This is a genomic window from Nocardioides sp. ChNu-153 (assembly GCF_030466625.1).
Lineage (GTDB): Bacteria > Actinomycetota > Actinomycetes > Propionibacteriales > Nocardioidaceae > Nocardioides.
In genome coordinates this window covers 1-56,506 of sequence record NZ_JADEVT010000006.1, presented here as the reverse complement: position 1 = coordinate 56,506, position 56,506 = coordinate 1, and the positions used below count along the sequence as shown (strand labels likewise).

Below are 56,506 nucleotides of genomic sequence, written 5' to 3'. Positions count from 1 at the left end.
CCCACAGGTGCTTCGCCAGCACCGCGTGCCCGGCCGCCGCCAGCACGAGCACGACGAGGCGCACCCCCGTGCCGGGGCGGTGCGGCGCGGGGTCGACCCCCACCAGTGCCGCGGTCAGCAGGTAGCCCGCGACGAGGAAGTGCGCCAGCAGCAGGTGGTGCACCACCGGGTCGTGCAGCATCACGCCCGCCAGCGGCGTCGCGTAGAGCACCCACAGCGAGCCGACGTTGAGCACCGCCGCCGCGACCGGGTGGCCGAGGCCCCGCACCACCCGGCCGCCCAGCACACGGGTGAGCCGCCGGGCAGCACCTACGGGCAGCACCCGCAGCGCCAACGTCACCGGCGCCGCCGCGACGAGCAGCAGGGGCGCGACCATCCCCACCAGCAGGTGGGCCGCCATGTGGCCCGTGAAGCCGGCGTGCGACCAGGCCGCGAGCGGGCCGACCAGCGCCGCCGCGACGCACCCGAGACCGAGCGCGGCCAGCCCGACCCGGTACGCCGGCCACCCCCGCCCGCCGCGCCGGCGTACGACGCACGCGGCCCCGACGTACGCGGCGCCGGCAGCGAGCAGCAGCACGAGCCCCGTCCCGGCGAGCAGCGGGCCGAGGAGGTCGCCCGCTCCCCCGTCACCGTGACCCCCGTGCCCGCCGTGGTCCACCACGATCACGCCTCGGAGCGGCGACGGCGTGCCACGCGCACCGTGAGTACGAGGCCCACCGCGAGGGCCAGCAGGCCCGCGCCGATCCAGGCCGCGTCGTACGGCAGCAGGTCGACCCCGTAGCGCACCTGGTGCAGCCGCAGCACCTTGTGGTCGACCACGCCGTCCCAGAGCTGGAAGGCGCCGAGACCCGTCACGAACCCGGCTGCGGCGACCGCGCGGACAGCGAGTCCGCGCCGGCGCGCGTCGGCCAGGAGGAAGCCGCCGGCCACGAGCGCGACGAGCTCGGCCGCGTGCAGCAGGCCGTCGGAGAGCAGCCCGATCCGCAGCGAGGCGGCGTCGTAGAAGTGGTGCCAGCCGAGCATCTGGTGGAAGACGATCTCGTCGAGCGCGGCCATCACGGCGGCGCCGAGCAGGAAGGTGGACCAGTACGTCGGGTCGCGCCCGACCGCGGGTCGTGCGACGTCGTACGGCGCGTCCGTGACCACGGCTCCCCCTCCCGGTCGACGCTGCTCCCGGGGCGCCTGTACCCCGGGCCGGACGGTGCACCCCCGTGCCCTCCGCGGGTGCGTCACCGGCGCCGGGACGCGCCCGGGGAGGGCGGGGTGAGCAGGCGTAGAGTGAAGGGGTGACCCAGACGCCAGCCGCCGACGGACGCAAGCTCCTCCGCCTCGAGGTGCGCAACTCGGAGACCCCGATCGAGCGCAAGCCGGAGTGGATCAAGACCCGGGCGAAGATGGGCCCGGAGTACAAGGCGCTGCAGCACCTCGTGAAGTCCGAGGGCCTGCACACCGTGTGCCAGGAAGCGGGTTGTCCCAACATCTTCGAGTGCTGGGAGGACCGCGAGGCCACGTTCCTCATCGGCGGCGACCAGTGCACCCGCCGCTGCGACTTCTGCCAGATCGACACCGGCAAGCCGCAGGCGCTCGACCGCGACGAGCCGCGCCGCGTCGCGGAGTCCGTGCAGTCGATGCAGCTGCGCTACGCGACCATCACCGGTGTCGCCCGCGACGACCTGCCCGACGGCGGCGCGTGGCTGTACGCCGAGACCGTGCGCGCCATCCACGAGCTCAACCCCGGCACGGGCGTCGAGAACCTCATCCCCGACTTCAACGGCGAGCCCGACCTGCTGGCCGAGGTCTTCGAGTCCCGCCCCGAGGTGCTCGCGCACAACGTCGAGACGGTGCCGCGCATCTTCAAGCGCATCCGTCCCGCGTTCCGCTACGAGCGCTCCCTCGACGTGCTCACCCAGGCCCGCGCGTTCGGCCTGGTCACAAAGTCCAATCTCATCCTCGGCATGGGCGAGACCCGCGAGGAGGTCAGCCAGGCGCTGCGCGACCTGCACGAGGCCGGCTGCGACCTCATCACCATCACGCAGTACCTGCGGCCCTCGCTGCGCCACCACCCCGTGGAGCGCTGGGTCAAGCCCGAGGAGTTCGTCGAGCTGCAGGCCGAGGCGATGGAGATCGGCTTCGCCGGTGCCCTGTCCGGGCCGCTGGTCCGCTCGTCGTACCGCGCCGGTCGCCTGTACCGTCAGGCCGTCGAGGCCCGCGGGGGCGAGGTCACGATCGACGTCGGCGCCGCGCCGGCCGCCGTCTGACCCCCCGCACCGCAGCCCCACCGCAGCCCCGCCCCGACCCGGACCACCTCCGGCCGAACGAGACGAAGAAGGCACCACCGAGATGTCGACCAAGATGCCGGCCCCGCCGAAGAAGAAGCGCCGGGCGCAGATCGCCGAGACCTACCGGATGGCCAAGAAGGGCGATCCGAAGCTCGGTCTGATCCTGCTCGGCGTCTTCGTCGTCGCGGCGGCCGTCGGCTTCGCGCTCTTCTGGTTCCTGCCGGGTCCCGACCTGGTCTTCGCGATCCCCGGGGCGCTGCTCTTCGGCTCGCTCGCGACCCTCATCGTCTTCGGCCGCCGCGCCCAGCACTCGATGTACACCCAGATCGAGGACCAGAAGGGTGCCGCGGCCGCCGCGCTGCAGATGCTGCGCCGCGGCTGGGTCTCGGCCCCCGTCATCGCGTTCAACAAGCAGCAGGACGTCGTGCACCGCGCCGTCGGCCGCCAGGGCATCGTGCTCATCGGCGAGGGCAACCCCAACCGGCTCCGCCCGCTGATGACGTCGGAGCGCCGCAAGCACGAGCGCGTCGCCGCCGGTGCCCCGATCACCGAGGTGATCGTCGGTCGCGGTGAGGGCCAGGTGCCCCTGCCGAAGCTCGTGAAGCACCTGCAGAAGCTGCCGAAGGCGATCCGCCCCGCGGAGATGACCGACGTGGTGAACCGCCTCAAGGCCTTCGACGCGACCCGCTCCGCGGTGCCGCTGCCGAAGGGCCCGGTGCCGACGAACATGAAGGGCATGCGCCAGAACATGCGCGGTCGCTGACCCGCGCTCCCCCACACGAGAGAGGGCCCCGACCGGAGCGATCCGGCCGGGGCCCTCTGTGCGTGGTGCCGGGGTTCGGGTGCCCCAGCAAGTACGGCGGGACTCAGCCGTTCGAGCCGCTCGAGCCGCCCGAGCTGTCGGGGATGCCGCCGCCGAACAGGTCGGCGCCATCCGTCACCGTGCTCGGGTCCGGGGCCTCGACGTCGACCTCGACACCGAAGTTCGAGTAGGTGATCGACTGCGTCAACCCGGGCTGCGCGCCGATCGACGGGATCGTCTGGTCGTAGCGCACGACGTTGCCGTCCTCGTCGAAGCCGACCACGTACGTGAACTCCTCGGGCAGGTCGGACCCGCCCGCCGCGGCGAGGTCGCCCAGGCCGAGGGCCTCGAGCGAGGCGACGGCGTCGATGGTGACCTCGTAGGTGTCGACCGTCGAGCCGTCGACCTCCTCCTCGCCCTGGCTCACGACGCCGGTGGCGGCGGTCTCGAACAGCTCCTGCGCCGACTCGCCGTCGTACGCCGCCTTGAAGGACTGGCCGAGCGGGTTGCCCGCGGCACCGAGGTCGAGCGAGACGTACTGGCTGCCGGTGGCGTCGGCGGGGATGTACATGACGTTGTCCACCAGGATCATGGTGCCGCTCATGCCGGGGGCGAACTCGCCCTCCAGCTCCATCTCCGGGCTCTCGGCGTCGAACGCGACGACGCCCTCGAGGGAGCTGGTCGTGCTGCCGGTGGTGGTCTCCATGGTCACCGCGGCCGTGTCCATCTGGTCGATGGCGTCGCCGTACGCGGCGGCGAACTCCTCGACCGCGACCTCCTCGCCCTCGGCGACGCCGAAGCGCGAGTCGTCGACGGCGTCGCCGGAGTCACCCGAGTCGTCGGAGTCGCCGGAGTCGCCGGACTGGCTGCTGTCGGTGCCGTTGTCGGCGTTGTCGGAGTCGTCGGAGCCGCAGGCGGCCAGGCCGCTGACGGCGAGGACGCTCAGGGACGTGGCGGCGACGGCGCGTCGTACGTTGAGGCGCGACATGGGTTCCTCTCGGGTGGGTGCAGGTACGGCCGGCACGGAGCCGACCGGACGTCACCCTCCCCGGGTGCCGTGCGGCTAAAACGGTTCGACGCGCGCGGTTCTCGTCAGCGTCGCGGCGCGAGCGGTACGACGGCCGACCCGACCGCCAGGTCGTGCAGCCCGCGCCCGTCGGGCCGGAAGACCAGCGGCGGGATCACGAGGGCGATGAGCACGGCGCGCGCCAGCGACCGGAAGGGGTCCAGGGTGCCGGGGCGTCCGTCGTACCGGACCACGCGGAGGCGGGTCGCGAGCTGGCCGAAGGAGCCGCCGGCGAGGCAGACGAGGATGGTCGTCTCGGCAACGAAGAGCAGCAACGTCAGCACCGACGGCGGGATGCCGGTGGTGACGTCGCCCTCGGACGGGAAGTAGCGCGCGGGGCCGACGAACGCGATGACGACGAACATGCAGGTGAACCAGTCGACGATGAGGGCCCCCACACGGCGGGCCCACGAGGCGGTCTCCTGCTGGGTGTGCGGCACGGTCGGCAAGGCTATCGGAGCGGCCCGACAGGCCCCTCGGGCACCACACTGTTACACGCGTGAAACAATCGGGTGACCGTTGCGAAACCGCTCCTGCATACGTTGCAGAGCACTCGCCCGGCCCGCGGTTGCGCCGGGCGGATCACCCGTACGAGCGTGGCGCCCCGGTGCGTCCCGCCAAGGAGGACGAATGTTCGCCAACAGCGAAGAGCTGCTGAAGTACATCAAGGACGAGGGCGTCGAGATGATCGACGTCCGGTTCTGCGACCTGCCCGGCATCATGCAGCACTTCACGGTCCCCGTGTCGTCGTTCGACCAGTCGGTCTTCGACGACGGGCTCGGCTTCGACGGTTCGTCGATCCGTGGCTTCCAGGCCATCAACGAGTCGGACATGTCCCTGTTCCCGGACCCGTCCACGGCGTACATCGACCCGTTCCGCACCGCGAAGACGCTGGTCATCAACTTCTTCATCCACGACCCGATCACGGGCGAGCCCTACTCCCGCGACCCGCGCAACATCGCGAAGAAGGCGCTGGCGTACCTCGAGACGACGGGCATCGCGGACACCGCGTTCTTCGCCCCCGAGGCCGAGTTCTACATCTTCGACAACGTGCGCTACTCCACGGGTGTCAACGAGAGCTACTACCACATCGACTCCGTCGAGGGCTGGTGGAACTCGGGCAAGGAGGGCGACAACCTCGGCTACAAGACCCGCCTCAAGGGTGGCTACTTCCCCGTCGCGCCGTACGACCACTACACGGACCTGCGCGACGACATGGTGAAGAACCTGGAGGGCGTCGGCCTGCAGGTCGAGCGCGCGCACCACGAGGTCGGCACCGCGGGTCAGGCGGAGATCAACTACCGCTTCGACACGCTGCTCAAGGCCGCGGACGACGTGATGAAGTTCAAGTACATCATCAAGAACACCGCGTGGGCCCAGGGCAAGTCGGTCACCTTCATGCCGAAGCCGATCTTCGGTGACAACGGCTCGGGCATGCACGTGCACCAGTCGCTGTGGAAAGACGGCTCGCCGCTCTTCTACGACGAGTCCGGGTACGGCGGTCTCTCCGACCTCGCGCGCTGGTACATCGGCGGCATCCTGAAGCACGCCCCGTCGCTGCTCGCCTTCACGAACCCGACGGTGAACTCGTTCCACCGCCTGGTGCCGGGCTTCGAGGCGCCGATCTCGCTGGTCTACTCCTCGCGCAACCGCTCCGCCTCGGTCCGCATCCCGATCACGGGCAGCAACCCGAAGGCCAAGCGCATCGAGACGCGCTTCCCCGACCCGTCGGCGAACCCGTACCTCGCGTTCTCGGCCCTGATGCTCGCCGGCATCGACGGCATCAAGAACAAGATCGAGCCCGCCGCTCCGATCGACAAGGACATCTACGAGCTGCCGCCGGACGAGATGGCCGAGATCGACCAGGTGCCCACGTCGCTGGGTGCGGTGCTCGACGCCCTCGAGGCCGACAACGAGTACCTGAGCCAGGGCGGCGTCTTCACGCCCGACCTCATCGAGACCTGGGTCGACTACAAGCGCACCCACGAGATCGCCCCCGTGCAGCTGCGCCCGCACCCGCACGAGTTCGAGCTGTACTACGACATCTGAGTTCGCTCCGACGTCTGTCGCGACGCCCCCGGTCACCGCTGCGGTGACCGGGGGCGTGCGTCGTACCGGGCTGCTTCGGCTCCGGTGTCTCGAGGAGCGGGCACGTGCGGAGCCGACTCTCGACCGGATCCCGTACGCCGATCGACCGCGGGCGCCGCGCGGTGCGGCGCCGTTCCGGTCGAGCGTCAGCGGCGGCCTCTTGGCGTCGGCACGTGGTTCGTCGACACGGCGTGGGGCCGGGAGTCCCCACCGTCGAGCCCCCACCCACCGACGACGATAAGCGCGAACTCCGCGGACTTTCCGCTGCGCTCACCTAGTGCCCCACGTCACAAAGACCCCTAGTGTGCTCTCGGGCGCCGCCGACACCTGCGGTAGCGCCCACGAGCCGAGGAGGACGTCGTGCCGGACCGGGAAGTCTTCACCCACGTGGTGGTCGGAGCCGGCAGCGCCGGCGCCGCGCTCGCCGCCCGCCTGACCGAGGACCCGTCGGTCTCGGTCCTCCTGCTCGAGGCCGGCGGCCCCGCCGACGCGGACGAGATCAGCATCCCGGCGGCGTTCCCGAACCTCTTCAAGACGCGGTGGGACTGGAACTACCAGACCAGCGAGCAGAAGCAGCTGGAGGGGCGGCGTGCGTACTGGCCCCGCATGAAGGCCCTCGGCGGCTGCTCGTCGATGAACGCGATGATCTACATCCGCGGCAACCGCGCGGACTTCGACACCTGGCGCGACGCCTACGGGGCGACCGGGTGGGGGTACGACGACGTCCTGCCGTACTTCATCCGCTCGGAGGCCAACACGCGCCTCGGCGGGCCGTACCACGGGCAGGACGGCCCGCTGCACGTCGAGGATCGGCGTTACACCCACCCGCTGACCACCTCCTGGGTCGAGTCGGCCGTGGCCGCCGGGTTCAAGCCCACCGACGACTTCAACGGCGCCGAGCAGGAGGGCGCGGGGCTCTACCAGGTCACCTGCCGCAAGGGGCGGCGCTGGTCCACCGCGAAGGCGTACCTCGAGCCCGCCGCGAGCCGGCCCAACCTCACGATCCGCACCGGCGCGCTCGCCGAGCGGGTCGTCCTGGAGGGTGGCCGGGCCGTGGGCGTCGCCTACCAGCACGGCGCCGGCAGCCGCACGGCGTACGTCGAGGGCGAGGTCGTCCTCGCCGGCGGCGCCATCAACTCGCCCCAGCTGCTCCTGCTCTCCGGCATCGGTCCGGGCACGCACCTGACCGAGATCGGCGTGGATGTCGCCGTCGACCTGCCCGGCGTCGGCCAGAACCTGCACGACCACCCGGCCGTGCCGCTCGTCTTCCACACGCGCGACACCACCGACCTGCTCGACCACAACAACCTGGTGCAGTTCGCGCGCGCCAAGGCGACCGGCACCGGGCCGCTCACCTCGAACGTCGGCGAGGGCGGCGGCTTCTGGCGCACCCGCGACAGCCTGGCCGCGCCCGACCTGCAGGTCCACGTCGCGCCGACCGGCTTCTACGACAACGGGTTCCACGAGGCGACCGCCCGCAGCGTCACCGTCGCGCCGACGCTGGTCTCGGTCGAGAGCCGCGGCGCGCTGCGGCTGCGCTCCACCGACCCGCGCTGGCACCCGGAGATCGACCCGGGCTACTTCGACGACCAGGCCGACCTCGACGCGATGACCGCCGGCGTACGCCGGATGCTCGAGACCGTCGCGACCGGTCCGCTGGCAGAGCACGTGGCCGGGCCCGGGCTGCCGACGATGGAGTCCTGGGGCGACGACCCGACCGACGCGCAGATCGTCGAGCACCTGCGCAGCTACACCCAGACGCTCTACCACCCGGTCGGCACCTGCGCGATGGGCGGTGACGAGCGCTCGGTCGTCGACCCGCAGCTGCGGGTGCGCGGGGTCGACGGGCTGCGCGTCGCCGACGCCAGCGTGATGCCGATGGTGACCCGCGGCAACACCAACGCCGCTTCCATCATGATCGGCGAGCGTGCCGCCGACCTCCTGCGCGGAAAGGCCTGAACGATGACCACCACGACCACTCCCCCGAATCCGGCCGCCGCTGCGAGCGAGCGGCCGACGTTCGAGTCGATCAACCCCGCCACCGGCGACGTGGTGGGCGTCCACCCCGTCCACGACGAGGCCGACGTCCGTGCGGCCGTCGCGCGGGCCCGGGAGTCCGCCGGCTGGTGGGCCGACCTCGGCTTCGCCGGCCGCCGCGAGGTGCTCACCCAGTGGCGGGCCGTCCTCACGCGCCGGCTCGCGCAGCTGTGCGACGCCGTGCACCAGGAGACGGGCAAGCCGCACGGCGACGCCCAGCTCGAGTGCGCCCTCACGATCGACCACCTCGCCTGGGCCGGGTCGCACGCCGAGAAGGTCCTCGGTCGCAAGCGCGTCTCGCCCGGCCTGCTGCTCGCGAACCAGGCGGCGTCGGTGGAGTACCTCCCCCTGGGCGTCGTCGGCGTCATCGGCCCGTGGAACTACCCCGTCTTCACCCCGATGGGATCGATCGCCTACGCGCTGGCCGCGGGCAACACCGTCGTGTTCAAGCCCAGCGAGCTGACCCCCGGCGTCGGTCTGTGGCTCGCCGACAGCCTGCGCGAGGTCGTCCCCGACCACGACCTGCTGCAGGTCGTCACCGGCCTCGGCGAGACCGGGGCCGCGCTGTGCCGGGCCGGCGTCGACAAGGTCGCCTTCACCGGCTCGACCGCCACCGGCAAGCGCGTGATGGCGGCCTGCGCCGAGACGCTCACCCCCGTGGTGGTCGAGGCGGGCGGCAAGGACGCGCTGCTCGTCGACGAGGACGCCGACCTCGACGCCGCTGCGGACGCCGCCGCCTGGGGCGCCTTCGCCAACGCCGGCCAGACCTGCGCCGGCGTCGAGCGCATCTACGTCCACGAGCGGGTGCACGACCGGTTCGTCGCCCTGCTCGCCGAGCGCGCCCGGACCGTCCACGCCGGTGTCGACGTCGACGCCAAGATCGGCCCGATGACCATGCCCGGCCAGCTCGACGTCGTACGCCGCCACGTCGCCGACGCGCTCGCCCGCGGTGGGCGGGCAGTGGTCGGCGGATCCGACGCGGTGGGCGACCGGTTCGTGCAGCCGACCGTCCTCGTCGATGTGCCCGAGGACAGCGAGGCGGTCACCGAGGAGACGTTCGGGCCGACCGTCACCGTGCGCAAGGTGCGCGACATGGACGAGGCGGTCGAGCTGACCAACGCGGGGAAGTACGGGCTCGGCTCGGCGATCTTCACCGGCGGGAACGGGGAGGACCTGGCGCGGCGACTCCGCACGGGGATGACATCGATCAACTCGGTGATCTCGTTCGCCGGCGTCCCCTCCCTGCCGTTCGGCGGTGTCGGCGACTCCGGTTTCGGTCGCATCCACGGGCCGGACGGGCTGCGGGAGTTCACCTACGCCAAGTCGGTGACCCGCACGCGGTTCAAGGCGCCGATCAACCTCACGACCTTCGAGCGCACCGCCGAGCAGGAGACGACGGTGGCCACCCTGCTGCTCGCCCTCCACGGGCGGGCCACGCAGCTGCCGAAGCTGCCGCGCCGTCCGTTGGAGACGATCCGCGGGCGGCGACGCGACTGACGGGCGCGGCCTACGATGGCCACCCGATGAGCCCGACCGACGACACCCCCCGCAAGCTCCTCCTCGTCGTCGACGCGCCGTCGCTGCTGCACCGCAACCACCACGCGCGTGCCCACACCCGGGCGCTCGACCGTGCGGGCCGACCGGTCTGGGCGCTGCACGGGATGCTGCGCCAGATCATCGAGTCCATCGACCGGTTCGCGCCGGACGCGGTGCTCTTCGGCCTGGACGACCGGACCGCGTCCGTGCGGCGCGACGCGTACCCGGCGTACAAGGCCGGCCGTGCCGAGAAGCACCCCGAGCTGATCGGGCAGCTCGAGCGGGCGGGCGCTCTGCTCGACGCGCTCGGCTTGGCGACGCTCACCCCGCCCGGGCTCGAGGCCGACGACGTCAGCGCCTCGGGGGCCGCGTGGGCCGGTCGGCACGGGTGGGACTGCGTCATCATCACGTCCGACCGCGACACGTTCGCCCACATCAGCGACCACACGAAGGTGCTGCGGCTGATCGACGGCGGCATCAACGGCTCGCCGCTGCTCGACCCGCGGCGGCTGCACGCGATGTACGGCGTCGCGGCCGAGAACTACCTCGCGTACGCCGCGCTGCGCGGCGACGCCAGCGACAACCTCCCCGGCGTACCGGGGATCGGCGAGAAGACCGCCGCCATCCTCCTGGAGGCGGCCGGCTCCATGCAGGCCGTGTGGGCCGACGTCGAGCACGGCGACGGCAGCACGGTCGCTGCGGCCCTCGACTCGTGGGCGGTGGACAACGGGAGCCCCCGCCTGGGCACGCGCGTCGTCCGGCACCTCACCGCGTCAGGAGCCCGGGAGCGCTACGACTTCAACGTGTCGATGATGCGCGGCCACGACGACCTCGACCTGGGGCTGACGCCGGACGTGCCCGGTACGCCGGGGCTGCTGCCGCTCGACGTCGATCGGGTCAGCCGTGTGGTGGGGTTCCTCAACGTCGAGGCGACGACGTCGATGGCGGTGCGGGTGCTCACCAGCACGCCGGCGTCGGCGGCGACCCGCTGGGCGTGACCACGCAGGTCAGCCGACGCTGATCTCCACCTGGTTCGGGTAGAACGCGACGTGGCCGGCGATGGGTGCGACGGCGTCGTACGGCGCGTCGTACCCCCAGACCGCGTTCTCCGCGCGGTCGTCACCGTCGACGAGCGAGAAGTAGCCGGCCTCGCCCTTGTAGGGGCAGTACGTCGCGTGGCTCGTCCGCTCGAGGACCGACGCGTCGACGTCGGCGAGCGGGACGTACTGCGCCGCCGGGTAGCTCGCCTCCTGCAGAGTCAGCGCGCTGTCGGTCTCGGCGATGACGCGGCCGTGGCGCGTGACCACGACCCGGCCCTCCGTGGGCGTGACGGTGATGGGGTGGGTCTCGTCGGGGATGAGGTGCGGGCGCTGGGTCATGACGTGGTGAACGCCGCGGCCTGACCGCATCATCCCCACCAGCAGACCCCGCTCGAAAAGGCGGTGGAAGCGCCGGAGCCCGCGCGGACCGGCGGACCTCAACCGGGATGCCCGAACCCACGACCCCTGTCGGCGCACCGCGCTAGGTTCCGTACATGGCGAAGTACCCCCGGATTCGGGAACAACACGTCGCAGTGTTCGGCGAGAGCGGCTCGGGCAAGACAGTGCTCGTCTCTTCCTTCTTCGGGCCCACCCAGGAGGGGTCTTACAAGAACGAGCTCTGGGACCTCATTGCAGACGACACTGGCCAGGGAAACCGGCTCTACCAGAACTACCTCGGCATGCGGGACAACGGGACCGCCCCCATGGCTACTCGTTTTGCCAATACCACCTACTACTTCTCGTTGAAGCTCCGCGGCGCGGACCTGGACACCGCCAAGAAGCGGCCCTTCGACGTCCTCCGGCTGGCGTGGCACGACTACCCAGGTGACTGGTTCCAGGACGAGCCCTCAAGCGACGAGGAGCGGAACCGCCGGACGGACACGTTCCGATCGCTCCTGAAGTCCGACGTGGCCCTCCTGCTCATCGACGGGCAGAAGTTGCTCGACTATCGCGGGCAGGAAGAGCGCTACCTCAAGTCGGTGCTCGGCAACTTCCGACAGAACCTGCTGAGGCTCAAGGACGAGCTGCTGGCCGGCGAGGGGCGACTGGTCGAGTTTCCGCGCATCTGGATCCTCTCCCTGTCCAAGGCCGATCTGCTCCCGGAGATCGACGTGCACGCCTTCCGCGATCTGGTCATCCTCAAGGCGGCCGAAGACGTCGAGAACCTTCGGACGACGCTCCAGCAGTTGATTGACACACCCGACGCACTTGCGATCGGCGATGACTTCATGCTGCTCTCGTCCGCGAAGTTCGAGCTGACGGCCGACGCCGGTTCTCCTGTCGAGATCGACCTCACCCGGCGCGTCGGCGTCGACCTCGTCCTCCCCGTCGCTTCGCTGCTGCCGCTCGAGCGCCGCGTCCAGTGGCAGTCGAGGCTCACCATTCCCATGAAGGTCCTCGACTCGCTCGCCGACGGCGCCGAACTGTTGGCAGCGGGACTGACCGGGGGAAGGTTCGTGCTGGTGGAGAAGGCTCTCGCGAGACTTCCCAAGGCCGGCAGGGCCACGAAGGTTGCCGCCAAGCTCGGCCCGATCCTGGTCGAAGCCGTGGAACTCGCTGGGCCGAAGTTGCGTGAGATGAACGAGCAAGCACGCGCCCAGCACGACTACCTGCGCGCCATGCTCACCCAACTCAAGCTCGACCTCGAGCAGGGTGTCGCAGACAACGTGATCCGGAAGGCAAAGTGAGCGATCAGTCCGCCCACGTCACCCGTCTCATCTGGGCGACGCGGGGACGATCCTGGGTGTTTCGCTTCTTGCTCGACGCCGGTCTGAGCGACCCGCTGCCCATGTACGAACGTACGTTCGGTGCTCTTCGCGATCAGTCTGAGGCGTGGCGTCGCGAGGGAACCAACGTGGCGCTTCGGTTTCCCGACCCCGAGGGCCGGGCCGACACCGCCGGCCGGGTCATCCCCCACGAGTTCATCGTCCTCGGACCTCTCGCGCGACAGATCGAGTCCGTCGAGGACGGTCGAGAGCAACTCTGGCCCGTTGTCAGCGCGGCGTACGCAGCAGTCTGGGACTCGCCTTCTCCGCCGTCGGCCATGTACCTGGATCACGCGGACGGGATGCAGGTCCGCAGCCGTTGAAGTTCGTTCGAACCCGCTGGTCTCGACACGGCTTGGCTGCGGAATATCTGTGACGAGCAAACCCGTACCGGACCGATAACGGGCAGCGCTGCGACGAGCTGTCCTACAGACTCGGGGCCATGAAGCAGAGCAAGATCCGCCGCCGGCTCGAGAGCTCGTTGACCGACGGGCGGATCGCCACGGTGGTCCGAGACGACTTCGAGCTCACCATGACGGACGGGTTCGTCGTCACCCTGACAGACGACTGGGTGGTCCTCCACGAGCTCGCCGACGGCGTGCACCTCGACGACCTCGTGATGCTGCGTCTCAGCGACGTCTCGCGCGTCTGGTTCCGCGACGACGACCCTTACCACCACCGAGCGATCAACGGCCTCGGCTCGACGGTCGCCACGTTCGAGTGCCCGCCCGAGGCCGGGTTGATCGACATGCTCAACGCAGCCGCCTTCAAGGCGGACATCTTCGCCATTCGCATGGAGACGCTGCGCGACGAGCCGCTCGCGATCGGCCGGCTCGTCAAGCTCGGGAAGAAGCGGCTCACGCTGCACTTCGTCGGTCGTGACGGAGTGTGGGCACCCGAGACGGAGCGCTGGCGTCACCGCGACATCACGCGCATCGAGGTCGGCGGACGCTACCTGGACGCGCTCAACCGCTTCGCCGACCCCTATCCCGCCGCCGAACCCGCCTGAACGCACACTGACCCGGACGGCGCGAGAGTCGACCGCACTTACCCACCCACCCCGGTGCGACGATGACCCGGTGCACCGACTCGTGGGCCTGCTGCTGACCGTAACGGTCGGGCTCGTGCTGGCCGACTCGGCGATCGTCACCCTCGCGCTACCCGAGATGCTCGAGCAGCTCGACGCGTCGGTCACCGAGGTCGCGTGGGTGCTCATCTCCTACAACCTCGTGCTGGGGGTGCTCGCCGTACCGGCCGCCCTGCGGCCGTTGCGGGTCCGCCCGCGCATCCTCGCCGCCGCCGGCATCGCCGTCTTCGCCGGCGCCTCGGCGTGGTGCGCCGCCGCCCCCACGATCGAGGTGCTCATCGCGGCCCGCTGCCTGCAGGCGGTCGGCGGGGCGTTCGCGCTCGTCGGGGCGCTGGAGCTGCTCGTCGCCCGCTCCGGCGAGCGCCGCGGCGTGGCGGCTTGGGTCACCGCCGGGGTCGTCGGTACGGCGGCGGGCCCCGTCGCCGGTGGCCTGCTGACCGAGGCCATCTCGTGGCAGGCGATCTTCATCGCCCAGGTGCCGTTCGCGGCGCTCGCGGTGCCGGCGGCGCTCGCCGTACGCACCCGGCACCAGGGCCAGGCCGTCCCGGAGCCGGCCGTCAGCCACCGGCCCGTCATCGGCCACAACGTCACGCTCGCCCTGCTCTCCGCCGCGCTGACCGCCGCGCTCTTCCTGCTCGTGCTGCTGCTGGTGGAGGGGTGGCGCCACTCGCCCGCCACCGCCGCGCTCACTGTGTCCGTCATCCCCGTCGCGGCGCTCGCGGCCCAACCCCTGGCGCGGCTGCTGCGCACCACGCCCGACCTCGAGCTGGCTGCGGGCTGCGTGCTCGTCGCCGGCGGTCTCGTCGGTCTCGCGCTCCCGCCGTCGGCCGACCTGTGGTGGACCGTCGCCCCGCAGGCCCTCGTCGGCCTCGGCCTCGGGCTCAGCGTCGACGAGCTCACCCACCGCGCCATGGAGGACCGGCTCCCTCGCGCCCGGCACGCCGCCTGGACCATCAGCGCCCGCCACCTCGGCGTCGTGGTGGGGCTGGCGGTGCTGACGCCGGTCTTCACCGCCGACCTCCTCGACGCCGAGGAGCCCGCGACCGAGGCCATCGCCGCGCTGGTGCTCGACGCGCCGCTGCAGCCCGACGACAAGATCTCCGTCGCCCGGGCCCTCGGCTCCCACCTCACCGACCAGCGCGGGCAGGTGCCGGAGCTGGACGGGGCGTTCGCCGAGCTCGACGTACGGGCCGAGGACGAGGCCGCGGTCGCCGACCTCGAGCGCGGCCTCGACGACCAGCTCGACCGGTCGGTGTCGCTGGCGTTCCGCGACTCCTACCTCGTCGGCGCGGGCCTCGCGGCGCTGGCGCTGCTCTCCGTCGGGCTCACGGCCGCCGCGGGTGCCGCGCGCCGGTCCCGGGCGCGCAGGAGCCTCGTGTGAGCGCCGGGCTGCGCGCCGGGGTGCTGCCCGGGCTGGCGCTGGCCCTGGTGGCCGGCGTCGTCGGCGCCCAGGTCGCGGCCGGCGGCGGCGACTTCGCGCCGCTGCGCCCGGCCGACGCCTGCGCCGACCGCGCGGTCACCTCGCAGGCCGACGGCATCGAGGGGCTCACCGAGCAGCTCGTGCTGCGCGGCATCGACGACGCGGCGTGCACCCTCGACGTCAGCCGCGAGGCGCTCACCCTCGAGCTCGCCCAGCAGGAGGAGCCCACCGACGCGCAGGTCGACGCGGTCCGCGACGGGCTGCGCGCCGCGGTGGGCGAGCTCGCCGACGAGGACGCGCTGCCCCCGTCCTCCTCGCTGGTCGACGAGGCCCTCGAGGGCTCCGACCTCAACCGGTTCGTGAAAGGCGCGATCCGCCTCGTGCCCGACTCCGTGGTCGACGACGCGCTGCCCACCGAGGACGTCCTGACCCGCGCGGTCGACGAGCTCGACGTACGGGCAGTCCTGTCCGACCTCGACGACGCCGAGGCCCTCAACGAGGCCGTGCAGGACGCGGTCACCCAGGCCGTGCGCGACGAGCTGACCGACCGGGTGCGGAACCTCGTCTGAGGGGTACGGCGGGCGCCGTCACGGGCTGGGTGCGCTGGCAGGCACGAGGTCCTCCGGGCTCCGCCGTCGTTCCCGCGCCGAGGCGACCTTGTCGATCGCGACCCCCGCGCAGAGGCCCAGCACCATCCCGACGCCCATCGCCAGCCAGGGCTGGTCGCTCAGCCCGAACCCGGCCACGGCGCCGACGCCGACCGTGAAGCTCCCCCACAGCAGGCAGGCGCTCAGGGCGAGCGGCAGCCACACCCGATAGCGCAGCGCACCTCCGGCGACGAGGTTGACGCCGATGCGGATCACCGGCAGGAAGCGGGCCGTCACCACGATGCGCGCGCCGCGGCGGGCGAACTGCCGGTCCGCGGCCTCGATGAACTTCGCGAACCGCCGATGCTCCCGCAGGCGTTCGCGGGGCAGCCTGCCCCCGATGGCGAAGCCGATGCTGTCGCCGATCAGCGCGCCGACCACCGCCACCGCCAGCAGCACCAGGAGGGCCCACGGGTCGCCGGAGGCGACGGTCAGCGCCGCGACCGCGATGATCACCTCGTCGCTCGGCACGGCAGGCAGGAAGCAGTCGACGACGACCAGCAGGAGCACCGCCACGTAGAGCCAGGGCGACCCGAGCGACGACCGGGCCAGGTCGAGGACTGCGTCCACCTCGGAACCTCCTCGCTCGGTCGACACCTCAGCCTAGGTGGCCCACCCGACGGCCTCGTACGGCGGTCGCCCGCACCGACCCACGCGTGCCGGGGCCGGCCGCCTCCCTCAGACGCCCTGCTCCCGGAGGAACGCGACGGTGTCGTCCATCGCGGCGTCGAACGCCGGCCCGAAGGCGTGGGCGTCGTCGTACCACCGCAGGCGGGAGTCGACGCCGGCGGCGACCAGCGCGTCCTGCGTCGCGTCCGCCCACCGGGGCGGGCACTGGTCGTCGTGCCGGCCGTGGACCACCAGGACCGGCTCGGTGATCCGGTCGAGGTAGGGGCGCGACGAGTTCTGCTCCCACCACGCCGGGTCGTCCGCAGGGAGCGCCCCTCGGCGAGCCAGCTCCGCCACCTCGGGGTCGTCGGCGGGGGCGTCGCCCCGGAACTGCGCGAAGTTCTCCGCCTCGAGCGACGACACCGACGCCCAGAGCGCCGCGGCCCGCACCAGCCCGGGCTCGGCGACGAGCGCCTTGAGCACCACCCCGCCGCCCATCGAGCGGCCGAGCAGCGCGATCCGGTCGTCCACGACCGGCACGTCGTCGGAGGCCTGCAGGGCCTTGACGGCGTTGACCACGTCTGCGCTGTAGCCGAGGAGCAGCTCGCGGCGGTGGTCCGGGTCGTCGTCGGACTCGGCGTGGCTGCGGTAGTCGACGTGGAGCGCGACGTACCCCTGCGCCGCCAGGCGGCTGCGCTCCCGGGTCATCCCCTGCCCCCGCACGTAGACGTCGGGGTCGATGTAGCCGTGCGCCAGCACCACCGCCGGGAACGGGCCCCCACCCCGCGGCACGTCGAGCACCCCCGAGATCGTGTACCCCTCGACGACGCCACCGGGCGTCGTGCTGCGGCTGCGGTAGGTGACGTCGTACGACGTCGCGTCGGCCGTCCGCTCCCGCACGGCGCCGAGACGCAGCCGGTCGCCCTCGTGCGTCTGCTCCGCCAGGCCGAGGACCGAGGTCCCCGGGGCCGGGGGGCTCACCTCCGCCCCCGGTCCGGCGGCACCGGCCGCCCCACCCGGGGAGTACGACGACGCTTCGGCGCCCGGCGTGCGTCCGGCGCCCGCCGAACCGTCCTGGGCGGAGCAGCCCGCCAGCACGACGACGGCAGCGACCGCCGCCCCCAGCACGGGACGGCGCCTCACGGAACGGCGCCCCAGGGGAGGGCGCCTCACGGGCCCTCCGACCACGAGGCACGTCCGTCGCCGTCGATCGGGATCGCGGGGCCGCCGGTGACCGATGGCCGCCACGTCGCCTCGCCCAGACCGCGGACCCGGGCCAGGGTCTCCCGGACGTGCCGCCCGGCGTCGCCGGCGACGTACCCCTGGACCTCGATCCCCGCCGCGGTGCCGAGGTCGACGGCGCGCACCGCGTAGGTGTCCTGGGTGACGACGACCGCGCTCTCGACGCCGAACACGTCGTGGGCACGCCGCATGGTGTGCCACGTGCTGAACCCGGCGTAGTCGACGAAGACGTCCTCGGCGGGCACGCCCGCCGCCAGCACGGCGTCGCGCATCGCGCGGGCTCGTTGTAGTTCGGCGAGCCGTTGTCCCCCGAGACCAGCACCTTGTCGACCGCACCCGCCTCGTGCAGCGCGACCGCCCCGGCGACGCGCTCCCCCACGACCCGCCCCAGCGAGCCGTCGGGGTGCACGAACGACCCCGGCACGATCGCCACCTGGGCCGGCTCGACGGCGCCGAGCTCCCGGGTCACGTGGTCACTCGCGCGGGCCGCCACCACCACGTTGGCGGTGGCCACGACGACGGTGCAGGCCGCGGCGCCGACCAGTCCGACGCGCAGCAGGCGCCGGGCCCACCGGTCCGTCCCCCGCGCGGGGGAAGCGGTCCTCATGCGGCGACCTCGCCCCTGGCGCGGAAGCGCACGGGCAGGACGACGCGCCTGCCGGTGAGGTCGGGAACGTGGAGGTCGGGCGTGCGGGCCATGGGGTGCTCCTGGGTCGGTGGGTCGGGATCGTGCCGTGGCACCACCGTCCAGCAATCCGCGGGCGGGAGGCAGGGCCCGTCGATCCCCCTCTCCGCACCGACGCGCAGGTCGGCCACGCTGTCAGCGGCGCACCGCCGGTCGCTACGGTGGCGCGGTGGCACCGTCGCCGAGCCCCGCGGACGAGGCTGCCCGCGTGCGGCGTACCCGCGTCGACGAGCCGCACGTGGCTCCGCTCAACGACCTGGCCCGCTCGCTGCGCACCCAGGGCGAGGGCCATCGCTTCGTCCCGTGGTTCGACCCCGACGGGGGTGGCACCACGGCGCACGTCCTGGTGCTCATGGAGACGCCGGGCCCGCGCACGGTCGCGGCGGGCGACCTGGGGTTCAGCACCGAGGACAACACCGACCCCACGGCCGCGGCCCTCCGCGCCGCCCGCGCCGCCTCCGGTCTCGACCGCTCCGCCTACGTCCGCTGGAACGTCGTCCCCTGGCCCCTGCACGACGGCGCCGGCCATCGCCGCCCGCCCCGGGTCCGCGACCTCGACGAGGCCCGGCCGGCACTGGCGGCCCTCCTCGACCTGCTCCCCGCCCTGGAGCTCGTCGTCGCGGTCGGTACGCCGGCACTCACCGGTGTCATGCGCCACCTCACCCTGGACCCCCCGGACCGGGTGCCGCGGGTGCTCGGCGTCCCCCACCCGTCGCCGCGCAACGCCGGCCAGCAGCAGGAGGCCCGGGCGCGGCTGGCCAACGCGCTGCGCGCCGGCGTCAGGCCGCCGGAGCGGCGGTGAGCACCTCCGCCCCGTCGGCGGTGATGACGACGGTGTGCTCGGAGTGGGCCGTGCGGCACCCGGTCGCGCTGCGCAGCGTCCAGCCGTCGGCGTCCGTGACGAGCCGGTCGGTGTCGGCCATGACCCACGGCTCCAGCGCGAGCATCAGGCCGGGGCGCAGGTCGTAGCCCCGGCCGGGCCGTCCGACGTTCGCGACGTGGGGGTCCTGGTGCATCGTCGAGCCGATGCCGTGACCGCCGAACTCGGTGTTGACGGGGTAGCCCGCGTCGGTCAGGACCGTGCCGATCGCGTGGGAGAGGTCACCGGTGCGGGCGCCGGGACGGGCCACGGCGATGGCCGCGGCCAGCGCCCGCTCGGTGACCTCGATCAGCGCGACGCTCTCCGCGGGCCGCGTCGGCCCCACGACGAAGCTGATCGCGGCGTCGGCGGCGACACCGCCCGTCAGCAGGGCGAGGTCGAGGGTCACCAGGTCGCCGTCGGCCAGCGCCCGGTCGTGCGGTCGGCCGTGCAGCACGGCGTCATTGACCGCGGTGCAGACGTGGTGGCCGAACGGGCCCCGGCCGAAGGACGGCGCGTAGTCGACGTAGCAGGACTCCGCCCCGGCGTCGCTGATCATCTCGGCGGCCCAGCGGTCGATCTCGAGGAGGTTCGTGCCGACCGTGGCTCGGCGCCGCAGGGTGTGCAGGATCTCGCCGACCAGGGCGCCCGACACCCGGGCCTGGGCGATCTTCGCGGGGCTGAGGATCTCGATCACGAGCAGGACTCCGTCCGGGATGGGATGACTATCCCGGTAATGTTATCCCGGTACTACTATCGGCCCATGGTCCGGCTCCCGCTCTCCCCCGCCGAGGTCGAGCGCGGTCGACGCCTCGGCGCCCTCATCCGCCGCGCCCGCGGCGAGCGCCCGATGCTCGAGACCGCGCTCAGCGCAGGCGTGTCCCCCGAGACGCTGCGCAAGATCGAGTCGGGCCGGGTGGCGACCCCCGCGTTCCCCACCGTCGCGGCCATCGCGGACGTCCTCGGTCTCTCCCTCGACGAGGTCTGGGCCGAGATCAGCGGTCCCACGGGCGGCCGGCGCCACGTCTCCGCCCCGGCCGAGGACCCCCGCGCCCGCCTGAGCTCCTAGCGCCGGGCCCACCCGCGGCTGCCGTCGGGGCGGAAGACTCCTATTGTTTCGGGCGTGTAACACGTCCTGACCACGACGAGCGCCCCGAGCGCCGTCCCACGGAGGAGCCCCCATGTCGATGCTCGACGAGAAGCTGCAGCCCATGTTCGAGGAGGTGCTGCGCCGCAACCCCGGTGAGGACGAGTTCCACCAGGCCGTGCACGAGGTGCTGGACTCCCTCGGGCCGGTCGTCGCCAAGCACCCGGAGTACGCCGACGCCGCGATCATCCCGCGGCTGTGCGAGCCCGAGCGGCAGATCATCTTCCGCGTCCCGTGGGTCGACGACAGCGGCCAGGTGCAGATCAACCGCGGCTTCCGCGTCGAGTTCAACTCGGCTCTCGGCCCCTACAAGGGCGGCCTGCGCTTCCACCCGACGGTCTACCTGGGCATCGTGAAGTTCCTCGGCTTCGAGCAGATCTTCAAGAACGCGCTGACCGGCCTGCCCATCGGCGGCGGCAAGGGCGGCTCGGACTTCGACCCCAAGGGTCGCTCCGACGCCGAGGTGATGCGCTTCTGCCAGTCGTTCATGACGGAGCTCTACCGCCACATCGGGGAGTACACCGACGTCCCCGCCGGCGACATCGGCGTCGGCGGCCGCGAGATCGGCTACCTCTTCGGGCAGTACAAGCGGATCACCAACCGCTACGAGTCCGGCGTGCTGACCGGCAAGGGCATCGGCTGGGGCGGCTCGCTGGTCCGGACCGAGGCCACCGGCTACGGCACCGTGTTCTTCGTCGACGAGATCCTCCGCAGCCGCGGCGACAGCCTCGACGGCAAGAAGGTGGTCGTCTCCGGCTCGGGCAACGTCGCCATCTACGCGATCGAGAAGCTGCAGCAGCTCGGCGCCGTCGTGGTCGCCTGCTCCGACTCCGGCGGGTACGTCGTGGACCCCGACGGCGTCGACCTCGCGCTGGTCAAGGACATCAAGGAGCGGCGCCGCTCCCGCATCGCCGTGTACGCCGACGAGCGGCCGCGCGCGTCGTACGTCGAGGGCGGCTCGGTGTGGCAGGTGCCGTGCGACGTGGCGCTGCCGTGCGCGACGCAGAACGAGCTGAACGGCAACGACGCCGCGGCTCTCGTCCGCAACGGCTGCCAGGTGGTGGCCGAGGGCGCGAACATGCCGTGCACCCCGGAGGCCGTGCGCACCTTCAGCGACGCCGGCGTCTCCTTCGCGCCCGGCAAGGCCGCCAACGCGGGCGGCGTCGCCACCAGCGCGCTGGAGATGCAGCAGAACGCCTCGCGCGACTCCTGGTCCTTCGAGCACACCGAGGAGCGGCTCGCCGAGATCATGCGCAACATCCACCACCGGTGCCTGACGACCGCCGACGAGTACGGCCAGCCCGGCAACTACTCCGTGGGGGCCAACATCGCCGGCTTCACGCAGGTCGCCGACGCAGTGCTCGCACTCGGCGTCATCTGACCCCCAGCACCGTCCCGGCGCGCCCGACCAGCCGCTCCATCACCGCCCGCACCGCGGGCACGTCCTCCGCGCCGGGACGGTGCACCAACCCGACGTGCCGCTCGCCGAAGGCGGGCGCGCGACGCGCCTCGACCTCGGGATGACGGAACGCCGTCAGCGCGAGCTGCGGCAGCACCGTCACCCCCAAGCCGTGGGCCACGAGGTTCTGCACCACCACGTAGTCGTCGCTCTCGTGGACCAGCCGCGGCTCGAACCCCGCGGCCCGGCACCGCTCGAGCAGGTGGCCGCGGCAGCGCTCGCACCCGGCCACCCAGTCCTGCTCGGCCAGCCATGCCCCCGGTACGGCGGAGCCCTCCCCGCCGGGCGCGCCGGGCGCTGCGGCACCAGGCGGCAGCACGAGGTGCAGCGGCTCGACGCCGAGCGGCACCCAGGCGAGCGCGCCGTCGTCGGCGGGCGGCCCGTCGTACCCGAAGACGAGGGCGACGTCGGCGTCGCCGGCGAGCACGGCGGCCCACGCCTCCGGCGGCTCGGACTCGACCAGCGTGACCCGCAGGCCGGGATGGTCGCCCTGCAGCGCCCGGACGACCGCGGGCACCAGGGTGGCCGCCGCCGAGGGGAAGGCGGCGAGCCGCACGGTCCCGGCTCGCAGGTCGGCGAGCGCCCCGAGCTCCTCCTGCGCCTGGTGCAGGGCGGCGTGGACGGCGTCCGCGCGGGCCAGGAGCGCCGCGCCCGCCTCGGTCGGCGTGGTGCCGCGCGCCGTGCGCACGAGCAGTGCCCCGCCCGCCTCGCGCTCCAGGGCGCGCAACTGCTGGCTGACGGCCGACTGGGTCGTGCCGAGCTCGCGCGCAGCCGCGCTCAAGGAGCCGGCCCGGGCGACGGTGCGGAAGAGCAGGACGCGGCGGGGATCCACCGGGCCATTAGATCCGCTACGAGCAGGTGACGGGAAGTCCCGTCTACCTGGGAACCGAACGGGGCCCGACGATGGGCTGTATGGAGACCATCGGACTGATCGGCGGCATGAGCTGGCACTCGACCGCGACCTACTACCGCACCGTCAACGAGGCGGTGGCCGCCGCCCGCGGGGGGCACGCGTCGGCGCGCATCGCGCTGCAGTCCCTCGACTTCGCCGAGGTGCGGGCCCTCCAGGAGGCCGGGGACTGGGACGGGGCCGCCGCCCTCCTCGTCGAGGCGAGTCGGCGGTGCGTCGCGGCCGGCGCCACGACCGTCGCGATCTGCACGAACCTCATGCATAAGGTCGCGCCGCAGGTGGAGGCCGCCCTCGACGTGCCGCTGCTCCACATCGGGGACGCGGTCGCGGCCGAGTCGGCGCGGCACCGCTGGGGGACCCTCGGTGTGCTCGGCACCCGCTGGGTGATGGAGGAGCCGTTCTACGCCGAGCGGCTGGCCGGCCACGGCATCGCCACGGTCGTCCCCGACGCGGCGGACCGCGCGCTGGTCGACGCCGTGATCTTCGACGAGCTGACGCAGGGGGTCGTGGACCCCGCCTCGCGGGAGCGGTACGTCGAGGTGATCGCCCGCCTCGCGGAGCGCGGCGCCGACGCGGTCGTCCTGGCCTGCACGGAGATCGGCCTGCTGGTCGGTCCCGACGACAGCCCGGTCCCGCTCATCGACAGCGCCGACGTGCACGCCCGGGAGCTGGGACGGGTCGCGGCGGGCACGGTCACCGCGGAGGCGTGAGGCTCAGCGGCCCCGCGCAGGGAACGGGTCGTAGCCGTCGTCGACCCGGCCGCGGTCGGTGACCGGGCGCTCGGCCGCGACCCGGTCGGCCACCGCCTGGTCCACCGCCTCCTCGACGGCGGAACCGGCGCGCCACGGGGCGGCCTCGGCGCGCCGTACCCGCTCCTCGTTGCGACGCTTGCGGATCGAGTTGAAGGTGTGGACGTTCGCGAGGTGCACCACCCCGAGCACGAGGAGCACCACGCCCAGCTTGCCGCTGAGGGTCTCGAGCATGTCGGCGAACCCGCGCACCTCACCGCCCACCCGGACGAGGAGCAGCACGAAGCCGATGTTGAGCAGGTAGAACCCGACCACCATGAGGCGGTTGACCGACCCCGCCAACTGCGCCCGCCCCTCGTAGACGTCGGTGAGGAATGCCGTGCCGTTCACCAGCAGCGTCCTCGCCACCCACACGGTCACGGGCAGCGCGACGGCCAGGTAGACGAGGTGGGTCGTGGCGGTCCAGTCCATGGGTCCTCCGGGGGATCGGCGGCGAGCGCTCACGCACTCCGCCCCCCGGTGCCCAATCGGCGCCGCGTTGACCGTCAGCCGCGCAGGGACCGCACCAGCGTCGCGATGTCGCCCGCGATGCCCCGCACGACCGGCAGGCGGGTCAGGCGCGCCAGCCGGTCCACGAGGGGTACGACGCCCCGCACCAGCGCGCGGGTGCGCTGCTGGTCCTCGGAGGAGTCGTAGACCCAGAACAGCACCACCCCCATCTGCAGGAGCCAGAGCAGCTCGGGCATCTCCTCGCGCAGCGCGGCGGGCAGCTTGAGGTCCGACCCGGCCAGCACCTCGCGCTGGATGCCCACCGACGTCTCGCGCGCCGCCTGCGACTCGGGCGAGAACGGCGAGAGGGGGCTGCGGGGGTCGGCGGCGTTCTTGAAGAAGGTGGCCGCGAACTCGTGGTACGGCGCCGCCAGGTCGATCCAGCGCAGCAGCACACCGGAGTAGCGCTCCACGAACCCCGTCTCGGCGGCGAGCACCTCGGCGACGGCCGCCTCGTGCTCGGCCGACAGCTGGTCGTAGAACCCCTGGACCAGGTGCTCCTTGGAGGCGAAGTAGTAGTACGCGCTGCCCAGCGACATCCCGGCCTCGTCGGCGACCGCACGCATCGTCGTCGCGTCGTACCCGCCCTCGCGGAACAGGCGCATCGCGGCGGCGACGATCGTGGCGCGCGTCGCCTCAGCCTTGGCGGTTCGGGGAGCAGGCGTCGGCACAGCGGCCAGCGTAGTCATCGTCCCGATCCCACCCTGCGCCCCCGCCCGCGCCCGGCGTCGCCCCCGGCCCGGGGCCGAGGAGGTGACGCAGGCCGGCGGCCGAGTACGCCGCGCCCCGCGCCAGTCCCCGCCCGGCGGCCGAGCCGCTCAGCCGGTGGGCGAGCACCCGGTGCCGACTGGTGGCCCAGAGCACGACCACCCAGGCGGCGTCGTGGGTCCACACCTCTCCCCCGTCCCCGACCACCGTCACCGTCGCCCGCGTCGCGGCGTGGTCGAGGCCGGGGAAGCGGGCCCGGGCCTCCGCCGACCCGCACGGCACCAGCTCGAGCGGGACCAGCAGGTCCTGCCGCGCCACCCAGCCTGCGAACGGGACGCACAGACGGCAGTCCGCGTCGTACAGCAGCGTGAGCCGCACGGCCCGTCACCGGCCCGGCGCCGGGAACGGCTGGAGCGCACCAGGGTCGGCCGGGGCGGCCGGGCCGGCGGGGGCCGCGGGGCCCCGGGATCCGGCGCCGAGGACACCCTGCGGCGCCACCGGCGGGCGCTGTCCCTGCTCGTAGTGGTGACGGCGGCGGATGGAGTTGAAGACCAGCACGTTGGCCAGGTGGACGCCGCCCAGCACCAGCATCACGACGCCCAGCTTCACGCTCAGCACCTCGAGCATCCCGCTGGCGTCGAGCACCGGGTCGCCCACCCGCAGGAAGAGGAGGACGAACCCGACGTTGAGCAGGTAGAAGCCGACGACGAGCAACCGGTTCACCGCCGCGGCGAGCTCGTGGCGGCCCTCGAAGACGTCGGTCAGGAAGACGGTGCCGTTGGTGAAGAGCGTGCGGGCGACCCACACGGTGAGCGGGATGGCGATGGCCAGGTAGCCGAGGTAGGTGGTGACGGTCCAGTCCACGAGGATCCTCCGGAGTCAGTGTTGAACGTGTTCAACTTCTTGGTCGTGACCGTACACCATTTCTGAACACGTTCAATACTGCGCTGGCGCGCCCCCGGTCACGACGCGAACGCGTGCCAGCCGACGCCGTCGTCACCCAGCAGCCGCACCGCCTCGCTGCGCGGGAGGTCGGCGACGGCGAGCTCCGGCGAGGTGGGCTGCACGACCTCCTCGGCGCGGATCCCCTGCGGGGTCCAGGCGTCGCCGTCGGCCGCCATCATGCCCACGATCCGCACCCACCGGACGCGTCCGTCGCCGCCCGTGACCTGGGCGACCGACTGCAGCATCACCGTGTCCGGCGCCTCGGCGCTCCCGCTGTGGCCGTAGAGCCGGTAGGCGCCGCCGCGGAAGTCCACGCGCAGGGCGTCGTCGCCGCTGGCGGCGAGGTGCCCGAGGTCGCTCGGCAGCAGCAGGGGGAACGCGGCCCGCGCGACCGACGGGTCGTCGCGGACGTCCTGCGACGACAGCAGCCAGCCCGCGCACTCCACGAAGCGCCCGACCGCGTCGTCCACCGTCACCCCGGGCAGGGGCCCCACCACCGGCGAACGGCCGGGCTCGAAGAGGCCCCCGCGCACCGGGCTCGGCGCGAGGTCCAGCCCGACCCCCCGGCGCGGGGGTTCCGGCACGGGGAGGTCGGCGGACGGTGACGTGGCGGACGAGGTGGCGGACGAGGTGGCGGACGAGGCGGCGGGATCCACCGCGACGTCGTCCTCCCGGCCGGCCTCCTCCCCGCCCATGAGGAGCACCACCAGCACCACCACGACGAGCACCACGAGGGCGACCAGCACGGCCACCACCTGGACGGACCCCTGCGAACGCGACATGTCCCCCACCCCTCGCGGCCGTGCGGTCGACGACCCCTCGTGCAGTCTCGGCGGGGCCGGGCCCCGGCGCGTGAGTGCGCCGACTCAGCTCACGCGAGGACGACGAGCCGCTGCGTCGCCCGGGTCATCGCGACGTAGCGGTCGACGGCCGCCGCGACCGGGTCGCCCGGGTCACCCAGCTCGTCGGGCCGCAGGAGCACGACGAGGTCGAACTCCAGCCCCTTCACGAGCGCCGGGGTGAGCACCCGGACCCGGGGCGAGGCGGGGACGGCGTCCGGGTCGAGCGTGCCCGCGGCCACGACGCACGCGGTGCCCTCGGCGTGCTCCGCGAGCCACGCGTCGAGGAGGGGACGCAGCTCGTCGAGCCCGCCGTGGTGCACCGGCACGCCGGTGCGGCGCACCGAGGTCGGCACGTTGGCGTCCGGGAGCACCGCGCGGATGACCGGCTCGGCCTCGGCCATCACCTCCGCCGGGGTGCGGTAGTTGACGGTCAGCGACGCCACCGTGACCTGGTCGAACCCCACGCGCGCGAGCCGCTCCTCCCACGTGCCGGTGAACCCGTGCCGCGCCTGCGCCCGGTCCCCGACGACCGTGAGGCTGCGGGTCGGGCACCGATGCAGCACCACCTGCCACTCGGCGTCGGTCAGCTCCTGCGCCTCGTCCACCACGACGTGGGCGAACGGCCCGGCGAGCCGGTCGTGCGTCTCCGTGGCGGGAACCGTGCCCGGGTCGGCACCGGGCACCAGCGCGCCCTGGAGGTCGTCGCCCCGCAGCATCGACATGACCGCCATCTCGGTGTCGTCGGTCGCCACGAGGTGGTCGACGACGTGGGCCATCCGCGCGCGCTCGGCGGTCGCCGCGACCGACGCCCGCCGCCGCCGCCGCGACGCCTCAGGGTCGCCGAGCCGCAGCCGGGCCGCGTCGAGCAGCGGCAGGTCGACGACCGTCCACGCCTCGGGGTCGCGGCGCTGCAGGGCGCGGACCTCCTCGGGGGTGAGCCAGGGGGCGCACCGCCGCAGGTAGGCCGGCACCGTCCAGAGATCGCCGACGACGTCCGTCGCCTCGAGCAGCGGCCAGGCCCGGTCGAACGCCTCGCGGAGGGCGCCGTTCGCGGCCAGCGCGCGCCGTACCTGCTCCGGCTCCACCCCCTCGGCGTCGTGGCCGGTGTCGTGCTTGTCGACGAGGATCGCCAGCAGCGCCTCCCAGACCTGGTCGCGGGCGTCGTTGTGCGGCGTGCCGGGGTCGGGCGAGGAGAACGCCTCGGCCCACTCGGCGGCGCTCAGCCAGGTGTCCGCCCACGGCGTCTCGACGTCCATGCCGGTGGTCGGGGGTTCCTCGTAGAGCGCCACGGCGGGCTCGATCGCGTCGACCATCGCAGCGTCGGACTTGAGCCGGGCCACCTGCGGGTCGCGCTCCTCGGCCGCATGGGCCCCCTCGGGCACGAGGTCGCGGAGCGTGCAGGTGCGCACGCCCTCCTCCCCCAGGCTCGGGAGGACGTCGGCGACGTAGGCCAGGTAGGGCTGGTGCGGTCCGACGAACAGCACGCCGCCCCGGCGGTGGTCCAGGCGCGGGTCGGCATGGAGGAGGTACGCCGTGCGGTGCAGCGCCACGACCGTCTTGCCCGTGCCCGGGCCGCCGTCGACGACGAGCACGCCGCGCGACCCCGCGCGGACGATGGCGTCCTGGTCGGCCTGGAGGGTCGCGAGCACGTCGCGCATGCGCGCCGAGCGGCTGCTGCCGAGGCTGGCGACGAACGCGGACTGGTCGTCGAGGGCGGCGTGCCCGGCGTACGCCGCGGGGTCGAAGACCTCGTCCCAGTAGTCGGTGACGCGACCGTCCGTCCAGCGGTAGCGGCGCCGACTGACGAGGCCGCGGGGGTCGGCGTGGGTGGCGCCGAAGAACGGCTCGGCCGCCGGCGAGCGCCAGTCGACGAGCAGGCGCTCGCCGGCGCCGTCGCTGACCCCGACCCTCCCGACGTACGTCGGGGCGGACCCGTCCGCGGGTACCGCGCGGCCCAGGCAGAGGTCGAGGCCGTAGCGGCGCAGGGTGCGCAGCCGGCTCGAGAGCCGGTGCACCTCGAGGTCGCGGTCCATCGCCTCCTGGCCGGTGCCGCCGGCCTCGGCGAGGGTCGCGTCGAGCCGAGCGGAGACGTCGTCGACGGAGCGCTGCAGGGCGTCGGCGAGGCGGGCGAGGAAGCACTCGTCGTCGTCGACGAGGGCGGGTGCGGCCTTGGCCGCGAGGTGGTCCGGCAGGGCGAAGGCGGAGGGGCGTGTGCTCGTCACGGCGGGCGACTCTGGACCACCACGGGGGTCTTGCGGCAAGCCCCCTGGTGCTCTATACCTTGGAGAAGGAGAGGGGCACGCCCCTCTCCTTCGTCGTTCCCGGGGGCTGCCCCCGCACCGCCGGGCCCGTCAACCGCCGCGGCGCACGTGCATCCGCTCGCCCTGCGGCCCGAACAACGCCAGCACCTCGACCGGCTCACGCCCGCGGTTCGCCACGACGTGCGGAGTGCGGGTGTCGAACTCGACGACCTCCCCCGGCCCCAGGTCGATCTCGCGCTCCCCCAGCACGAGGTGCAGCCGGCCCGACAGGACGTAGATCCACTCGTAGCCCTCGTGCACCCGCGGCTCGTACGGCGGGGGCGGATCGTTCGGCGGCACGATCATCTTGAAGGCCTGGAGCCCGCCTGGGCGCCGGGTCAGGGGCACGAAGGTGCGGCCGTGGCGGACGATCGGCTTGGCCCGCACGCGGGGGTCGCCCGTCTCCGGCGCGTCGACCAGGTCGTCGAGGGACTGCCCGTGGGCGCGGGCGAGGGGCAGCAGCAGCTCCAGCGTGGGGCGGCGCTGGCCCGACTCGAGGCGCGAGAGCGTGCTCACCGAGATGCCCGTCTGCTCAGCCAGCTCGGTCAGGGTCGTGCCCCTCGTCAGCCGGAGCGCCCGCAGGCGCGGCCCGACCCCGTCCAGCACCTCGGCGTACTCGTCCACCCGGCCAGTTTGCCGTTTCGGCAACAGAACTTGTCAATCCGGTGTGGTGCGCGGAGCCTGGAGGCACACGCAGTCGTGCGTCGTGATCGCAGGTCCGACGCGCGCCAGGAGGAAGGCACCGCATGAGCGACCACGACCACCAGCACGACCACCGGGACGGTCAGGAACACGGCCACCAGCACGACGAGCGCGAGGACCAGTGGTTCGAGCCCGCGGGCTGGGAGGAGCGCTACACCGGCGAGGAGACGATCTGGAGCGGCCGGCCCAACGCCCAGCTCGTCGCCGAGGCCTCGAAGCTGCCGCCCGGCACCGCGCTCGACGTCGGCTGCGGCGAGGGCGGGGACGTCATCTGGCTCGCCCAGCAGGGGTGGACGGTGACGGGTGCGGACTTCTCCGCCAACGGCCTGGCTCGCGCCGCCCGGCACGCCGAGCAGGTCGGCGTGGCCGAGCGGACCGACTGGTGGCAGGTCGACGCGCGCACGTTCGAGGCGGGCGGGCGTCAGTTCGACCTCGTCACGACCCACTTCCTCCACCCGCCGGACGGGCGCATCGTCGAGGTCGTCGGCCGGCTGGCCGAGGCCGTCGCCCCCGGCGGCCACCTCCTCGTCGTCGGCCACGCGCCCTCGCCACTGTTCACCCAGCTGAGCGAGACCCGCCGCCGCGCCATGTGGGATGCCAACGAGCTCGTGCCCGCCCTGCCCGACGGTTTCGACGCGGTCGTCGTCGAGCAGCGCCCGCGCACGATGGAGCGCGAGGGCGTCACCCACGACGTGCACGACTCGACGTTCCTGGCGCGCCGGCGCGCCTGAGGCCTCGCCCTCGGGTCGGGGGGGGGGGGGGGGGGGAATAAAAAAAACACACCCCCCCCCCCCCCCCCGCGACCCGGTGCGGCCAACCGCGATCACCCGGTACGACGGGTGGCCGGGGCCTTCACCCCGGCTGGGATCAGCCCTTCGGCACCCAGGGACGCAAGTGCTGCACCACGTCGGCGTAGAAGGTGGTCGTGACAGCCTTGACCGAGCCGATCAAGGTGCCAGTGCCGGCTGCGCGCTTGCTGCCGAGCGCCAGGTCGAGGGAGACGGTGAACGCCTTGATCTCCCGCTGCTCCTCCGGGACCAGGCACGACGGGTTCTGGCGGGCGCCGCCCAGCAGCGCGGCGGTCGACGCGCCCCGCGGCCCTGCGAGGTGGGCCTCCACCCGGATCGACTCCTTCGCGTGCTCCGGCAGCTGGCGGAGCAGCCACTGGACCCGGGTCAGCGGGCGCGTGTCGCCGCGCGGAGCGGGGACGGTGATCGACGCCATGGCCTTGTCCGAGCGCAGGTCCGCGCCGACGACCAGCACGTCCACCGCCCCCGGCACCTTGAGGCGGCCGAACAGCAGGCCGGAGTCCGCGAGCTGATGGCGGCGGCTCGCGTGGTCCGGGGTCTCGCGCGGCGGGAGGGACTGCACCTCCACCCCGAGCAGCCCAGTCATGTGGTGCCCCAGGTGCTGGACCAGCTCGTCGAAGCGGGCGCTGACCTCACCCGTGGCCTTGTCGGAGGCGCGCGCCGTCTTGGCCTTGACCGCCTCGCGGACCTTGACCCAGCTCGGCCCCATGTCGCCGAGCCCGCCCATCCCCGAGCGGGCGTGGTTCATGTAGCGGATGAACTCGTCGAGCACCTTCGCCTGCGTCGCGTCCGCGACGCCACGGTGCCGAGCAGCCAGGACGGCCTCGGCCCGGATCTGGTCCCACGACAGGTGGTGCAGCGAGACCTTCCGCAGCTTGCGTCGGTCGATGGCGACCGGGTGCTCGGCGTCCCCGCCGGCGAGCTCGTTGCTGATGGTGATGACCGCGTCGTACCCACGGCTGCGGGCGATCTCGACGTACTTGTCGATCTGCTCGACGTTGAGGCGCCCCGTGGACGTCTTCACCTCGACGAGGGCCGTCCACTCCTTCCGCCCGCGCCGCACCTGGATGACCCCGTCGGGCCGGTACGCCTCCTCGTCCTGGCCGAAGGGCACCTCGATGAAGGTGCTGACGGTGCCGCGGGGTGCACCGCAGCGGGCCGTCAACGCGGCCCCGAACTCCCGCACGGTGCTCATCACCGCCAGCAGCGCCGACGTGGCGCGACGCTCCTGCTCCTCGCCGCTGCCGATGCCCGCGACGGGGAAGAGCCGTGCGGGCTGCCAGTCGTTGCCGTCCTCGGCCGGGATCGAGGCGTCCCAGTCGGCGGGCAGGCGCGGGGCGCGGGTGGGGCGTCGCACCGAGACGGACCGCTTCACCGGGGCCGGCGGTGCTGCGGGGTCATCGTCGGCTGCCGCGGCCGACTCCTCGGCGAGTGTCGGCGGCGCTCCGGCGTCGTCCTCCGCCGCGACGACGGCGGCTGGGTCGAGAGGAGGAGCGGCGGTCTCGACGGTGAAGGTCGGCGAGGCGTAGCCGGCCGTGTCCGACCCCTCGGCTGCCCCTCCGGTCACTGCCGGGGCGCCGGGGTCCGCTGCTACCGACGGGCCCGCGGCGGCGTCGTCGGTGTCCGGCTCCTCGGACACGTCCACGCCGTGCTCGGTCACCAGCGATGCCAGCCCCTCGACGTACCCCCGGCCCACCGCCCGGATCTTCCAGCTGTCCTCGCGGCGGTAGAACTCGCCGAAGACGAGCGCGAGCTCGTCGGTGGCGTCGTCGATGTCGTAGACGAGCAGGTCGGCCGCGTCGGAGGTGCGTTGCAGCCGGAGCCGTACGCCGGCCGCGTCACCGAACGTCGTACCGCTCGCGGGATCGAGGCTCGCGGCGACCACGATCCGCTCGATCTCCTGCGGCACGTCGTCGAGCTCGATGGTCACCACGTCCGAGGACCAGCCCTGGTGGGCCTCGTCCGTGCCCGGCTCCGGGCGCACCTTGTCCCGCAGGTGCACCGCGCCGTTGAGGGCCACCGGCTGGTTGTAGAAGACGAAGTCGCGGCCGGAGCGCACCTTGCCGGTGCTGTCGAGGAGCAGGACGCTCACGTCGGCGTCGACGGGCTCGTCGTCCCGGCCCCGGCTGTCGAGGAACACCGTCAGGCCGCCGAGCTCGGCACCCAGGTCGTCGAGGGCTGCGTTGGCTCCCCTGCGCAGCTCGCGGGGAGCGGGGTTCGCGTCGTTCACGGTCCGAGCCTCACACGCCCTCCCGGTCCTGCGCCGCGGAATCGACCGAACGAGAACCACGCCAATGCGCCCGGCCTGCGGCTCGCCGCGACGCCGCCAGGTCGCGGTGGCAGCGGTGGTCATCCACTACCGCTCCTACCGCGACTCACCACAAGAGGTCGCCCCCCACGACCTCGCCGTGGGCGGGGACGACCTCAACGGGGGCGCCCTCGACCGCCTGCCAGCGGTCGATCCAGCTCGGCGTCGTCCCCCCGATGCTGGGCCTCCGGCGGGCCCGCGGAGGGCACCGTACCCGGGTACGGCGTGGCGCGCGCCACCTTCTTCCGCCCTCCCTGCGCCCGACATCGTTATGGTGAGCGCCGAGCGAACAGCGTTCGCACGCCGGGTGTCACGCTGCGCTACGCGTGGGACCCCCGGCGGTCCGCCCGTCGGAGGGGCTCCTCCCTGCGGCGGGATCCGTGCACGAACCGGCCGGAAGGGGCGTTGCCGATGGGTGAGTTCATCGCCGAGCGTCGACAACAGATCGCCTACGACATGCTCCAGCACGCGAACCTGGTGTTCCAGTGCGTGCTCGTCGCCACGCTCGTCGCCGTGCTGCTCGCGGTGCTCATCAACCGCTTCCGGGCGTTGGAGCCGATCGCCAACGCCGTCTCGGCGATCGGGCTCACGCTGCCGGCGTTCGCGCTGGTCGGCCTGCTGCTCCCCCTGACCAGCCTCGGCACCGTCACGGCGTTCACCTGCGTCGTCTTCTACGCCGTGCTCCCCGTGCTCCGCAACGCGGTCGTCGGCCTGGCGGGGGTCGACCCCACCCTCCTCGAGTCGGCCCGCGGCATGGGCATGAGCCCGGTCGGGGTGCTCCTCAAGGTGCAGCTCCCGCTCGCCTGGCCCGTGATCCTGGCCGGCGTCCGCACCTCCATGCAGATGTCGATGGGCATCGCCGCCATCGCGGCGTACGTCCTCGGCCCCGGCCTCGGCTCCTACATCTGGCGCGGCCTGACGCAGACGGGCGGCGCGAACGCCCTCAACTACGCGCTCGTGGGCACGATCGGCATCATCGCCGTCGCCCTCGTCGCCGACCTCCTGCTGCTCGTCCTCGGGCGGCTCACCATCTCGAAGGGAGTCCGGGTCGCATGACCGAGAGCATCGAGAGGCCGGCCGGCGCCACCAGCACGAGCGCCACCGACCACAGCAGCGCGGCTGCGCCCGACCGCCACATCAGCGGCGTCGAGATCCAGCTGCGCGACGTCGTCAAGAAGTACCCCGGACAGAAGTCCGCCGCCGTCGAGAGCCTGTCGCTGACGGTCCCGGCCGGTGAGGTGGTGATGTTCATCGGGCCCTCCGGCTGCGGCAAGACGACGTCGCTGAAGATGATCAACCGGCTCATCGAGCCCACCTCCGGCACCATCACGATCGGCGGCGAGGACGTGCGCGGCCGCGACGCCGACGAGCTGCGCCGCACGATCGGCTACGTCATCCAGGGCGGCAGCCTCTTCCCGCACCTGACGGTGGCCGACAACATCGCCGTCGTCCCCAAGCTGCTGAAGTGGTCGAAGCAGCGCACGGCCGACCGCGTGGAGGAGCTGCTCGACCTCGTCGGGCTCGAGCCCGGGCGCTACCGCGACCGCTACCCCCGCGAGCTCTCCGGAGGCCAGCAGCAGCGCGTCGGCGTGGCCCGCGGGCTCGCGGCCGACCCGCCGGTGGTGCTGATGGACGAGCCGTTCGGCGCGGTCGACCCCATCACCCGGCAGCGGCTGCAGGACGAGATGCTCGGCATCCAGCGCGAGCTGGGCAAGACCATCGTCTGCGTCACCCACGACATCGACGAGGCCATCAAGCTGGGCGACCGCATCCTCATCCTGTCCGAGGGCGCCCACGTCGAGCAGTACGACACCCCCGAGAACGTCCTGGCCGCCCCGGCCAACGACTTCGTGGCCGACTTCGTGGGCGCGGGCTCCACCCTCAAGCAGCTCAGCCTGTCCCGCGTGGACGAGCTGCAGATGCTGCCGTGGACGACCGCGCGGGTGGGCGACGACGCCGCCGAGGCGGTACGACGCGCCGAGGCCGCCGGCCACGACTGCATCGTCGTGCTCGACGCCCGCAACCGCCCCATCGCGTGGCCCTGGCTGCGCAACCTGCGCCGCGGCGGCTCCATCGACATCGCCCGTCGCGACGAGCTCATCACCCTCGACCAGCGCGCCACGCTCAACGACGCCCTCGACACGATGCTCAGCTCGTCGCACGCCGGCGCGATCGTCACGGACTCCCGCGACACCTACGTCGGCGTCGTCGACTTCGAGTCGGTCACCACCCACATCCGCTCCCAGGAGGCCTCCGCCAAGGAGGCCCAGCAGGCGCGCGCCGACGGGGCGGTCTCGTGACGACGACGACCGGCACCCCCCTCGACGGGCGCGACACCGCCGCCACGCCCCCCACGGGGCTGCGGGGCTGGATGGCCCGCAAGACGGTGACGCGCGAGGCCGTGACGATGCTCGTCCTCCCCCCGCTGCTCATCGCCGTCGCCTTCGGCGGCTTCGTCGTCTGGCGCCAGACCGCCGAGCTCGACTCCGTCGAGGCGCAGCAGCTGCGCTGGGGCACGCTGACCCGGCTGCTGGTCGACCACGTGCAGCTCACGGTCGTCGCCGCCGTCATCGTCGTGGCCGTCGCGCTGCCGCTGGGGATCGCGCTCACGCGCGGCCGGGTACGGCGCGCCGCACCGCTGGTGGTCGGCATCGCGAACGGCGGCCAGGCGGCCCCGGCCGTCGGCCTCATCGTCCTGCTGTTCCTCTGGCTCGGCGGCGGCTTCTGGACGGCGATCCTGGGCCTCAGCCTCTACGGCCTCCTGCCCGTGCTCCGCAACACGATCACCGGCATCCAGGCCGTCGACCCGACCCTGGTCGAGGCCGCCCGCGGCGTCGGCATGACGTCGTTCGAGACGCTCCGCAAGATCGAGCTGCCGCTCGCGGTGCCGGTCATCATGGCCGGTGTGCGCACCGCGCTCGTGCTCATCGCGGGCACGGCCTCGCTGGCGTGCTTCATCAACGCCGGCGGTCTGGGCGAGGTGCTGCAGACGGGCATCTCCCTGTTCCGGTTCTCGCTGATGATCACGGGGGCGCTGCTCATCGCCCTGCTGGCCCTGCTCATCGAGTGGGTCGGCCGTCTGCTCGAGCTCGCCTACCGACCGAAGGGGCTCTGACATGGCTCGCACGACCGACGCACGACGGCGGGGCGCGCGGCGTACCGGCGTCGTGGCCACGACCCTGGCCGGGGTGGGTGCGCTCCTCTCGGGGTGCGCGCTCGGGACGGCCGGCGGCTACGTGCCCGAGGGGCAGCTCGCGGGCGACCTCGAGGACACGCCCTCGCTCGAGGGCGCCTCCATCGCGGTGGGCTCGAAGAACTTCAACGAGAACGTGATCCTCGGCAAGATGGCGATCATCCTGCTGCGCGCGGCGGGCGCCGACGTTGCGGACCTCACCAACGTGCCCGGCAGCGCCGCGGCCCGGCAGGCCCACCTCGTCGGGCAGATCGACGCCATGTGGGAGTACACGGGCACCGGGTGGATCACCTACCTCGGCGAGAGCGACCCGATCCCCGACGAGCAGGAGCAGTACGAGGCGGTGCGCGACGCCGACCTCGAGCAGAACCAGCTCGTCTGGCTGCCGCCCGCGCCGATGAACAACACCTACGCGTTCGCGATGAACCCGGAGGTGACGGAGCGGCTCGGCATCACGAGCATGTCGCAGCTGGCGGAGATCCCCGTCGAGGAGCGCACGTTCTGCGTCGAGTCGGAGTTCACCAACCGCCCCGACGGGCTGCCCGGGATGCTCGAGACCTACGGCATCCCGCTCGGCGACCCGCAGGGGACGCCGGAGTCGAACCTGCGGACCTACCAGACCGGCGCGATCTACGACGCGACGGCGCGGGGCGAGTGCAACTTCGGCGAGGTGTTCACCACCGACGGCCGCATCCTGGCGCTCGACCTGACGGTGCTGGAGGACGATCAGCAGTACTTCCCGAAGTACAACGTCTCCCTCGTGCTGCGCGAGGACGTCGCGGAGGAGTACCCGGAGATCGAGGACCTCATGGCCCCGGTCACCGAGGCGCTCACCGACGAGGTGCTCATCGAGCTGAACGCGCGGGTCGACGTCGACGGCGAGGAGCCGGCCGACGTGGCCTACGACTGGCTCGTCGAGCAGGGCTTCGTCTCGTGACCGCCACCGCCGACCGTCTGCTGGACGCGCACACCCGCTGGGTCGTGGACCGCCTCACCACCGGCGGGCCCGACGGCTCCCGCGACGAGGCGATCGCCGAGGACGTCGACCTGCTGCTCGACCTCGGGTCCGAGCTGACGCTCTCGGACGTGCTGAGCCCCGACGAGGTCTCCGACGCGCTGGAGCGCGTGCTCGTGACCGTGCCGCCGAGCGAGGGCGCGGCGCGCTTCGCCGCCTCGGTGGCCGACGCGCTGCTCGACGGGGACATCGACCGGTTCGCGCTCTCCGACGTGGTGAGCCGCGCGCACGTCGAGGCGTGGGTACGCCGCGTGCTCGCCGGCGTCGACGGCATCGAGGCGGCGCTCGACCGCCTCACGCGCAGCCCGCAGGTGGCGACGCTCGCCGGCGGGTTCGTCGGCCGCATCGTCGGCGAGGTCGTGCAGGCCAACCGCGCCGCCGCGGAGAAGATCCCGGGGGTCGGCTCCCTGGTCTCCTTCGGCGCGAACGCCGCGGGCCGGGTCGGTGGCGCGGCCAACAGGCAGCTCGAGGGCCTGCTGGGCGACACGGCCGGCAAGGGCGCGGTGTTCGCGATGCGGCGCCTCAACAAGGTGCTGGTCGACACCCTGCGCGACCCCACGATGCCGGACGCCTTCATGGAGGTCTTCGACCTGTACCGCGACGAGCCGCTCCCCCGCGTCGGCGACGTCGTCTCGCGCGACGAGGCGCACGAGATCGCCGGGCTCGTCCACGAGGTCGTCGCCGGCGCGGCGCCGTCGCCGCCGGTGCAGCAGATCGCCACCGCGGTGGTGAGGCAGGTCTGGGCCGATCACGGCGACCGGCCCGTCACGGCGCTGCTCGAGGAGCTCGGCCTGACCCGTGACGAGCTGGTCGTGCACGCGATCTCCTTGGCCCCGCGGCTCCTCGACGCCGCCCACGCCGACGGCCGGCTCGAGGCCCTGGTGCGCGGCCGGCTCGCCCCGTTCTACGCCTCCGACGAGGTCGCCGGCATCCTCGAGGCCTGAGTCCCCGCCTGCGGGCACACCGCGGGCCCGGTCCCCGTCCGTCGGGGAGCCGGGCCCGTCGGGGCTGCTGCGTGCTGGTCGGCTCAGGCCGTGCCGCCGAGGATCGACTGCGCGTCGACCTCGCCGTGCTCGTCCTGGATCGCGTCGGCCAGCTTGGCGCGGTCGGCCTCGCTCACCTCGATGCCGACCTCCTCGAACCCCTTGTGGAGCTCGGTGTCGACGGTGCCCTCGGTGGCCCCGTCCTGCCAGGAGGTGACGCGGTCCACGACGACCTGGATGGCTTCGAACTGCTCGGAGGTGTAGTCGCTCATGCCGTGACGGTACCCACGCGGCCCTGAGACGAGCGGCCGCCGTGTCCCCGCTCGCGCCCGCTCCGGCGCCGGGGGGCCGTCGACCGCTGCGTGGGTACCGTCACCGCATGGACGTGGACCTGACCCTGACCGTCGACGGTGCGGAGCGGACCGTCGCCGTCGACACGCGCACCACCCTCCTCGACGCGTTGCGCGAACGGCTGGGGGTCACGAACCCGAAGAAGGGCTGCGACCACGGCCAGTGCGGCTCCTGCACGGTGATCCTCGACGGCCGGCGCCACCTGACGTGCCTCACGCTCGCGGTGGCCCACGAGGGCGCCGAGGTCGTGACGGCCGGCGGGCTGCGCGGCGCCGACGGGGCCCTGCACCCGGTGCAGCAGGCGTTCCTCGACCACGACGGCTTCCAGTGCGGCTACTGCACCCCGGGACAGGTGTGCTCGGCCGTCGGCGTGCTCGACGAGGTGCGTGCCGGGCACCGCAGCCACGTCACCGAGGACCTCGAGGCCGACCCGGAGCTCACGGACGACGAGATCCGCGAGCGGATGAGCGGCAACCTGTGCCGGTGCGGCGCCTACCCCGGCATCCTCGCGGCCGTGCGCCAGGCCGGCGGTGCCGCGTGAGGGACTTCGCCTACCACCGCGCCGACGACGCCGCGGGGGCCGTCGCCCTGGTCGCGGCCGACCCCGACGCCCGCTTCCTCGGCGGCGGGACGAACCTCGTCGACCACCTCAAGCTGGGCATCACCTCCCCCGGCACGCTCGTCGACGTCAGCCGGCTCCCCCTCGACCAGGTCGAGGAGCTGCCCGACGGCGGCCTGCGGGTCGGTACGAACGTCCGCAACAGTGACCTCGCCGCCCACCCCGCGGTACGGCGGGACTTCCCCGGCGTCGCGCGCGCCCTCCTGGCCGGCGCGTCGGGCCAGATCCGCCACCAGGCCACCACCGGCGGCAACCTGCTGCAGCGCACCCGCTGCGTCTACTTCCAGGACGTCACGACCCCCTGTAACAAGCGCGACCCCGGCTCGGGCTGCTCGGCCCTCGAGGGCTACGGCCGCTACAACGCGGTCCTGGGCCTGAGCGAGGCCTGCGTGACCACCCACCCGTCCGACCTCGCCGTCGCCCTGGCGGCGGCCGACGCGACCGTCGTGGTGCTCGGCCCCGAGGGCGAGCGCCGCATCCCGCTGGTCGACCTGCACCGGCTGCCGGGCCACCACCCCGAGCGCGACACGGTGCTCGAGCACGGGGACCTCATCACCGCCGTCCAGCTGCCCGCCTCCGCGGTGGCGCGGAACGCGACGTACCGCAAGGCGCGCGACCGCGCGTCGTACGCGTTCGCCCTCGTCTCCGTGGCCGCCGGCCTCGAGCTCGACGGGGAGGTCGTGCGCGACGTGCGCATCGCCTGGGGCGGCGTCGCCCACAAGCCGTGGCGCGCGCTGCTGGCCGAGGAGGCGCTGCGCGGCGCGGTCCTCACCGAGGACGCGGTGCGCGAGGCCGCCTCGGCCGAGCTGGCCGCGGCCACCGTCACGGCGCAGACGGCCTACAAGGTCGACATGGTGCGGAACCTGACTGCGCTGGCCCTCACCCGTCTCGCGGAAGGAACCGGCCGATGAGCGAGCAGTCCCCCGACGAGGTCGTCCCCGAGGTCGTCGCGCCGCAGGTGATGGGCCGCCACCTCGACCGCCAGGACGGGGTCGAGAAGGTCACCGGGGAGGCGACGTACGCCGTCGAGCACCCGGTCGAGGGCGACCTGCTGCACGCCTGGCTCGTCACCTCCACCGTCGCCCGGGGGCGGGTCGTGCGGGTCGACGCCTCCGCCGCCCTCGAGCACCCCGGCGTCGAGGCGGTCCTCGACCACGAGAGCGCCCCCCGGCTGGCCGACACCGAGGACCGCGAGCTGGCGGTGCTGCAGGACGACCGCATCGGCTTCCGGGGACAGGTCGTGGCGCTCGTGCTCGCCACCAGCTCGGAGGCGGCCCGCGAGGGTGCCGCGCTCGTGGCCGTGCACCAGGACGCGGAGGCCCACGAGGCCGCGTTCGCGCCGGGCAGCGCGACGTACGCCCCCGAGGAGGTCAACGCCGGCGCCGAGACCGACACCGTCGACGGCGACCCGACCGCGGCCCTGGCTGCGGCGCCCGTGGTGGTGGACGCGGTCTACGAGACGCCGCACGAGTACAACAGCCCGATGGAGCCGCACGCCGCGACGGCGCTGTGGGACGGCGAGCGGCTGACCCTGCACGACTCCACCCAGGGCGTGCACCCGGTGCGGGCCACGCTCGCGCCGCTGCTCGGCCTGGAGCCCGAGCAGGTGCGGGTGCTCGCGCCGTACGTCGGGGGTGGCTTCGGCAGCAAGGGCCTCCCCCACGCGCCCGAGGTGGCGGTGGCGCTGGCCGCGCTGAGCGTGCCGGGCCGGCCCGTGCGGCTCGCCGTGACGCGGCAGCAGATGTTCGCGCTGACCGGCTACCGCACCGCGACGCGCTCCCGGGTCCGCCTCGGAGCGGAGCCCGACGGGCGCCTGGTGGCGCTGCGGCACGACGCCGAGTCGCAGACCTCGCGCATCAAGGAGTTCGCCGAGCAGACGGCGACCGCGGCACGCATGATGTACGCCGCCCCCCACCGCGCCACGACCCACCGGGTGGCGGAGCTGGACGTGGCCGTGCCGTCGTGGATGCGGGCGCCGGGCGAGATGCCCGGCATGTACGCCCACGAGGTCGCCATGGACGAGCTGGCCGTCGCCACCGGGGTCGACCCCATCGACCTGCGGGTGCGCAACGAGCCCGAGGTCGACCCCGAGACGGGCAACCCCTTCAACGACCGCCGCCTCGTCGAGTGCCTGCACCGGGGCGCCGAGCTGTTCGGCTGGGCCGAGCGGCCCGAGGGCGTCCGGGCGCGGGCCGAGGGTGACTGGTGGGTCGGCACGGGCGTGGCGTCCGCGACGTACCCCATGCTCTGGATGCCGGGCAACGGCGCACGGGTGCGCTCGGTCGAGGGCGGGCGCTACGAGGTCGCCATCGGCGCGGTCGACATCGGCACCGGGGCGCGCACCGTGCTGCTGCAGGTCGCCAGCGACGCGCTCGGGTGCCCGCCCGAGGCGATCGACCTCCTCGTCGCCGACTCCGAGCTGCCGTTCGCGACCGTGGCGGGCGGCTCGTCGGGCACCTCGTCGTGGGGTACGGCGATCGCCGCCGCCGCGCAGCAGTTCCGCGCCGACCACGGCGAGCACCCCGACCCCGGGGTCGCCACCACCGCGACGTCGGGGCAGTACGCCGACATGTCCGGCCACTCCCTGCACTCGTTCGGCGCCGTCTTCGCGGAGACCCACGTGCACCGGTGGACGGGCGAGGTGCGGGTCGAGCGGCTGCTCGGCGTCTACTCGGTCGGGCGGGTCATCAACCCGACGACCGCGCGCTCGCAGCTGCTGGGCGGCCTCGTGATGGGGCTGTCCGCGGCGCTGCACGAGGAGGGCTGGCGGGACCCGCGCTTCGGCCACACGGTGACGCAGGACCTCGCGACGTACCACGTGGCCGCCCACGCCGACGTGCGCGACCTGCGCGCCGAGTGGCTCGAGGAGGAGGACCACCTGTCGACGCCCATGGGCTCGCGCGGCATCGGCGAGATCGGCATCGTGGGCACCGCCGCGGCCATCGCGAACGCGACGCACCACGCGACGGGGGTGCGCGTGCGGTCGCTGCCCGTCACCGCGGACCACTTCCTCGACCTGCCGGCGCTGGCGCCCGAGCCGGCCGGGAAGGCCTGACGCCGGTGGCGGTGGACGCCGGACGGCACCTGGTGCTCGTGCGGCACGGCAAGTCGGACTGGTCCACGTGGGTGCCCGACCGCGACCGGCCGGTGGGGCCGCGCGGCCGGCGCCAGGCGACCGAGGCGGGCGCGTGGCTCGGCGCGCACGGGCCGAGGCTCGACCTCGCCGTGGTGTCCCCGGCCGTCCGCGCGGCGACCACCTGGGAGCTCGTCGCGGCCGGTCTCCCGGCCCCGCCGCCGGTGGTGCACGACGAGCGGGTCTACACGTTCGACGCCGACGACCTGCTCGCCGTCGTCGCCGGGCTCGACCCGGCGCTCCCCGCGGTGGCGCTCGTCGGCCACGAGCCGGGCCTCGGCGAGCTGGCGTCGTCGCTCGCCGGCGACGCGGTCGCGATGCCGACGTCGGCGATCGCGTGGCTGCGGTGGGAGGGCGTCTGGGCCGACGCCGTGGACCACGCCCGCGCCGGTACGGCGACCCTCCACGCCGCCGGCCGCCCCCCGGCCGCGCCGGGCGAGTAGCCCCTCCCGGTTCCCGGCGCTCCGTCCGGCTCCAGGGGGCTTTCCGGTGGTTGAGGTGGCCGCCCCGGCGGCCACGCGGTGGTTGAGGTGGCTGCCCCGGCGGCCCTCGAAACCACCAGCCGGCTGACGTGCACGGATCGCACCGTGGTTTCGAGGGGCGCTAGCGCGCCCACCTCAACCACCGAGACGCGCCACGGCTCCGCCGGTGGTTGAGGTGGCCGCCCCGGCGGCCTTCGAAACCACGGGCCGGCAGACGTGCACGGATCGCACCGTGGTTTCGAGGGGCGCTGGCGCGCCCACCTCAACCACCGGGGCGCAGCGCCCACCTCGACCACCGGGGCGCTGGCGCGCCCACCACAACCGGGGCGCAGCGCATTCCTCGACCACCGAGACGCGCCGCGCCCGGCCAGCCGGGCGTCACGGGCGCAGGACGCGCTCGCGGGTGGCCTCGAACCGGGCGATGGTGCGCAGGTGCACCTCGTCGGGGCCGTCGAAGATGCGCATGGCGCGGTGCCAGCCGTACATCAGCGTCAGCGGCACGTCGTCGCTGACACCCGCGCCGCCGTGCACCTGGATGGCGCGGTCGATGACCTCGAGCGTCACGCGCGGCACCGACACCTTCGCCATCGACACCAGCGGGGCGGCCGCCTTGTTGCCGTGCGCGTCGATGACGGCGGCGGCGTGCCGGCAGAGCAACCGCGCCTCTTCGATGGCCAGGCGCGACTCGGCGATGTCGCGCTGCACCATGCCCTGGTCGGCCAGGGGCTTGCCGAACGCGACGCGGCTGCCGGCGCGCCGTACGAGCAGGTCCATGGCCCGCTCGGCGGCGCCCAGCGCCCGCATGCAGTGGTGGATGCGCCCCGGGCCGAGGCGGGCCTGGGCGAGGGCGAACCCGGCGCCCTCCTCCCCCAGCACGTTCGTGACGGGCACGCGCACGTCGGTGAGCAGCACCTCGCAGTGCCCGTGCTGGTCGTGGCGACCGAACACCGGGAGATCGCGCACGAGCTCCACACCGGGCGAGTCCATCGGCACCAGCACCATCGACTGCTGCCGGTGCTTGGCGGCGCCGGGGTCGGTCTTGCCCATGACGATGAGCAGCCGGCAGCGCGGGTCGGCGGCACCGGAGGTCCACCACTTGCGGCCGTTGATGACGTACTCGTCGCCGTCGCGCACGATCGAGGTCTCGATGTTGGTGGCGTCGCTGCTGGCGACCGCCTTCTCCGTCATGGCGAACGCGGAGCGGATCTCCCCGTCGAGCAGCGGCTGCAGCCAGCGCTCCTGCTGCTCGGGCGTGCCGAACAGGTGCAGCAGCTCCATGTTGCCGGTGTCGGGAGCCTGGCCGTTGATGGCCTCCGGCGCCAGCTCGAGGCTCCACCCGGTGATCTCCGCCAGGCCCGCGTAGTCGAGCTGGCTGATGCCGCCGATGTCGGGCATGAAGAGGTTCCACAGCCCGCGCCGCCGTGCCTCGACCTTGAGCGTCTCCACCACGGGCGGCAGCGTGTGGTCGTCGGGGCCGGCCGCGGCCCGGTACGCCGTGTACTCCGCCTCGGCGGGGAACACGTGGTCGTTCATGAACTCCACCAACGACCCCCGCAGCTCCCGCGCCCGTGGCGAGGGCGTGAGGTCGAGCCCCGCCACGTCGAAGGGGTCGTCGGTGGGGAGCAGGTCGGTCATCGGGTCTCCTCGGCGGTGGGGCGGCGGTCGACGACGGTCAGGACGTCGGCGACGGGGGCGCGGTCGGTGCGGAACGCGTTGACCGGGTGCTCCGGGTCGGCGTGGCCGAGCGCGACGGCGCAGACGACGAGCCGGTCCTCGGGCAGGGCGAGGAACTCGTGCACCGCGCCGGAGTACATGGCGATCGCCGCCTGGGGGCACGACGCCACGCCGTGGGCGGCGGCCGCGTTCAGCAGGTTCGCGACGTACCCGCCGCAGTCGATCGCGCCGTACGTGCCCTGCTGGCGGTCGGTGGTGACGACCGCGACGTGGGGCGCGCCGAAGAACGAGAAGTTGCGGAACATCTGCAGGCCCCGGGCCTCCTTGTCCTCCCGCGCGATGCCGAGGCTCTCGTAGAGCGCGAACCCCGAGGCGCGGCGGCGGTCGGCGTACACCCCCGCGTACCCCTCGGGCATCGGCAGGTCGGACGACCCCGGCGCGGTCAGCACCGCGGTCTCGAGGTGCTGCGCGAACTCCGGCACGGCCTCGCCGGTGACGAGGTGCACCTGCCAGGGCTGCGTGTTGCACCAGGAGGCGGTGCGCTGCGCCAGCCCGAAGATCGCGGCGAAGGTCTCCGGCGCGACCGGGTCCGGGAGGAAGGCCCGGCAGCTGTGCCGCCGCGCGAGCAGCTCCTCGAGCGCCGACGCCGGCGCGCCGTCCGGTCCCCCGCCGGTCCCCGCGGGTCCGCCGTCCTCCACGAGCTGCACCACGCGCCCCTCCCCGTCCGCACCGGGCCGATCGTTCGATCGGTCCGGGGCGAGCGTACGACAGCAGCCCCGGACGGACCGGTCAGTCGGAGGTCGCGCCGTCGCGGTCCTCCGGCGGCGGGGGCCGCAGCCGAACGGGGACGAACCGCTCGAAGCCCCCGAACGCGTCGCGGTCGACCTCCTCGCCGGGCCGCTGCACGACGTCGCCGAGGGCGTCGTACGCCGACCCGCCGAGCTCGGGCCCGATGAGGACGAGGGAGCAGCCGCGGACGCCGCTCGGCACACCCGGCGTGATGCGCACGTGCCGCCCCACCCGGTGCACGGTCCAGCGCGCCGGCACGCCGGGCACGTCGATGCCCACGAACCCCTTGACGCGGAACGCCTCGGGCACCCCCGAGGCCAGCAGCGTCGCGAGGCGCGCGGGGTGCAGCGGGCCCGGGTGGGTCCAGCTCACCGACCGGTACGGCGTGTGCAGGTGCGCGTGCTCGTCGGCCCGGATGTCGCCCAGCGTCAGCTGCCGGTGCGGGTCGTGCCGCAGGTCGAAGAGCAGGGAGGGGTCGAGGGCGCCCTGGCGGGCGACGGTGACGGGGCGGCCGGGGACGAGGACCCGCAGCCGTGCCCGCAGACGGGCGAGGTGCCCGGCGTCCACGCGGTCGGCCTTCGTCAGCACGACGAGGTCGGCCGCGGTGAGCCGGCGGTGCAGGTCACCGCCCTCGTCGACGGTGGGCGTGTTCTCGGCGTCGACGAGCAGGACAAGGCCGCCGAAGCGGGCCCGGCGGCCCAGGTCTCCGACGACGCGCTGCACGAGCACTCCGGGGTCGGCCACGCCGCTGGCCTCCACGACCACCACGTCGATGCCGGCCCGCGGGGCCGTGAGGCGGGTGATGAAGTCGGCGATCGCGCCGTGGTCGGCGGCGCAGCACAGGCAGCCGCCGGTGGCGGAGAACATCATGTCGGCCTGGCCGGCCACGAGCAGGCCGTCGACGTCGACGTCACCGAAGTCGTTGACGATCACGCCCACCCGCGTGTCGGCGCTGTGGCGCAGCAGGTGGTTGACGACCGTGGTCTTGCCGGCGCCGAGGCTGCCCGCCACGACGACGACCGGTACGGGCTCCACCACGAGGCGCGAGCCTACTCAGGCGGCACGCAGCCGCCTCAGACGGCTGCGCGCTTCTTCAGCTTGCGGCGCTCGCGCTCGGAGAGACCACCCCAGATGCCGAAGCGCTCGTCGTTGAGCAGCGCGTACTCCAGGCACTCGTCCTTGACCTCGCACGTCAGGCAGACCTTCTTGGCCTCCCGCGTGGAGCCGCCCTTCTCCGGGAAGAACGACTCGGGGTCGGTCTGGGCGCACAGCGCGCGCTCCTGCCACCCCAGCTCCGCCGAGTCCTCGTCCACGAGATCCAGTTCGTTCACCGCACCCGACCTTTCGACCCGACTCCGACCCAGCTGACCCTGCTGCCGCGCACACGACCCCCACCACGACGTCGGGGGGTCTGCGACGAGCACACGTGGCGTCCGGGGGTACTGCTCCACCAGCAGGTCACACCGTAACGACACTGTGGGAATTACATGCCTGTCGTACCCCGAAGTCAAGCCCGTCATCTGGTAGAGGGGCACCCGGAGGGGTGATCCGGGACCCTGGTCCCGGGTCCGCCCGTCGGCCCCGGCGCGAGGTCGGACCCGATCATCGGGCAGGGTGGTTCCATGAGCGCTCCCGGCACCCCCGTGCGGCGCGTCACCGTGCTCTCGGGCGGCATGGGCGGCGCACGCTTCCTCCAGGGCCTGCGGCACGGCCTCGCGCACGGGCTCGTGCCCGGCGCGTCGGCCGACACCGAGGTCACCGTGGTGGCCAACACCGCCGACGACATCTGGGTCCACGGCCTCAAGGTCTGCCCCGACCTCGACACCGTCATGTACACGCTCGGCGACGGCATCGACCTCGAGCGCGGCTGGGGCCGGCGCGACGAGACGTGGAGCGTCAAGGAGGAGCTCGCCGCGTACGGCGTGGAGCCGACGTGGTTCGGCCTCGGCGACCGCGACGTGGCCACCCACCTGGTGCGCACGCAGCTGCTCGAGGCGGGCTACCCGCTCTCGGACATCACCACGGCCCTGTGCCGGCGCTGGCAGCCCGGCGTGCGGCTGCTGCCGATGACCGACGACCGCGTCGAGACCCACGTGGCGATCGCGGACCCCGACGCCCCCAGCGGCCGCCGGGTCGTGCACTTCCAGGAGTACTGGGTGCGCCTGCGCGCCGAGGTGCCCGCCGAGGCCCTCGTCTTCGTCGGCCTCGACGAGTCCGAGCCCGCCCCGGGCGTGGTGGAGGCCCTGACGGAGACCGACGTCGTCCTCCTCCCGCCGTCGAACCCGGTCGTCTCGGTCGGCACCATCCTCGGCGTCCCCGGGGTGCGGGCGGCGCTGGCCGCCTCCGACGCCCCCGTGGTCGGCCTCTCCCCCATCGTGGGCGGCGCCCCCGTGCGCGGGATGGCGCGGCAGCTGCTGGAGGCCATCGGCGTCGAGGTCACCGCCGGGGCGGTGGGCGCGCACTACGGCGCCCGCGCGAACGGCGGCGTGCTCGACGGCTGGCTGGTCGACGAGCGCGACGCGGACCAGGTGGCCGTCGCCGAGGCCGCCGGGGTCCCGACCCGCGCCGTGCCGCTCATGATGAGCGACCACGACGCCACCGCCGCCATGGCCGCGGCCGCCGTCGGCATGGCGCTGGAGCTGCGCGCCGACCGGGAGGCCTGAGGTGGTCGGACGCGTCGAGCTCGTCGCGCCCGAGGGGGTCGGCGAGGTCGCGGCCGACACCGACCTGGTCGCCCTGGTCGCCGACCTGCTCGCACCGGTCGACGGCGACGTCGTCGTCGTCACGAGCAAGGTGGTCGCGAAGGCGGAGGGACGCGTGCGCGCCGGTGACCGCGAGGCCCTCGTCGACGCCGAGACCGTCCGCGTCGTGGCCCGCCGCGGTCCCACCCGCATCTCCCGCACCCGCCACGGCCTCACCCTCGCTGCGGCCGGCGTGGACGCCTCGAACGTGGCGCGGGGCTCCGTCGTACCCCTCCCGGCCGACCCCGACGCCTCCGCCCGCGCCCTGCGTGCCGGGCTGCGCGAGCGCACCGGCGTCAACGTCGGCGTCGTCGTCACCGACACCGCCGGCCGCGCGTGGCGCGAGGGCCAGACCGACATCGCCGTGGGCGCCGCGGGCCTCCGCGTGCTCGACGACCACGCGGGTCGCGTCGACGGCTACGGCAACGAGCTGGCCGTCACCGCCCCCGCGGTCGCCGACGAGATCGCCGGTGCGGCCGAGCTCGCGCAGGGCAAGCTCTCGGGCCGGCCGCTGGTGCTCCTGCGTGGCCGTGCCGACCTCGTGCTGCCCCCGGACGAGGACGGCGCCGGCGCCCGCGGGCTCGTCCGCGACCCCGCCCGCGACATGTTCGGGTACGGCGCACGCGAGGCCGTGGTCGCCGCGCTCGCCGCCGAGGTCGACCCCGCGGACCTGGCCGACGGCTTCGGCGCGCCCGCGAGCCCCGGCGACCTGGCCGACGCGCTGGCGCGGGTGCTCGCCGTACCCGTGCTCGTCGTCGAGGAGGCCCCGGAGGGCCGCGCCGCGGCCCCGTTCCACCTGTCCGTGCACGTGCCGCCCGCCGCCGGCCTGGAGCGGACGCTCGACGCGCTCGGCCGGGCGTTCGCGTGGCACTGGGAGCGCACCGGCCCGGCGGAGGTCCGCTTCGTCCCGGGGACTCCGTAGACTCTCCCCTCGTGCGCCCGCCCGGGGCGCCCGTGCACGCCCGCGCGCACACCCTCCTGACCGCCGTCCACCCGTGAGGAAAGCCTGACCGTGGCGAAGACCCCCAGCAACGACCGTGCCGCCAAGGCCAAGAAGCAGCTGAAGGCGCACCAGCGCGCCGAGCGCCGCGGCAGCTTCATGATCGTCGGCGTCTGCGGCGTGGTCGCGCTCCTCATCGTCGCCGCCGCGGCGTACCGCCCGGTGATGAACTGGTGGGAGCTGCGCCAGTTCAACGACATCGACCTCGCGAGCATCGGTGAGCCCGCCGACACCTGCAGCCCCGAGCAGGTGCTCGCGGCGACGGGCAACCAGGACCACCAGGACGACGGGGACATCACCTACGAGACCTCCCCGGCCATCTTCGGTCCCCACCGCAGCGTGCCCGCCCCGATGGAGCGCAAGTTCTACGGCTGGGACGAGGCCCCCGAGGTCGAGCAGCTGGTCCACAACCTCGAGCACGGCTACACGTTCCTCTGGTACGACCAGACGGCGTGGGAGGACGAGGAGATGATGGACGAGATCCGCGGCATCGCGAGCAAGCTGAAGGGCACCGACAACTTCCGCCTCAAGTTCAAGGCCGCGCCGTGGAAGGGCGAGGAGGACGGCGGCACCGCCTTCCCCGAGGGCCAGCACATCGCCATCGCCCACTGGGCCTCCTCGGCCGAGCCCGCCGTCGGCGAGGCGCCCGAGGACCTGCCCGAGGAGGGCGACAGCGGCTTCGGCGTCGTGCAGTACTGCTCCGCCCCGAGCGGCGAGGCGCTCGAGGACTTCATGCTGCGCTGGCCCTACACCAACTCGTGGGAGCCGAACGCCATGTGAGCCACTCCCCCGCCGACCCGGCGGGGGTACGACGAAGGGCCCCGGTCGCGCCGACCGGGGCCCTTCGTCGTGCTCGGGGGCGTGCTCGGGGGTGGTGCGGGGTCAGTCCCCGGCGCCCACGGTGCTGCCGACGTCGACGCGCTCGTCGGTGACGTGCGCGCCCGCGGTGACGACGACCTCGTCGCCGAGCGTCGCCCCCCGCAGCACCGCGTCGCGACCCACCCGGGCCCAGGGCCCGACGACCGAGTCCGTGACCCGGGCGCCCGCCTCGACGACGGCGCCGGTCATGACGATGCTGCCCTCGACCACGGCCCCCGCCTCGACGGTGGCCTCCTTCATGACGACCGATCCCCCGCCGACGTGGTCGCTGCGGACGGTGGCTCCCTCGGCGACGCGCGCGCCGGCCTCCGCCGCGCCGATGGCCGGGGTCGGCGCCACGCCGAGGACGACGTCGCGCGACGCGCCCACCAGGGCGGCCGGCGTACCCACGTCGCGCCAGTAGGCGGTCTCGACGAAGCCGACGACGAGGCGGCCGTCGGCCACGAGGCCGGGGAAGGTCTCCCGCTCGACCGAGACGACCTCACCGGCGGGGATGGTGTCGATGACGTCGCGGCGGAAGACGTAGCAACCGGCGTTGACCTGGTTGGTGACGGGGTCGTCGGACTTCTCCACGAACGCGGTCACCCGGCCGGCCGCGTCGGTGGGCACGCAGCCGAACGCGCGGGCGTCCTCGACCTCGACGAGGTGGAGGCTCACGTCGACGCGCTGCCCGTCGCGCGGGGTGCGGAAGTCCTCGAGCTGCGCGGGCAGGTCGTGGCCCGAGAGCACGTCGCCGTTGAGGATGACGACGGCGCCGTCCGGGTCGTCGGTCAGGGCGTCCGCGACGTTGCGGATGGCCCCGCCCGTGCCGAGCGGCTGCTCCTCCAGCACGTAGTCGATGCGCACCCCCCAGCGGCTGCCGTCGCCGAGCACCGGGCGGAACTGGTCGGCGTGGTACGACGTGGCGAGCACGACGTGGTCGACCCCCGCCTCGGCGAGCCGCGCGATCTGGTGCTCGAGGAAGGGCACGCCGCCGACGTCGAGCAGGTGCTTGGGACGACGGGCCGTCAGCGGGAGGAGCCGGGAGCCGAACCCACCCGCGACGATCACCGCCTCGACAGAGGAAGGAGTCATGTCGGGCATCGTAGAGAAGGCTGGGAGGATGGCCGACGTGACCCACGCCGCCGCACCCGCCCGTCACCGTCCCGCCACCTTCGCGACGCTGCTCGCCGACCTGCTGCGCGCCGAGCCGGGTCGCCCGCTGCTCACCTGGTACGCCCACGACGCCGACGGCCAGGTGGTGGACCGGACCGAGCTGTCCGTGACGACCTACGCGAACTGGGTCGCCAAGACCGCCGGGCTGCTCACCGACGCGCTCGACCTCGAGCGCGGCGACCGCCTCCTCGTCGACCTGCCCACCCACTGGCTCGGTCCCGTCGTCGCCGGGGCCGCGTGGACCGCGGGCCTCGTCGTGCTGCTGCCCGACCACCCCGGCGCCGACGAGGCCGACGCGGTGGTCGTCGGCCCGGACCGCCTCGAGCGCTGGGCCCCCGAGGCGGGCCGGCGCGTCGTGGTGGCGGCGGCGCTCACCCCGCTCGCGCGCCCCTTCGCGACCGGTGTGCCCGCCGGCGTCCACGACCTCGGCGTCGAGGTGTGGGGCCAGCCCGACGCGTACGTCGCGCTCGACCCGCCGACCCCCCAGGACGCGGCGCTCGGTGCGCGCACCCACGCCGAGCTGTTCGCCGCCACGGGCTCGGAGCCCGCGCGCGTGCTCGCCCACGCCCTGACCGACGAGGGCGCGGTCGCGACCGCGTGGTCGGTGCTGGCGGCCGGCGGCTCGCTCGTCCTCACCGACGACGACGCGCCGCTCGCGCCGTGGTGGCGGGAGCGGCGCGTCGTCCTCGAGCGCGACGAGCGGATCAGCCCAGCAGGTTGACCTTCGACGACGCCTGGGCGAGCACGCGGTTGGTGACCACGCGTCCGGAGGCGTCCCACTGCACCAGGCGCAGCAGCCCTGTCGACTTGTGGCGGATGACGAGGTCGGGCCGGCCCGCCCCGGTCAGCGACGCGACGGTCGTCACGAGGTCGTAGCCGCGCAGGTCGAGCCCGCCGTACGAGTACCAGTCGGCCAGGCGCTGCGACGCGGAGATGCCCGGCTTGAACCCGTTGACGCCGTTGCCGGGGAAGATCCGCAGCGTGCCCTCGGCCGAGCGGCCGAAGAAGTCGGGCATCCCGTCGCTGGTGACGTCGCCGACGAACCGCAGCGACGTGACGCCCTCGACGCCGGAGCCGAGGGGCACCCCGGCCGCGAACGTGCCGGTCCCGGTGCCGCGCCACAGCGTGAGCCCGCCCCCGGAGCTGCGGGTGACGAGGTCGCCCCGGCCGTCCTTGTCCCAGTCGCCCACGTTGAACATCTGGGTCGCGGCGGGCACGACGACGTTGGTCGCGACAGCCGGGGTGTGGTCCACCTTGCCCGAGTGCGGCAGCAGGTAGACGTCGTCCCCGACGCGCGTCAGCAGGTCGGGCGAGCTGCCGCCGATGACGTTGCCGCCGCCGGAGATGCTGCGGTAGGCGCCCTTGGTCGCGACCGGGCCGCGGGCCGGACCGAGGCGGGCGTCCCCGTTGCCCGGCATGATGTAGACGGTGCCGCTGGACAGACGCACGACCAGGTCGGCCTTGCGGTCGGCCGTGACGTCGCCCCAGCCGCCCATCGCGGAGATGGAGCCGAAGTCCCCGGGCACCTGGATCCGCGCGCCCATCGCGACGACGCGACCCTTGACGGTGCCGGCCACGCCGCCCGGGATGATCCACAGCTTCCCGGCCGTGTCGCGCATGACGAGGTCGGGCTTCCCGTCGTCGGTCAGGTCCCCGACACTCGTGATGAGCTCGTAGCTGCGCCAGTCGCGCGCCACCTTCGTGGGGGTGAAGCCGCCGCGGCCGTTGCCGAGGTACACGTAGGTCTCACCCGTGGCCTTGAAGCGGGCCAGCAGGTCGTTCCTGCCGTCGCCGTCGATGTCGCCGACGGGCGTCAGGTTGTCGGTGCCGCGGAACATCGAGGCGCTCGCCAGCTTCGTCGTGGCGAACCCGCCGCCGCCCGTGCCCGGGCGGATCCACGCCGCACCGCCGCGGTCGACGATGACCATGTCGGCGCGGCCGTCGCCCGTCAGGTCCGGCGACAGGGCGACGCCCTGGGCGCCGGTGAAGCTGCCGGTCAGCTTGACCGGGGCGGTGTAGGAGGTGAGCCCACCGGTGGGCAGCAGCCACACGCGACCGTCGCTCATGCGGAACGGCACGTCGGGGTAGCTGTTGCCGATCAGGTTCGAGCCGGTGATGGCCGGCTTGCTGACCGTGCTGCCCGGGGCCGGCGTGGGCGCCGGGGTCGGGGCCGGGGCCGGCGCGCTGGCGCCGTTCTGGATGCGCTTGGCCTCGGTGCGGATGCCCGGGATCTTGGCGTAGAGGTACTTGCCCGGGCAGGCCGTCTGGCCGCCGTCGCGGTGCCCGATGATCGCCGGGAACCGGTCGCCGCCGAAGCTCTGGTTGGTCGAGGCCGCGTCGACGCCGTGGATCGCGAGCTTCCACGCGAGGAGGTTCGCGATGGCCTGCACCATGGCGGCGCTGGGCTGGGCGGTCTCGTAGTTGCCGATGGCCGAGATGCCGAACGCGTAGTCGTTGTACGCCGAGATGTGCGCGCCGCGGACCGCCTTCGTGATGCCGCCGTAGCGGCCCTCCCACAACCGGCCGAACTTGTCGACGAGGAAGTTGTAGCCGACGTCGGCCCAGCCCTGGGACTTGGTGTGGTACGCGTAGATGCCGCGGATGATGCCCGGCACCTGAGCGGCGGTGTAGTCGTTCGCGTTCACCGTGTGGTGGATGACCGCACCGCGCACGGCCGCGTAGCGCGGGGCGCTGTCGCGCATCGACTCGTCGGCACCCCACTGGGCGCGCGAGTAGATGGCGGGCTGCGGCACGGACGCCGCGGCGGCCAGCCGGAGGTCACCCTGCGCCGAGGCGTCGGGGGTGTCGGACGCGGCCGTGGTGGTCGCGGTGGTGGCGCCGGTGGCGCTGCCCGCGTCGTACGACGCCGTGGTCGCCGCGGTGGGGTCGGCGGTCGTGGTGCCGTCGTACTCCGGGGCCTCCTCGACGACGGTGGTCTCCCCCGGGTCGATGACCGACACGGTGAGGTCCGCCGGCACGCCGCCCGGGGCGACGACGTCGACCTGCACCTCGTCGACCTCGCCCACGAAGACGAGCTCGGTGCCCGGGCGGGCGTCGGCCTCGGCGGTCGCGTCCGCGGCGTCGGTGTCGTCGGCGCCGTCCGTGGCCTCCGCCTCGTAGGGCAGCTCCTCCCAGGCCGACCACGTGCCCGCGGTCGCGGTGCGCACGCGGAAGTCGATGTCGTCCCCGGTGACCTGCACCTGCGGGTCCCAGGTGACGCCGACCGCGCCGAAGCCGGTGACGGGCTGCGGCTCGCTCGTGAGCTCCGTCGCGGGCACCGCGACCGGCTCAGCGGCCGGCTCCGTCGTCGCCGGCGCGGGCTCCGCGGCCACGGTCGACTCCGCGGCCGTCGTCGGCGCGGCGGGGGCGAGCGGCGGCTCCACGGACGCACCGGTCGTCGTGTCCTCCTCCGCCACGCCCTCGGCGTCGGTCAGGGGCACCTCGGCGACGGTCGGCTCCACCGGGGCCGTGGCCACCGGGGCCTCGTCGGCCGCCGCGGCGACCGGGAGGGTCGCCGCCTCGGGGGCGTGGGTGACGTCGAGCGAGATGGTGTTGGCCGCGGGGGCCAGGACCGCGAGGACGGCGAACAGCGCCAAGAGCTGCTGGCAGGCGGTGACGAAACGGGCCTTGCTGGGTGGCATGGGTGACTCTGCTCCTGCGCGCGAGGGGGGAAGTTTTCACACGAGACAGCAGTAATCACACACGTCACTTCCGTTACCGGCAAGCGAATGCGCGAACTACACGAGTGTAATTAGCAAGCCGACACGCCGAGCACACAGACGATTTAACCGTCAAATCGGCCCGTTCGTGGCGCGACACGCCAGAAAAGCAGCGGCGCCGCCCCCCGAGGACCGGGGAGCGGCGCCGCCGCGGGGGTGGTGAGGGTCTCAGCAGGAGGAGCCGAGGTCCGTCGTCTCGTTGGCCGTGTAGCCGTCGTCGCGCGAGCCGAGCGAGCCACCGGTGACCGTGGGCTCGCCCTCGACCTCGGCCTCGGCGTCGGACTCCGTCGCCGCCTCCGTCGCCGCGGCGCTCGCCTCCGCCTCGGCCGCGGCCTCGGCTGCGGAGTCCGCCGTCGCGCTGCTGCGTCCCACGGCGTCGTCGATCATGCGGTGCACGACCGCCATGTCCGGGTTCGCCGTGTCGACGGCCGGCGGCACGATCGACACGGTGGCGATCGGCTCGCTGCGCGCCTTCAGGGCGAGGTCGACGAACGTGTCGAGCTCGCTGCGCGGGATGCTCGTCTCGAGCATCGCGGAGCCGGCTGCGGCGATCTCGCCGAAGCGGGAGACCAGCGTGGCCGGGTCCAGCTGCTGCAGCATCGCGCTCATGACGCACTTCTGGCGCGCCATGCGCGAGTAGTCGTCGGAGTCCTCCCGCGAGCGGGAGAACCACAGGGCCTGGTAGCCGTCGAGCTGCTGCACGCCCGGCTCGATGTAGCCGTACACCGGGGAGCCGACGCCGCCGATCGGGATGCGGCTGCGCACGTTCATCTCCACGCCGCCGACCGCGTCGACCAGGCGCTCGAACCCGCCCATGTCCACCATGGCCCAGTAGTTCACGTCGAGGTCGGTGACGCCCTCGACCGCCGAGAGCGTCGCGTCCATCCCGATCTCGAACAGCTCGTCCTCGCTCGCCGACGACGACGCCCCGAACAGGTCGGGGTGGTCGGTGGCCCAGGTCGTGACGCCGTTGAGGTAGCAGCCCTCGCAGTCGAACCCGTCGGGGAACTGCTCGTCCATCACCGAGCCGGGGGCGAAGGGGAAGTTGGCCAGGTTGCGCGGCAGCGAGACCAGCACGGTCTCGCCGCTCTGCTCGTCGATGCTCGCGAGGGTCATCGAGTCGGTCCGCAGGCCGACGCGTCCGTCCCCGGCGTCGGCACCGAGCAGCAGCACGTTGTAGCGGCCCCCCGTCGCCTCGGTCGCCTCGCCCTCGCCGAAGACGGTCTGGATGGCTCCCTGGCCCGCGCCCACGATGTGGGCGCCGAAGAGCAGCGAGCCGACGACGGAGAAGCACAGCACGCCGTTGACGCCCACAGCGACGAGCCGGCGGTTGCGCTGGAGCGTCATGGGCTCGCCGAGGCGCCAGGCGTCGACGAACAGCGCGGCCCACCCGAGGGCGAGCGCGATCAGCAGCAGGCGCAGCACGCCGAGCACGTCGGTGTTGAGCGCCAGGGAGAACGCGAAGCCGTCCCACACGAGGCTGACGAGCGCGACCAGGGCGACGACGCCGACGAGGCCCAGCCACACGCGCAGGGCGAAGCGGCCGACCCGCCGGTCGCCGGCCACGAGCTGCGCCGACCCGGGCAGGACCAGCGTCATGAGCATGAGCGTGAGGGCGCGCCGGAAGCGCACCCCCGCGGCACGCCGCTCGGGGTCGTCCGCGCGGGGGCGCGGAGCCCGCACGGCGGGCGGCGCCGGACGGGGCCTCCGCGCACCGGGGGGCGGTGGGCCCGACGGGCCGCCCACGCGGTCGCGCGTGGGCAGGTCGGTAGGCGGCATCGAGCAGGCCTTTCTCGCCGGGGAAGGAGCGCCAGGGCTTGCGCGGCTCATCTCACCAGCCCCACGCGTACCAGCGGTGACGCCACGCCGGGGTCGCGGACGGTAGCGTCCCCCTCATGGCAGACGGTCAGCGGCGGGGAGGACGGCCCGAGGAGGGCACCCCCGAGTACGAGTGGCTCTACGGCTCCTCCGGCAGTGCCCCCCGGCCCGACCAGACCCAGCCGACGCGCCGTCGTCCGCGCCCCGGGCCCGACGACGAGAGCACCCGGCTGCTCCCGGGCGGCGGGGCCCCGGGCGCAGCGGCGGCCGGGGCCGGCGCGCAGCAGGGCCCGACCGACGCCGACCTCTACCCCGCCGGCCGCCCCTCGCGCCGGTCGACCTCCCGCCCGGCCCCCGCGCCGCA

Annotated in this window: 54 protein-coding genes and 2 pseudogenes (1 of these 56 cut by a window edge); 30 read left to right on the top strand and 26 right to left on the bottom strand. The window is 73.7% G+C overall.

Annotated features, from left to right (window positions below; genetic code table 11):
- Positions 1–667: the 5' portion of a cytochrome c oxidase assembly protein gene (locus tag INN71_RS09855; protein ID WP_301800143.1), read on the bottom strand. The gene continues 191 nt to the left of window position 1, outside the view; 667 of the gene's 858 nt are visible here — the first part of the coding sequence; its start codon is at positions 665–667; the stop codon falls past the left edge of the window.
- Positions 664–1,146 (bottom strand): DUF2243 domain-containing protein, encoded by a 483-nt coding sequence (locus tag INN71_RS09850; protein ID WP_277498723.1) that lies wholly within the window; start codon positions 1,144–1,146, stop codon positions 664–666. The genes INN71_RS09855 and INN71_RS09850 overlap by 4 nt, the downstream gene beginning before the upstream one ends.
- A 140-nt stretch (positions 1,147–1,286) precedes the next feature.
- Between INN71_RS09850 and lipA the strand changes: the two genes are divergently transcribed.
- Positions 1,287–2,258, top strand: coding sequence for a lipoyl synthase (gene lipA / locus INN71_RS09845; protein ID WP_277498721.1), 972 nt, complete (start codon positions 1,287–1,289; stop codon positions 2,256–2,258).
- 82 nt (positions 2,259–2,340) lie between these two features.
- Complete coding sequence (locus tag INN71_RS09840; RefSeq protein ID WP_277498719.1) at positions 2,341–3,042, top strand: DUF4191 domain-containing protein; 702 nt, start codon at positions 2,341–2,343, stop codon at positions 3,040–3,042.
- 103 nt (positions 3,043–3,145) lie between these two features.
- Here INN71_RS09840 and INN71_RS09835 read toward each other — a convergent pair whose 3' ends face one another.
- Positions 3,146–4,069: a hypothetical protein gene (locus INN71_RS09835; RefSeq protein ID WP_277498717.1), complete on the bottom strand. Its 924-nt coding sequence runs from the start codon at positions 4,067–4,069 to the stop codon at positions 3,146–3,148.
- A gap of 104 nt (positions 4,070–4,173) precedes the next feature.
- Positions 4,174–4,587 carry an RDD family protein gene (locus INN71_RS09830; RefSeq protein WP_277498716.1) on the bottom strand — a complete coding sequence of 138 codons (414 nt, stop codon included), beginning with the start codon at positions 4,585–4,587 and terminating at the stop codon, positions 4,174–4,176.
- 190 nt (positions 4,588–4,777) lie between these two features.
- On the opposite strand from INN71_RS09830, the gene glnA reads away from it, so the two are divergent.
- The 4 genes from glnA (at position 4,778) to INN71_RS09810 (ending at position 10,806) form a co-directional block, all read left to right on the top strand.
- Entirely contained in the window at positions 4,778–6,196 is a 1,419-nt protein-coding gene (gene glnA, locus INN71_RS09825; protein ID WP_277498715.1) for a type I glutamate--ammonia ligase, read from the top strand.
- Between the two features lie 399 nt (positions 6,197–6,595).
- A complete protein-coding gene (locus INN71_RS09820; protein WP_277498714.1) occupies positions 6,596–8,194 on the top strand; it encodes a GMC family oxidoreductase in 1,599 nt (532 codons plus the stop codon).
- 3 nt (positions 8,195–8,197) lie between these two features.
- Positions 8,198–9,769 (top strand): aldehyde dehydrogenase family protein, encoded by a 1,572-nt coding sequence (locus tag INN71_RS09815; protein ID WP_277498713.1) that lies wholly within the window; start codon positions 8,198–8,200, stop codon positions 9,767–9,769.
- Between the two features lie 26 nt (positions 9,770–9,795).
- Positions 9,796–10,806 carry a 5'-3' exonuclease H3TH domain-containing protein gene (locus INN71_RS09810; RefSeq protein ID WP_277498710.1) on the top strand — a complete coding sequence of 337 codons (1,011 nt, stop codon included), beginning with the start codon at positions 9,796–9,798 and terminating at the stop codon, positions 10,804–10,806.
- 9 nt (positions 10,807–10,815) lie between these two features.
- On the opposite strand, the gene INN71_RS09805 is transcribed toward INN71_RS09810, so the two are convergent.
- Complete coding sequence (locus INN71_RS09805; RefSeq protein WP_277498708.1) at positions 10,816–11,187, bottom strand: DUF427 domain-containing protein; 372 nt, start codon at positions 11,185–11,187, stop codon at positions 10,816–10,818.
- A 155-nt stretch (positions 11,188–11,342) separates the two neighbouring features.
- Between INN71_RS09805 and INN71_RS09800 the strand changes: the two genes are divergently transcribed.
- From INN71_RS09800 to INN71_RS09780, 5 genes are all read left to right on the top strand, one after another.
- Positions 11,343–12,536, top strand: coding sequence for a hypothetical protein (locus INN71_RS09800; RefSeq protein WP_277498706.1), 1,194 nt, complete (start codon positions 11,343–11,345; stop codon positions 12,534–12,536).
- Complete coding sequence (locus INN71_RS09795) at positions 12,533–12,937, top strand: hypothetical protein (RefSeq protein WP_277498705.1); 405 nt, start codon at positions 12,533–12,535, stop codon at positions 12,935–12,937. The genes INN71_RS09800 and INN71_RS09795 overlap by 4 nt, the downstream gene beginning before the upstream one ends.
- Before the next feature lie 119 nt (positions 12,938–13,056).
- Positions 13,057–13,623 (top strand): hypothetical protein, encoded by a 567-nt coding sequence (locus INN71_RS09790; RefSeq protein WP_277498703.1) that lies wholly within the window; start codon positions 13,057–13,059, stop codon positions 13,621–13,623.
- Between the two features lie 70 nt (positions 13,624–13,693).
- Entirely contained in the window at positions 13,694–15,082 is a 1,389-nt protein-coding gene (locus tag INN71_RS09785) for an MFS transporter (RefSeq protein ID WP_277498701.1), read from the top strand.
- A complete protein-coding gene (locus tag INN71_RS09780; RefSeq protein WP_277498700.1) occupies positions 15,079–15,690 on the top strand; it encodes a hypothetical protein in 612 nt (203 codons plus the stop codon). The genes INN71_RS09785 and INN71_RS09780 overlap by 4 nt, the downstream gene beginning before the upstream one ends.
- 18 nt (positions 15,691–15,708) lie before the next feature.
- Here INN71_RS09780 and INN71_RS09775 read toward each other — a convergent pair whose 3' ends face one another.
- From INN71_RS09775 to INN71_RS09765, 3 genes and pseudogenes are all read right to left on the bottom strand, one after another.
- Positions 15,709–16,338: a DedA family protein gene (locus INN71_RS09775; protein WP_277498699.1), complete on the bottom strand. Its 630-nt coding sequence runs from the start codon at positions 16,336–16,338 to the stop codon at positions 15,709–15,711.
- A gap of 108 nt (positions 16,339–16,446) precedes the next feature.
- Positions 16,447–17,520, bottom strand: a complete 1,074-nt coding sequence (locus INN71_RS09770; protein ID WP_277498697.1) for a S9 family peptidase — start codon at positions 17,518–17,520, stop codon at positions 16,447–16,449.
- A gap of 26 nt (positions 17,521–17,546) precedes the next feature.
- Positions 17,547–17,918, bottom strand: a pseudogene (locus INN71_RS09765) (vancomycin high temperature exclusion protein); the annotation flags it as partial.
- A 555-nt stretch (positions 17,919–18,473) separates the two neighbouring features.
- Here INN71_RS09765 and INN71_RS09760 point away from each other — a divergent pair.
- Positions 18,474–19,106 (top strand): uracil-DNA glycosylase family protein, encoded by a 633-nt coding sequence (locus INN71_RS09760; protein WP_277498696.1) that lies wholly within the window; start codon positions 18,474–18,476, stop codon positions 19,104–19,106.
- On the opposite strand, the gene map is transcribed toward INN71_RS09760, so the two are convergent.
- Positions 19,084–19,860, bottom strand: coding sequence for a type I methionyl aminopeptidase (gene map / locus INN71_RS09755; protein WP_277498695.1), 777 nt, complete (start codon positions 19,858–19,860; stop codon positions 19,084–19,086). The two genes, INN71_RS09760 and map, sit on opposite strands and share 23 nt — an antisense overlap.
- A 66-nt stretch (positions 19,861–19,926) precedes the next feature.
- Here map and INN71_RS09750 point away from each other — a divergent pair, with 66 nt between their 5' ends.
- Positions 19,927–20,232 carry a helix-turn-helix transcriptional regulator gene (locus INN71_RS09750; protein WP_277498694.1) on the top strand — a complete coding sequence of 102 codons (306 nt, stop codon included), beginning with the start codon at positions 19,927–19,929 and terminating at the stop codon, positions 20,230–20,232.
- Positions 20,233–20,344: 112 nt separating this feature from the next.
- Positions 20,345–21,691: an NADP-specific glutamate dehydrogenase gene (gene gdhA, locus INN71_RS09745; RefSeq protein ID WP_277498693.1), complete on the top strand. Its 1,347-nt coding sequence runs from the start codon at positions 20,345–20,347 to the stop codon at positions 21,689–21,691.
- Here gdhA and INN71_RS09740 read toward each other — a convergent pair.
- Positions 21,684–22,601: a LysR family transcriptional regulator gene (locus INN71_RS09740; protein WP_277498691.1), complete on the bottom strand. Its 918-nt coding sequence runs from the start codon at positions 22,599–22,601 to the stop codon at positions 21,684–21,686. The genes gdhA and INN71_RS09740 overlap by 8 nt on opposite strands.
- Before the next feature lie 80 nt (positions 22,602–22,681).
- On the opposite strand from INN71_RS09740, the gene INN71_RS09735 reads away from it, so the two are divergent.
- On the top strand, positions 22,682–23,389 hold the full coding sequence (locus INN71_RS09735) for an aspartate/glutamate racemase family protein (RefSeq protein WP_277498690.1): 708 nt from the start codon (positions 22,682–22,684) through the stop codon (positions 23,387–23,389).
- Positions 23,390–23,392: 3 nt separating this feature from the next.
- Here the strand turns inward: INN71_RS09735 and INN71_RS09730 are convergent, their stop codons facing one another.
- The 7 genes from INN71_RS09730 to INN71_RS09700 all read right to left on the bottom strand — a co-directional run bounded on the left by INN71_RS09730 (position 23,393) and on the right by INN71_RS09700 (position 29,396).
- Entirely contained in the window at positions 23,393–23,899 is a 507-nt protein-coding gene (locus INN71_RS09730; protein WP_277498688.1) for a hypothetical protein, read from the bottom strand.
- Between the two features lie 74 nt (positions 23,900–23,973).
- Positions 23,974–24,648 (bottom strand): TetR/AcrR family transcriptional regulator, encoded by a 675-nt coding sequence (locus tag INN71_RS09725; RefSeq protein WP_277498685.1) that lies wholly within the window; start codon positions 24,646–24,648, stop codon positions 23,974–23,976.
- Entirely contained in the window at positions 24,614–25,063 is a 450-nt protein-coding gene (locus INN71_RS09720) for a thiol-disulfide oxidoreductase DCC family protein (protein WP_277498683.1), read from the bottom strand. The genes INN71_RS09725 and INN71_RS09720 overlap by 35 nt, the downstream gene beginning before the upstream one ends.
- 6 nt (positions 25,064–25,069) lie before the next feature.
- Positions 25,070–25,549, bottom strand: a complete 480-nt coding sequence (locus INN71_RS09715; RefSeq protein ID WP_277498681.1) for a hypothetical protein — start codon at positions 25,547–25,549, stop codon at positions 25,070–25,072.
- A 98-nt stretch (positions 25,550–25,647) separates the two neighbouring features.
- Positions 25,648–26,412 (bottom strand): hypothetical protein, encoded by a 765-nt coding sequence (locus INN71_RS09710; RefSeq protein WP_277498680.1) that lies wholly within the window; start codon positions 26,410–26,412, stop codon positions 25,648–25,650.
- An 89-nt stretch (positions 26,413–26,501) separates the two neighbouring features.
- A complete protein-coding gene (gene helR, locus INN71_RS09705) occupies positions 26,502–28,694 on the bottom strand; it encodes an RNA polymerase recycling motor ATPase HelR (protein WP_301800128.1) in 2,193 nt (730 codons plus the stop codon).
- A 129-nt stretch (positions 28,695–28,823) separates the two neighbouring features.
- Positions 28,824–29,396, bottom strand: a complete 573-nt coding sequence (locus INN71_RS09700; protein WP_277498678.1) for a helix-turn-helix transcriptional regulator — start codon at positions 29,394–29,396, stop codon at positions 28,824–28,826.
- A 122-nt stretch (positions 29,397–29,518) separates the two neighbouring features.
- Between INN71_RS09700 and INN71_RS09695 the strand changes: the two genes are divergently transcribed.
- A complete protein-coding gene (locus INN71_RS09695) occupies positions 29,519–30,205 on the top strand; it encodes a bifunctional 2-polyprenyl-6-hydroxyphenol methylase/3-demethylubiquinol 3-O-methyltransferase UbiG (protein ID WP_277498677.1) in 687 nt (228 codons plus the stop codon).
- A gap of 136 nt (positions 30,206–30,341) precedes the next feature.
- On the opposite strand, the gene INN71_RS09690 is transcribed toward INN71_RS09695, so the two are convergent.
- Positions 30,342–32,513, bottom strand: a complete 2,172-nt coding sequence (locus tag INN71_RS09690) for a TerD family protein (RefSeq protein ID WP_277498676.1) — start codon at positions 32,511–32,513, stop codon at positions 30,342–30,344.
- Between the two features lie 489 nt (positions 32,514–33,002).
- On the opposite strand from INN71_RS09690, the gene INN71_RS09685 reads away from it, so the two are divergent.
- From INN71_RS09685 to INN71_RS09665, 5 genes are read left to right on the top strand one after another with little or no spacing between them, the layout of a single operon-like run.
- On the top strand, positions 33,003–33,647 hold the full coding sequence (locus tag INN71_RS09685; protein WP_277498675.1) for an ABC transporter permease: 645 nt from the start codon (positions 33,003–33,005) through the stop codon (positions 33,645–33,647).
- Complete coding sequence (locus INN71_RS09680; protein WP_277498674.1) at positions 33,644–34,891, top strand: ABC transporter ATP-binding protein; 1,248 nt, start codon at positions 33,644–33,646, stop codon at positions 34,889–34,891. Before INN71_RS09685 ends, INN71_RS09680 begins: the two co-directional genes overlap by 4 nt.
- Positions 34,888–35,706, top strand: a complete 819-nt coding sequence (locus tag INN71_RS09675; protein ID WP_277498673.1) for an ABC transporter permease — start codon at positions 34,888–34,890, stop codon at positions 35,704–35,706. Before INN71_RS09680 ends, INN71_RS09675 begins: the two co-directional genes overlap by 4 nt.
- Position 35,707: 1 nt before the next feature.
- Positions 35,708–36,721 (top strand): glycine betaine ABC transporter substrate-binding protein, encoded by a 1,014-nt coding sequence (locus tag INN71_RS09670; RefSeq protein ID WP_277498672.1) that lies wholly within the window; start codon positions 35,708–35,710, stop codon positions 36,719–36,721.
- Positions 36,718–37,743, top strand: coding sequence for a hypothetical protein (locus tag INN71_RS09665; RefSeq protein ID WP_277498671.1), 1,026 nt, complete (start codon positions 36,718–36,720; stop codon positions 37,741–37,743). Before INN71_RS09670 ends, INN71_RS09665 begins: the two co-directional genes overlap by 4 nt.
- An 83-nt stretch (positions 37,744–37,826) precedes the next feature.
- On the opposite strand, the gene INN71_RS09660 is transcribed toward INN71_RS09665, so the two are convergent.
- A complete protein-coding gene (locus INN71_RS09660; protein ID WP_277498670.1) occupies positions 37,827–38,054 on the bottom strand; it encodes a hypothetical protein in 228 nt (75 codons plus the stop codon).
- Between the two features lie 107 nt (positions 38,055–38,161).
- Between INN71_RS09660 and INN71_RS09655 the strand changes: the two genes are divergently transcribed.
- Genes INN71_RS09655 through INN71_RS09640 form a run of 4 tightly spaced genes read left to right on the top strand, consistent with a single transcriptional unit; the run spans position 38,162 to position 42,328 of the window.
- Positions 38,162–38,674 (top strand): 2Fe-2S iron-sulfur cluster-binding protein, encoded by a 513-nt coding sequence (locus INN71_RS09655; protein ID WP_277498669.1) that lies wholly within the window; start codon positions 38,162–38,164, stop codon positions 38,672–38,674.
- Positions 38,671–39,663 (top strand): xanthine dehydrogenase family protein subunit M, encoded by a 993-nt coding sequence (locus INN71_RS09650; RefSeq protein ID WP_277498668.1) that lies wholly within the window; start codon positions 38,671–38,673, stop codon positions 39,661–39,663. The genes INN71_RS09655 and INN71_RS09650 overlap by 4 nt, the downstream gene beginning before the upstream one ends.
- The gene (locus INN71_RS09645) at positions 39,660–41,807 is read left to right on the top strand and encodes a xanthine dehydrogenase family protein molybdopterin-binding subunit (protein ID WP_277498667.1); all 2,148 of its coding nucleotides are present in this window, start codon (positions 39,660–39,662) and stop codon (positions 41,805–41,807) included. Before INN71_RS09650 ends, INN71_RS09645 begins: the two co-directional genes overlap by 4 nt.
- An 11-nt stretch (positions 41,808–41,818) precedes the next feature.
- A complete protein-coding gene (locus INN71_RS09640) occupies positions 41,819–42,328 on the top strand; it encodes a histidine phosphatase family protein (RefSeq protein ID WP_277498666.1) in 510 nt (169 codons plus the stop codon).
- 417 nt (positions 42,329–42,745) lie between these two features.
- Here the strand turns inward: INN71_RS09640 and INN71_RS09635 are convergent, their stop codons facing one another.
- From INN71_RS09635 to INN71_RS09620, 4 genes are all read right to left on the bottom strand, one after another.
- Positions 42,746–44,002 (bottom strand): acyl-CoA dehydrogenase family protein, encoded by a 1,257-nt coding sequence (locus INN71_RS09635; RefSeq protein WP_277498665.1) that lies wholly within the window; start codon positions 44,000–44,002, stop codon positions 42,746–42,748.
- Positions 43,999–44,751, bottom strand: a complete 753-nt coding sequence (locus INN71_RS09630) for a nitroreductase (protein WP_277498664.1) — start codon at positions 44,749–44,751, stop codon at positions 43,999–44,001. Before INN71_RS09630 ends, INN71_RS09635 begins: the two co-directional genes overlap by 4 nt.
- Before the next feature lie 79 nt (positions 44,752–44,830).
- Positions 44,831–45,868 (bottom strand): GTP-binding protein, encoded by a 1,038-nt coding sequence (locus tag INN71_RS09625; protein WP_277498663.1) that lies wholly within the window; start codon positions 45,866–45,868, stop codon positions 44,831–44,833.
- A 35-nt stretch (positions 45,869–45,903) separates the two neighbouring features.
- A complete protein-coding gene (locus tag INN71_RS09620; RefSeq protein ID WP_277498662.1) occupies positions 45,904–46,161 on the bottom strand; it encodes a WhiB family transcriptional regulator in 258 nt (85 codons plus the stop codon).
- Between the two features lie 291 nt (positions 46,162–46,452).
- Between INN71_RS09620 and cofD the strand changes: the two genes are divergently transcribed.
- The 3 genes from cofD to INN71_RS09605 all read left to right on the top strand — a co-directional run bounded on the left by cofD (position 46,453) and on the right by INN71_RS09605 (position 49,351).
- Positions 46,453–47,493 (top strand): 2-phospho-L-lactate transferase, encoded by a 1,041-nt coding sequence (gene cofD / locus INN71_RS09615; protein ID WP_277498661.1) that lies wholly within the window; start codon positions 46,453–46,455, stop codon positions 47,491–47,493.
- A 1-nt stretch (position 47,494) separates the two neighbouring features.
- Complete coding sequence (cofE, locus tag INN71_RS09610) at positions 47,495–48,493, top strand: coenzyme F420-0:L-glutamate ligase (protein WP_277498660.1); 999 nt, start codon at positions 47,495–47,497, stop codon at positions 48,491–48,493.
- Positions 48,494–48,583: 90 nt separating this feature from the next.
- Positions 48,584–49,351 (top strand): DUF3105 domain-containing protein, encoded by a 768-nt coding sequence (locus INN71_RS09605; protein ID WP_277498659.1) that lies wholly within the window; start codon positions 48,584–48,586, stop codon positions 49,349–49,351.
- Between the two features lie 102 nt (positions 49,352–49,453).
- Here INN71_RS09605 and INN71_RS09600 read toward each other — a convergent pair whose 3' ends face one another.
- Positions 49,454–50,524, bottom strand: coding sequence for an NDP-sugar synthase (locus INN71_RS09600; RefSeq protein WP_277498658.1), 1,071 nt, complete (start codon positions 50,522–50,524; stop codon positions 49,454–49,456).
- Between INN71_RS09600 and INN71_RS09595 the strand changes: the two genes are divergently transcribed.
- On the top strand, positions 50,523–51,326 hold the full coding sequence (locus tag INN71_RS09595; protein WP_301800127.1) for a TIGR03089 family protein: 804 nt from the start codon (positions 50,523–50,525) through the stop codon (positions 51,324–51,326). The genes INN71_RS09600 and INN71_RS09595 overlap by 2 nt on opposite strands.
- On the opposite strand, the gene INN71_RS09590 is transcribed toward INN71_RS09595, so the two are convergent.
- Both INN71_RS09590 and INN71_RS09585 read right to left on the bottom strand, forming a co-directional pair.
- Positions 51,310–54,246: an FG-GAP-like repeat-containing protein gene (locus INN71_RS09590; protein ID WP_277498655.1), complete on the bottom strand. Its 2,937-nt coding sequence runs from the start codon at positions 54,244–54,246 to the stop codon at positions 51,310–51,312. The genes INN71_RS09595 and INN71_RS09590 overlap by 17 nt on opposite strands.
- 246 nt (positions 54,247–54,492) lie before the next feature.
- Positions 54,493–55,923 (bottom strand): LCP family protein, encoded by a 1,431-nt coding sequence (locus INN71_RS09585; protein ID WP_277498654.1) that lies wholly within the window; start codon positions 55,921–55,923, stop codon positions 54,493–54,495.
- A gap of 296 nt (positions 55,924–56,219) precedes the next feature.
- Here INN71_RS09585 and INN71_RS09580 point away from each other — a divergent pair.
- Positions 56,220–56,506 (top strand): annotated as a pseudogene (locus tag INN71_RS09580) (hypothetical protein); the annotation flags it as partial.

Excerpts from the sequence above, each read along its gene's own strand:
- INN71_RS09840 (WP_277498719.1), top strand. The coding sequence starts at position 2,341 with ATGTCGACCAAGATGCCGGCCCCGCCGAAGAAGAAGCGCCGGGCGCAG.
- INN71_RS09835 (WP_277498717.1), bottom strand. The coding sequence starts at position 4,069 with ATGTCGCGCCTCAACGTACGACGCGCCGTCGCCGCCACGTCCCTGAGC.
- INN71_RS09735 (WP_277498690.1), top strand. The coding sequence starts at position 22,682 with ATGGAGACCATCGGACTGATCGGCGGCATGAGCTGGCACTCGACCGCG.
- INN71_RS09810 (WP_277498710.1), top strand. The coding sequence starts at position 9,796 with ATGAGCCCGACCGACGACACCCCCCGCAAGCTCCTCCTCGTCGTCGAC.
- gdhA (WP_277498693.1), top strand. The coding sequence starts at position 20,345 with ATGTCGATGCTCGACGAGAAGCTGCAGCCCATGTTCGAGGAGGTGCTG.
- INN71_RS09815 (WP_277498713.1), top strand. The coding sequence starts at position 8,198 with ATGACCACCACGACCACTCCCCCGAATCCGGCCGCCGCTGCGAGCGAG.
- INN71_RS09730 (WP_277498688.1), bottom strand. The coding sequence starts at position 23,899 with ATGGACTGGACCGCCACGACCCACCTCGTCTACCTGGCCGTCGCGCTG.
- INN71_RS09655 (WP_277498669.1), top strand. The coding sequence starts at position 38,162 with ATGGACGTGGACCTGACCCTGACCGTCGACGGTGCGGAGCGGACCGTC.
- INN71_RS09595 (WP_301800127.1), top strand. The coding sequence starts at position 50,523 with ATGTCGGGCATCGTAGAGAAGGCTGGGAGGATGGCCGACGTGACCCAC.
- INN71_RS09585 (WP_277498654.1), bottom strand. The coding sequence starts at position 55,923 with ATGACGCTGGTCCTGCCCGGGTCGGCGCAGCTCGTGGCCGGCGACCGG.
- INN71_RS09590 (WP_277498655.1), bottom strand. The coding sequence starts at position 54,246 with ATGCCACCCAGCAAGGCCCGTTTCGTCACCGCCTGCCAGCAGCTCTTG.
- INN71_RS09670 (WP_277498672.1), top strand. The coding sequence starts at position 35,708 with ATGGCTCGCACGACCGACGCACGACGGCGGGGCGCGCGGCGTACCGGC.
- cofD (WP_277498661.1), top strand. The coding sequence starts at position 46,453 with ATGAGCGCTCCCGGCACCCCCGTGCGGCGCGTCACCGTGCTCTCGGGC.
- INN71_RS09800 (WP_277498706.1), top strand. The coding sequence starts at position 11,343 with ATGGCGAAGTACCCCCGGATTCGGGAACAACACGTCGCAGTGTTCGGC.
- INN71_RS09750 (WP_277498694.1), top strand. The coding sequence starts at position 19,927 with ATGGTCCGGCTCCCGCTCTCCCCCGCCGAGGTCGAGCGCGGTCGACGC.
- INN71_RS09635 (WP_277498665.1), bottom strand. The coding sequence starts at position 44,002 with ATGACCGACCTGCTCCCCACCGACGACCCCTTCGACGTGGCGGGGCTC.
- INN71_RS09710 (WP_277498680.1), bottom strand. The coding sequence starts at position 26,412 with ATGTCGCGTTCGCAGGGGTCCGTCCAGGTGGTGGCCGTGCTGGTCGCC.
- INN71_RS09660 (WP_277498670.1), bottom strand. The coding sequence starts at position 38,054 with ATGAGCGACTACACCTCCGAGCAGTTCGAAGCCATCCAGGTCGTCGTG.
- INN71_RS09805 (WP_277498708.1), bottom strand. The coding sequence starts at position 11,187 with ATGACCCAGCGCCCGCACCTCATCCCCGACGAGACCCACCCCATCACC.
- INN71_RS09790 (WP_277498703.1), top strand. The coding sequence starts at position 13,057 with ATGAAGCAGAGCAAGATCCGCCGCCGGCTCGAGAGCTCGTTGACCGAC.
- INN71_RS09600 (WP_277498658.1), bottom strand. The coding sequence starts at position 50,524 with ATGACTCCTTCCTCTGTCGAGGCGGTGATCGTCGCGGGTGGGTTCGGC.
- INN71_RS09645 (WP_277498667.1), top strand. The coding sequence starts at position 39,660 with ATGAGCGAGCAGTCCCCCGACGAGGTCGTCCCCGAGGTCGTCGCGCCG.
- glnA (WP_277498715.1), top strand. The coding sequence starts at position 4,778 with ATGTTCGCCAACAGCGAAGAGCTGCTGAAGTACATCAAGGACGAGGGC.
- INN71_RS09685 (WP_277498675.1), top strand. The coding sequence starts at position 33,003 with ATGGGTGAGTTCATCGCCGAGCGTCGACAACAGATCGCCTACGACATG.
- INN71_RS09695 (WP_277498677.1), top strand. The coding sequence starts at position 29,519 with ATGAGCGACCACGACCACCAGCACGACCACCGGGACGGTCAGGAACAC.
- INN71_RS09680 (WP_277498674.1), top strand. The coding sequence starts at position 33,644 with ATGACCGAGAGCATCGAGAGGCCGGCCGGCGCCACCAGCACGAGCGCC.